We start from the raw sequence: 55,514 nt of genomic DNA on the forward strand, positions 1-55,514 counted from the left end.
GCCCTAAAAAACCTTTGGTCGTAGAAGGATCGCGCTGCGCGCCGCCACGTTGTCCTCCAAATTGAAAGAGCGGAGGACGCCATGGCTGAACTGACGATATCGGCACCCCAGGTCGAATTCCTCATCGTCAAGGCGCGGGAATTCGACGTCAAGGAAGGGGCGACCGATCCGGACGAAGGCTCCAATGGTGCCGATGATCGCATGATCGATGTGCTGACGGATCAGGGCGACGATCCCGTGGTGTCGGAAATCGCGGGCTTTGTGACGGCGCTCAGTGACGACGAACAGGTCGATCTTGTCGCCTTGCTTCGGCTCGGCCGAGGCGATGCGGCCTCCGGCGAATGGAGCGACCTGCGTGCCGAGGTGGCGCGGAATTACGACCGCAGATCCACGATTCGCTACCTGCTGGGGCAACCGATGCTGGCTGATTTCCTCGCAGAAGGTCTTGAGGAACTCGGTTTGTCCGATAGCAGAGGTGAGCGGATGACGCCGGTATCGTAGCTCGCGAAATCTGCCATTTGGCGTCGTAAAAACGTAAAAAACACGGTGCCAGCCCTTTCCAAAGGGCCAAGCGGTTGATACATAGCACTTGTCACGGGCCTTTGGCCCGGTCCCCTTTCTAAGGAGTTGGCGGGCGAGACGATCGGCGCTTCAGGTGCCGGCGCGTGTCCCTGATGCTCTCCTGAAACGATTGACGCGGGGTGGAGCAGCCCGGTAGCTCGTCAGGCTCATAACCTGAAGGTCCTAGGTTCAAATCCTAGCCCCGCAACCAATCATTCCTGCAATCGCAGGTGGTTCAGAACCCCGATGTCCGACAAGGCATCGGGGTTTTCTGTTTGTGCATCAGCGCCGAAGCTTGAGCGCCATGCCGATCCAGCCGAATCCCGCGAATAAAAGATCGATACCGAGAAACAGGCCGAGCACGAACAGGCTGGAGACGGGCCACTTGGCCAGAATGATCGCGCCGAGAAGCACGGTGATCGCGCCGGAGAGGCAGATCCAGAAGCGCGGCGCGGTGTCTGGTAATCGAAACGCTAGAAAGACGCGCACCAGCCCCGAGGCAATGAGGGCGATGCCGATTAGGAGCGTAAAGGCGCCCGCCGCGAGCAGCGGATTCATCCACACGAATATGCCGGCCACGGCGTAAAGAGCGCCCAGCAGGATCCACATGAAGAAGCTGCCCCACGTCTTCATCTGGAAAGCGCTGATGATTTCGAAGATTCCCGACACGAACATCACGGCGCCGATGATGGCCACCGAGACGAAGGTACTGAAAAGTTCATTGCCGAGAGCGATGACGCCGGCAACGATGTACACGATACCGAGTGCAAGAACCCATCCCCATTTCGCGCGAAGAGAATGCAGGGCGCTGCCAAGACTGTGATGGGATTCGTCTGAAATGCTCATGATCTGTCTCCCGGGTGACACGCGGTCATGTTAGCGGCTGCATGCGAAGGGACAATATCTGATGTGTTTCTGCGAGATGTTGTGAAGCATCGGCCGTGACGCATGAGGGTTGTTGCTTTGTTGGGCACGATGCGCTGCGACATTCTGAAAAGAATAATCTTCCCGAAAGATCGCAATACGACCAAGAGGTGGGCTTCATGCGGCACCGGGGCGCATCATCCTTACGGATAAGCAGTGCAGTGCAGCGATTATATTCATGTTGATGAAATATCGCTGAAATGGGCCATTTACGCTGCTTTCTTGGAATGCATGCAGATACACGCGTATCCTTAACGCTCGCAGATTATCGACCGTTCGACCAAAGTGACATTGACAGAATTGGGATGAAAGGAATTCAAAGGAACCGGCATAAATACAAACGAGAGCTGCGGAATTTCATCTGCTTTCGCCAGCTCATCATAAGCCACAACAATAATCTGGGAGGTTACTGATGACGAAGGTGAATGGAATTCTCTATTCTGGATTGTCGCGCCGCGCGCTGCTGCAGGGCAGTGCGGGCTTGATCGGCGGTGCTGCGCTGTCGGGTGGACTGTCGATGCCCGTCTTCGCGCAGGATCATCCGGCGATCGGCACTTATCCGGCGGGCTCGTCCGGCAGCACGATTACGTTCGGCGCCGCAGTGCCGCGCACAGGCACCTACGCCGTGCAGGGTGAAGACGAACTCAAGGGCTGGGAGCTCGCGGTCGAGCACATCAATCAGGGTCACGAACTCGTCAAGAAAATCTCGCCGAAGACCAGCAAGGGCATCCTCGGCAAGGAAGTGAAACTCGTCGTCGCCGACAGCGGCGCTAAGCCGAACATCGCGGTGCAGGCGGAGCAGCGCTTCATCACCGAGAACAAGGTTGTGCTGATGACCGGCTCGACCTCGTCGGCGGTTGCGGTTGCGCTGAACAAGCTCGCCCAGCGCGAAAAGGTGATGTACGTCGCCGGCATTTCCGGCTCCAACGACACCACCGGCAAGGATTGCGTCCGCTACGGTTTCCGCCAGAACTTCTTCGGCCAGACCGCTGCCGCGGCGATCGGTCCGCAGCTCGTGAAGGTGTTCGGCAAGAACAAGAAGGCGGCGTACATGACGCCGGACTACACCTACGGCCACACTGTCACCAAGTCGATGCAGGACTACCTCGCGACGGCAGGCTGGACTACGGTCACCAACCAGGTGTCGCCGCTCGGTGCGCCTGACTACTCGTCCTATCTCTTGAACGTCGCTAACTCCGGCGCTGACGTACTGATCAACGTCAACTGGGGTCACGACGCGGTTCTCTCCACCCAGCAGGCCAAGCAGTTCGGCATCTTCGACAAGATGAAGCTCGCCGTGCCGTACCAGATTCCGTTCCTGGCTCCCGAAGTCGGTGGCAATCTGCTCGCGGGCGTCTATGCGGCGACCGACTACTGGTGGACGATCGAAGACAAGTATCCGCTCGCCAAGCTGTTCAACGAAGCCTTCAACAAGAAGTATGGCTACCAACCCGAGTGGGGCGCGGAGAACGCCTACATCAGCTTCGTGCATTGGGCCCGCATGGCCGAAGAAGCCAAGAGCTTCTATCCGCCGGACATCATCAAGACCTACGAGAAGGAAGAGAAGATTCCTTCGCTGGTCGGTGAGGTCTACTACCGCAAGGAAGATCACCAGTGCATTCGTCCGGTCATCATCGTGCGCGGCAAGAAGTCCGCGGACATGAAGAACAAGGAAGACTACTGGGATGTTGTCGAGATCGTCCCCGGTGAAGGGCTGATGCAGAAGCCGGACGCGTTCGGCTGTAACCTCGGCGATTACACCTGATCGCCTAAGTCTCGTTGAACGCCGGCACCTGATGCGACTTCGTGTCAGGTGCTGGCTTTAACGGTCTCGGTTCATAAACCCAACAGGCGCTGATGCCGGGTCGCAGGACGAAAGCTCAGCGGTTGTAAAAAAGAAATTTTTCGCGGGCTGGAAACAAGTGATCAATTGGGCAAATTTCGTTTCACAGTTGTTCAACGGGCTCGTGCTCGGTGCGCTGCTGGCGCTGATCTCATCGGGTCTGACGATCATCTACGGTACCCTCGGCGTTCTGAACCTCGCGCACGGCGCGATGTTCATGCTGGGCGGCTATGCCGGATACGTGGCCTTTACCTATACGGGATCCTTCATCATCGCGGTTCTGGCTGGTTCGCTGTTCGTCATGCTTGCCGGCGTGGTGATGGAAAGGGTCATCATCCGATATTTTTACGGACGCCCCGACGAGGACCAGTTGCTGGTGACGTTCGGTATCGGCATCTGCATCGTTGAAATCGTGCGCTTCTTCTTCGGCAGCCTGTCGCTGACGGTGCCTGCGCCGAAGATTTTCAGCGGCATCACCTCGCTCGGCTTCATGTATTACCCGACCTATCGTCTGGCCCTCGTGGGCATTGTGACGGTCGCGCTGCTGGCGCTGTACCTCGTGCTCTACCGCACGCGCCTTGGCATGATCGTCCGCGCCGGCATCGAGGACTCGATGATGGTGTCGACGCTCGGTATCAACGTCTTCCGCGTTTTCATGATCGTGTTCGGCATCGGCGCGATGGCGGCCGGTTTCGCGGGCATCATCAACGCTCCCGTGGTTTCGCTGACCCCCGACATGGGCGAAGCGATCCTGGTGCAGACCTTCGTCGTCATCGTGATCGGTGGTGTCGGCTCGTTCCCGGGCGCCATTCTCGGCGGCCTGATCGCGGGCGAGATCATCAGCATCACTTCAATGATCAATCCAGGCTACGCCTACGTCATGCTGTTCGCGGCAATGACGCTCGTGCTGGTGCTGCGACCGCACGGGCTGTTTGGCTCGCAAAGCCGGGCATAGGAACGGTTTACTCATGATCAAGCAACGCCCCTTTCTGATCGAGACGCTGACGGCCGTCGGCCTGCTCATCGCTCCTTTCATTTTGCCGCATCTCGGATTCGCGCCGAACACCGTCAACCGCATTCTGGTGTGGGGCCTGTTCGGAATCGGCTTCGATATCCTGTTCGGGTTCACCGGTCTTCTGTCGTTCGGCCAGTCGGCGCTTTACGGCACCGGCGGCTTTGTCGCGGCCTATCTTCTGACCATCGCCGGTTTCCCCCATGTGATAACGGCCCTGTTCATCGGCATGGTCGCCGCTGCCGCGGTTGGCTACCTTGTCGGCCTGATCGCGCTGCGCAGCACCGGCATCTACTTCGCCATGATCACGGTGGCGATCGCGGAGGTGTTCTTCTTCGTCGAGTTCAATCCGCTGTCGGACTGGACCGGCGGCGAGAACGGCCTGCCGGGCGTGCCGAGCCCCAGCCTCGATCTCGGCTTCATCCATATGCATTTCACCACCGGCTGGTCGCTGTATGGCTTCCTGGCGTTCTGGTTCTTCATCGGCATCGTGTTGGGCTTGCGGATCGTGCGTTCGCCGGTTGGTGCGGTGCTGCGGGCGATTCGCGACAATCCGTTGCGTGCGGCTGCGGTCGGTCACAACGTCCACGGCTACAAGCTCACGGCTTTCGTCGTTGCGGCGGCCTACGCCGGCTTCGCGGGTGGTCTGTTGGGTGTCATGCAGGCGTTCATGCCGCCGGATGCCTTCATGTTCGACACCTCGGCGCAGCTCGTGATGATGACGGCGATCGGCGGCACCGGCACGTTGTTCGGCCCATTGCTCGGCGCGACGGTGTGGCTGTTCCTGCAGGACTTCCTGCAGGCGGCGCTCGGTCTTGGCGCGGCATGGAAGCTGGTGCTGGGCGTCATCTTCGTGTTGCTGGTCTGCTTCCTCCGTCGCGGCCTCATCGGTGGCATCCAGGATCTCTACGAACTGATCTTTGTCCGTCGCTCGGTTTCCGAGCCGAAAGAGGATGCGCCTGTTCCCGGCGTGACCGCTGAACAGGAGCAGCAGATCGCCGAAGCCGAAATCGCGCGCGAACCGGCTCCGACGCCGATGCCCCCGCGTCAGCGTGAGCTCGACGGTTACACGGGCCCGATCCTGCAGGCGTCTGGCCTGACCAAGCGCTATGGCGGCCTTGTCGCCAACAGCGACATCAACTTTACGGTGAACCATGGCGAGCTGCGTGGCATCATCGGTCCCAACGGCGCCGGCAAGTCGACCTTCTTCAAGATGCTGACCTGCGAGGTCGTGCCGACCTCCGGAAAAATCGTGTTTGAAGGAGAGGACATCACCGGCAAGACCGTGACGGATGTCTGCCAGCTCGGTCTGACCAAGAGCTATCAGGTCAACCAGTTGTTCACCCGGCTCACGGTCCGCGAAAACGTGATTATCGCCGTGCTGGCCGAACTGCGCGGCAAGTTCCGGCTCGATCTGTTCCGCCGGATAGGTAATGTGCAGGGACTGAACGAGCAGGTCGACCGCACGCTCGCGATGGTGAACCTCACCGACCGCGCGGATATACCGGTGTCCGAACTGGCCTATGGTGAGAAGCGGCGTCTCGAGATCGGCCTCGCGCTGGCGAACTCGCCGAGCCTGCTGCTGCTCGATGAGCCGCTCGCCGGCATGAGCCCGCGTGAGCGCGTGGAAACGGTCAAGCTGCTGAAGTCGATCGCGAAGGGTCGCACCATGATCGTGATCGATCACGATATGGATGCATTGTTCGAATTGGCCGAGAAGATCACGGTGTTGCAGGAGGGTCGTGTGCTGGTCGAAGGCACGCCGGACGAGATCAAGAACAATCCGAAAGTTCAGGAAGCCTATCTCGGGGGAGTTCTCGAATGAGCCTGCTCGAGGTCAAAGATCTGAATTCGTACTACGGCGACTCGCACATCCTGTTCGATGTCTCGTTGAATGTGCAGCGCAATGAGGTCGTGGCACTGCTCGGGCGCAACGGTGCGGGCAAGAGCACGACGCTGAAAAGCCTAATGGGTGTGGTGACGCCGCGCTCCGGGAGCATCATGTTCAATGGTCAGGACTTGGCGGGCAAGAAAAGCCACATCATCGCCCAGGCCGGCATGCAGCTCGTGCACGAGGACCGCCGTATTTTTGGCAGTCTCAATGTCGAGGAGAATATCATCCTCGCCGGCATCACGGCGCCGAAGCGCTGGCCGCTCGACCGCATCTACGAGATGTTCCCGCGCCTCAAGGAGCGTCGTGGCAATCGCGGAACCGACCTGTCGGGCGGCGAGCAGCAGATGCTGGCGATTGCGCGCGCGCTGGTGCGCGATCCGGAAATCATCCTGCTCGACGAGCCGTTCGAAGGTCTCGCGCCGGTGATTGTGCGCGATCTTGTCAATGCCTGCCGCGATCTTGCGGCCGCCGGTCAAACCATCGTGCTGGTGGAGCAGAACCTTGCCGCCACGCTGGCGCTCGCGCAGCGCGTTTACATCATCAACAACGGCCACATCGTTCACGAGGGGCCGGCGCTGGAAATCAAGAAGCAGCCGGAAGTGCTGCAGCGTTATCTCGGCGTTTAAGCCGGGCTTTCGAACAAAAAGCGGGCCAGTTTAGCTGGCCCGCTTTTTTTATTTGTCCCGCGCCAAGAGGGGGCGCGTTATGCCTTCAGCGCCGCGATCAGTTTGGCCGCGTGGTCTTCCAGCACTTTGGGATCTTCCTTGTGCGTTTGCGGTGGCAGCAGCGGCACGCCTTCCTTAACGGGCATGACATGCATATGCAGGTGGAGCACGACCTGACCGCTCGCGGGCTCGCTGAACTGCTGGATGATGATGCCGTCAGCAGCGAAGGCCCTCATCGCGGCGCGCGCGATGGTGCGGGTGGTGCGGGCGACCTCCATGAAATCTTCTTCGCGAATGTCCAGCAGGTTGCGCGCGCCGGCCTTCGGGATCACGAGGCTATGGCCGATGGAGCGCGGCATGATGTCCATGAAGGCGAAGGTGCGGTCGTTCTCGAACACTTTCAGGCAGGGCAGTTCGCCGCGCAGGATTTTCGCGAAGATGTTTTGATCGTCGTAAGTCGCCATCTGAAGATCCCCGAATGTTGAAGAAGCTTAGTGCGGAATTTCGAATCCCTCATGCTGCCAGACCGCGCGGTTCTCCGGCGCGCCGAGAAAGCGGATCAATTCGGCGGATGGCCCCGGGACCTTGCTCGTCGAGGCGATCGCGCCACCATAAACCAGCGTGAGTTGCAGCGGGTCGGGCAGGGGGCCGAGCAAGGCCACGCCATTGACATGGACGACTTCGCTCGCCGGATAGATTCCGATCGCAGCGCGGCCGTCGGCCACCATGTTGACGCCGCCTTCCAGCGCGGGGCGATAGGTTACCTTGCGCTCGACGATATCGGAAATGCCGAGTTGCGACATCATGCTGGCGAGATGCGCGCCGCTGGGCGTCGACGCAGGCGTCGAATAGACCACGGAGGGGGCATCTACCAGCGCGCGACGAAAAGCATCGACGCTCGAGATGTCCGGGCGGCGCGCGCCCTCCTTGACGATTGCGACAAGTTTAAGAATTCCGTAGGCGGCACGGTCCTCCGGTAGAATTTTCCGCATCGTTTCGAGGTTGTCCAGAACCGAGGTCGGCATCAGGAGAACGTCCGCGTTCTCTCCGGCCAGAATTCTTTGCCGCAATGCGGAAACCAGAACGTGCTGCATTGTCACGCGATGGCCGGTGGCCTTCTCGAATTGCGGGACGAGAGTCAGCAGCACGTCTTTCGGCGCACCGCCACTCATGAGAAGAATTTCCGCAGCATTTGCAACCAGCGGCAACTGGAGAATGCAAATGGCGAGCGCGAGCAGGACGCGTTTCATGAGCGCTTTGTCATCCCCCGAGGCTTCGCCGACATGGCGAAAAGAAGCCGCCGGAACAAGGCTATCGCATGATTTGCGCGCGGCGTCATGTCCCGCAGGCCGGGCATCCCTGCAGCTGAAGGTTCTATGTTCCGGGTATGAAACCTTCTATAGTCCGCGCCGTTAAGTTTCGTACTCTCTCAAGATCGCGGATGTATCCTATGACCTTTACCCTTCCGGACCTGCCGTATGCTCACGACGCTCTCCAGCCTTATATGTCCAAGGAGACACTTGAGTATCATCACGACAAGCATCATCAGGCCTACGTCACCAACGGCAACAACCTGCTCAAGGGCACCGAATTCGAGGGCAAGTCGCTCGAGGACATCGTCAAGGGCTCGTTCGGCAAGAACGCTGGCTTGTTCAACAATGCCGCGCAACATTACAACCACACTCTTTTCTGGAAATGGATGAAGCCCAATGGCGGCGGCTCGAAGCTGCCGGGCAAGCTTGCCAAGAAGATCGACGAGGATCTCGGCGGCTTCGAAAAGTTCAAGACCGACTTCGCGGCGGCTGGTGCCGGCCAGTTCGGCTCGGGTTGGGCCTGGCTTTCGATGAAGAACGGAAAGCTCGAAGTCACCAAGACGCCGAACGGTGAAAACCCGCTGGTTCACGGCGGCATTCCGCTTCTCGGCGTCGACGTCTGGGAGCACTCCTACTACATCGATTATCGCAATCGTCGCCCCGACTATCTCAAGGCGTTCGTCGAAAATCTGGTGAACTGGGAATACGTCGAGGAATTGTTCTCGAAGGCCTCGTAACGGTTGCGGCCGGTTTCAAATTCAATATGCAAAAGGGGCGGCCATGTGCCGCCCCTTAATTTTGTATCGTGATTTTGCGTCGTGGCGACCATGCCTCGAGACTGGAAGCCGCCGACTGAAATGGACATGAGGTTCGGATGAATTACCTGCTGGTTTTCATTGGCGGCGGGCTCGGCGCATCGTTGCGCCATGGCGTCAATCAGCTCTGCGCCCGGTTGTTCGGCACGGGTTTTCCCTACGGCACCTTCATCATCAATGTCACTGGTTCGCTGGTGATGGGTTTGATCGCGGGCTATCTCGCGTTCAAGGGGCAGGCGGCGCAGCCCTGGCGCCTTTTCATCATGGTCGGCATCCTCGGCGGATATACTACGTTTTCCTCGTTCTCGCTCGATGCGGTGACGCTGTACGAGCGCGGCGCCGGGCTGGCGGCGTTGTCCTACGTTGTGGGCTCCGTGGCGCTTGGTCTCGCGGGCCTCGTGGCGGGCTTGGCCATCGTGCGCCATTTCTCCTGAGCCAGCTGGCCTCTGCACTTGCTATTTGAAGATATGTTATAATATAACATTTTTGGGCTGGCCAGCGAGGCCGCCGGATAGAGGCAAATTTCCATGGCCAAGGGTTCACCCCAGCCCCATGCATGCGGCCATGACCATGCCGAAGCGCATCTGAGAGCGCCTCAGCCGGGCGCAGGGCACCATCACGCGCCTTCCATGCCCCATCCGGCGCAGGCGACGCCCTGGTCGCTCCTGCGGATGGGTCTGGCCGCCCGGCTTGGCGGATCGCTTCTGATCGCGGCGGCGCTCTGGATCTTCACTCTCGCCACTCTGAGGCCGTTGTGAGCGCCCAAATCATCTTTCGTGATCTGACGCTGGGCTACGAGCGCCATCCTGCCGTCCACCATCTCAATGGCACGGTTGAAGAGGGAGCACTGCTGGCGGTGGTCGGGCCGAACGGAGCGGGAAAATCAACGCTGTTTCGCGGCATCGCTGGCCTCATCAAACCGTTGTCCGGTATTGTCGACCTCGCGGGGCTCGATCACCGTGACATCGCTTACCTGCCCCAAAGCGCTGACATCGACCGCGATTTTCCGATTTCGGTATTCGACTTCGTTGGTCTCGGCCTGTGGCGGCGGAAGGGGCCGTTCGGCGGGTTCAAAACGGCTGACCGCAAGTCTATCGAGGCGGCGATCACGACCATCGGCCTGAGCGGTTTTGAGCGCAGGCCGATCGGCACGCTGTCGGGCGGGCAGATGCAGCGGATGCTGTTCGCGCGCGTCATCCTGCAGAACGCAAGGCTGATCCTGCTCGATGAGCCGTTCAACGCGATAGATGCCGGCACCGCCGCCGATCTCATGGCGCTGGTGCGCGAATGGCACAGCGAACAGCGCACCGTGCTGGCGGCGCTTCATGACTTCGGAGAGGTCCGTGCGAATTTTCCCGAAACACTGCTGCTCGCGCGCACGCCGGTGGCGTGGGGCGTGACGCGGGACGTGCTGACGGCTGAACATCTCGCCCGCGCGCGGCAGATGTGTGAGGCCTTCGACGACGCGGCGACGCCTTGCGCGGACACTGATACACAGCAGGCCGCATGATGACGCTCAGTCATTTCCTCACGCCCTTCACTGACGACGTTATGCGCCGCGCGCTGGCCGCGATCGTCGTGTTGTCATTCGGCAGTGCGCCGATCGGTGTATTTCTGATGCTGCGGCGGATGAGCCTGATGGGCGATGCGATGTCGCACGCGATCTTGCCTGGCGTGGCGGTTGCGTTTCTGCTGTCGGGTATGAACCGCATCATGATGACGATCGGCGGGCTGATCGCCGGTCTGGTCGTAGCCCTGCTTTCGGGATTGATGACGCGCGTGACGGAGATGAAAGAGGACGCCTCGCTGGCGGTGTTCTATCTGGTCTCGCTCGCGCTCGGCGTCATCCTTGTTGCCTCGCATGGGTCGAGCCACGAACTCGTCGAAATTCTGTTCGGCGACGTCCAGCAGATCGATGCCGGGGCGCTCTATCTCATCGCGTTCAATACGACGTTGACGCTCTGTGCGCTCGCCGTCATCTATCGCCCGCTCGTGATGGAATGCGTCGATCCGCTGTTCATGCGCGTCGCCGGGCGCGCGGGTGCGCTGGCGCATCTCGTCTTTCTGGCTTTCGTCGTGGTCAATCTTGTTAGCGCCTATAATGCGCTGGGTACGCTGCTTGCGGTCGGCATGATGATCCTGCCCGCAGGGACGGGGCGATTCTGGTCGCGCGATATCTCTCGCATCATTCTTGCCGCCGTCATCAGCGCCATCATCTCGGGCTACCTTGGACTTGTTCTGGCCGCCGCCGCCGATGTGCCTGCGGGACCGTCAGTCGTGCTGGCCGCCGGCGCGATCTACTTTCTGTCGATGTTTGTCGGGCCTGCAGGAGGGCTCCTGCGCCGCTTCGCGCCGGGGCCGCATCTGGAGGCCTGAATCGTACCGAAATTTGTGCCGATCCCACTTACATTGAAGGGGGCTGGCACAATATAAAGGCTCTCACCGATGCGCTGACAGGTCAGGAATTCCGGCCCTTAGGCGCATATTTGCGTGCCCGGAGTTTCCATGTCTGACGCTGCTTCCAAGATTCCCGTGACCGTCCTCACCGGCTACCTCGGCGCCGGCAAGACCACACTGCTCAATCGCATCCTGTCGGAGAACCACGGCCAGAAATACGCCGTGATCGTCAACGAATTCGGCGAGATCGGCATCGACAATGATCTGATAGTCGGCGCCGATGAAGAAGTGTTCGAGATGAACAACGGCTGCGTGTGCTGCACGGTGCGCGGCGACCTCGTGCGCATCATCGACGGATTGATGAAGCGCAAGGGCAAGTTCGACGCCATCATTCTGGAAACGACGGGTCTCGCCGATCCTGCGCCGGTGGCGCAGACCTTCTTCGTCGATGAAGAAGTGAGTCAGAAGACCGCGCTCGACGCCGTGGTGACGGTGGCGGACGCGAAGTGGCTCAGCGAGCGTCTCAAGGATGCGCCGGAAGCTAAGAATCAAATCGCCTTTGCCGACGTCATCGTGCTCAACAAGATCGATCTGGTGAACAAGGATGAACTCGCCGAAGTCGAGGGACGCATCCGTGCGATCAATCCTTACGCCACGTTGCACAAGACCCAGCGTTGCGCGGTGAAGCTGACGGATGTACTCGGCCGCGGCGCCTTCGATCTCGATCGCATTCTGGAACTTGAGCCAGCCTTCCTCGAGGAAGACGACCATCACCATCATCACGACCATGAACACGGCCCGGATTGTGGCTGCGGCGAGCACGGTCACGATCATGGACATCATGATCATCATCACGACCACGGGCATGACCATCATCATGGTCATGGTATGAAGCACTATCACGACGAGGAGATGCAGTCGTTGTCGCTTCGCTCCGACAAGCCGCTCGATCCGACGAAGTTCATGCCGTGGCTGCAGGAGCTTGTTGCCGAGGATGGCGCGAAGATTCTGCGTTCCAAGGGCATTCTCGCTTTCAAGGACGACGATGATCGCTACGTGTTCCAGGGCGTGCACATGATGCTTGAGGGCGACCATCAGCGGAAATGGAAGCCGGACGAGAAGCGCGAAAGCCGCGTCGTCTTCATCGGCCGCGAATTGCCCGAGCAGCGGATCCGCGAAGGCTTCGCCAAGACGATCGCGTGACGGCGGCTGCATGATGTCGAGTTTCGAGCCCTTCGATGCGTCCGGCCCGGCGGTCGCGTCCGTTACCAATCGCATTCTCAAGGTGGAGCTGAAAGCGCCTGCGAATGCGGTGCATTTCATCGGCGATCTTGCAGCGTTCGTGAACGACGAGGAGACCGTGGTTCTCGTCGATGGCCATGGCGAGGGGATGCCGCTTGGCGTGCATGGCGCGGGCATCCTGTGCTCGGTCTCTGACGGCAAGCGTCTCGTCACCGGCGGCGACGACGGCAAGGTCATGGCGGTGAATGCCAAGGGTGAGGTCGAGACGCTTGCCAAGGACGAACGCCATCGCTGGATCGACAACGTCGCCCTTCATGCCGATGGCACTGTCGCGTGGTCGGCGGGCAAGACTGCGTTCGTGAAAACCAAAAACGAAGATAAGCTATTCGATGCGCCTTCGACCGTTGGCGGTCTAGCGTTCGCGCCGAAGGGCTTGCGTCTGGCGATTGCTCATTACAATGGCGTGACGCTGTGGTTTCCAAACATGGCGGCCACTCCGGAAGTGCTGGAATGGAAAGGCTCGCACCTCGCCGTCGCCTTCAGCGCGGACAACCGCTTTCTTGTCACCGCGATGCATGAGCCGGCGCTGCATGGCTGGCGGTTGGCCGATGCCAAGCACATGCGCATGACCGGCTATCCCGGCCGCGTGCGCTCGATGTCGTGGAGCGTGGGCGGGAAATTCCTTGCCACGTCCGGCGCGGACACCGTGATCCTGTGGCCGTTCGGCAGCAAGGACGGCCCGATGGGCAAGGAGCCGGCGATGCTGGCGCCGCTGCAGGCGAAGGTGACCGCAGTGGCCTGTCATCCCAAGCATGACATTCTCGTTGCCGGCTATAGCGACGGCACCATCCTGATGGTGCGCCTTCGGGACGGCGCGGAGATTCTGGTTCGCAGTAACGGTGCCGGACAGGTCGCGGCACTGGCATGGAATGCCAAAGGCACGCTGCTTGCCTTCGCGACCGAAGACGGCGACGCTGGACTGATGCCACTCTAGCCGGGTATGAGGCTGTCATGCGCTTCATGACGACCTTTCATCTTCTTGATTTCTTCGACACGCTTGTCAGTCTGATGACAGCCTTTGTATTCGGGGCGTTGATCGGGGCCGAGCGCCAATATCGGCTGCGCACCGCAGGCCTGCGCACCAATGTGCTGGTCGCCGTTGGCGCGGCGGCTTTCGTCGATCTGGCGATGGCCATCTCCGACGCGGATGGTGCGACGCGCGTCATTGCCTATGTCGTCTCGGGCATCGGCTTTCTCGGCGCCGGCGTCATCATGAAAGAGGGCATGAACGTGCGCGGCCTCAACACAGCTGCCACGCTGTGGAGTTCGGCCGCCGTCGGCTGCTGTGCGGGCGCCGACATGATTGCGCAGGCCGGAGCGCTCACCGTATTTGTATTGGCGGGCAACACATTATTGCGGCCGCTGGTGAACGCGATCAACCGTACGCCGCTGGATGAAAGTTCGGCCGAGGCGATGTATCAGGTGGTTCTCACGGCCGATGCCGGTGCGCTCGGTGAATTGCGGGATGCTCTCACCGAGGCCCTTGAGAAGGCGCATTATCCGGTTGCGGAGATCGAGGTCATCGAGCGTGCTGACGACGTGGTCGAGATTGTCGCGACGCTGGTCGCCAACACGGTCGCGGCCAAGGAGCTCGATGCCGTCACTGGTGAACTGGAACGCCTGTCCGGTGTCCGTCACGTGACATGGGACGCCAGCACCTCCAACGATTGAAGATGCTGCACCGTTAACGGCTATTGCGGCGGATTTTCACGTCACGTATTGCATCCGTCGCTCGGGAACTTGGCTGTACATCAGGTCGTTATCCTCTCGCGTGAGAAGGAAACGGTCATGAATTCGCAGAAGAGAAGCGCATTCCGGTTCGATCTTGTTCTCGCCGCCGTCATGGTGGTGCTGGGGCTGACGATCGCCGGATTGTCGTGGTCGCAATTGTCTACGCGCAAACAGGTTGCGCAGGCGACGGCGCCCAATTCGGAAACGCCATCTGTGCCTGCGGGTAAAACCGATGGCCCGGCAGAATCGAAGCCGGGAGGCACGCGTCCAACCACTCCGCCACCTGAGCCCGCCCGCCCCGATGAGCAGCAGCAGAAGGCCGGCAAAACGCCTGCACTTCCGCCCGCACCCGCCGAAAAAATGGGTGAGCCGGTGAGAAAATAGCAATCGAATAAAAAAGAGCCGGCTTAAAGCCGGCTCTTTTCCTTTTGTCGGAATCGAGATCAGCGAACCAGAACATTCCGGAACTGCCACGGATCGCTGGTGTCGATGTCTTCCGGGAAAAGACCCGGCCGATCCGTGAGCGGCGTCCAGTCGGTGTAGTAACCTTTCACCGGCCCGAGATATGGCATCTGGATTTCCAGCAGGCGATCGTAATCCATCTCGTCGGTCTCGACGATGCCTTCGTTCGGGTTTTCCAGTGCCCACACCATGCCCGCGACCAGCGCCGACGTGACCTGCAGGCCGGTGGCGTTCTGATACGGCGCGAGTCTTCTCGTCTCCTCGATGGAGAGCTGCGAACCGTACCAGTAGGCATTGTTGTCGTGGCCGTAGAGCAGCACGCCGAGTTCGTCGATGCCGTCGACGATCTCGTTCTCATCTAGGATGTGATGTTTCTCCTGCGCCCTGGCGGCGCGGCCGAACATCTCGTGCAGCGAGAGAACCGCGTCATCTGCTGGGTGATAGGCATAGTGGCAGGTCGGCCGATAGATTGCCTTGCCCGATGCGTCGAACGCCGTGAAATAGTCGGAGATAGAGATCGACTCGTTGTGTGTGACGAGAAAACCGTATTGCGCGCCGCGGGTGGGGCACCAGGTGCGCACGCGCGTATCGGCGCCGGGCTGCATCAGATAGATCGCCGCGCCGCATCCGGCTGCGTGGGTGTGTGCGTTTTCGGGCATCCACTTTTCGTGGGTACCCCAGCCGAGTTCGGACGGTTGCACGCCTTCCGACAGGAAGCCTTCTACCGACCAGGTGTTGACGAAGACGTCCGGTTCTTTCGGCTTCTTCGAGCGTTGGGTGTCGCGTTCGGCAATGTGGATGCCCTTGATGCCGGCCTGGCGCATCAGATCCGCCCATTCGGCCCGGCTCTTCGGCTTCGGAGCATTGAGCTTGAGGTCACTGGCCACATTCATCAGAGCCTGCTTGACGAAGAACGAGACCATGCCAGGGTTGGCGCCACAGCACGAGACGGCCGTCGTAGAGCCCGCGGGACGAGCCTTCTTGAAAGCCAGCGTGTTCTCGCGCAGGGCGTAGTTGGAGCGCGCTTCCGGGCCCTTCGACGCATCGAAATAGAAGCCGAGCCAAGGCTCATTGACCGTGTCGATGTAAAGCGCGCCGATCTCGTTGCAGAGTTCCATGATGTCGGCGGAGCCGGTGTCGACCGAGACATTGACGCAGAAGCCTTGTCCGCTGCCTTCTGTCAGCAGCGGGGTCAGCAGCTCACGATAATTGTCTTTGGTCAGGCCCTGTTGGATGAAGCGCACATTGTGCTTCTCGCAATGTGCCTTGCGGCCTTCATCCTTGGGATCGATCACCGTGATGCGCGACTTGTCGTAATCGAAATGCCGTTCGATCATCGGCAGCAATCCCTTGCCGATCGATCCGAAGCCGACCATGACGATGGGACCTGTGATGCGTGCATGCACGGACGAAGCATTGGACGACATCATGAATCTCCAGATTGTCGAGGGGGGGGATAAATGGGCCTGCAAAAGCGGCCAATGGAGGCCTCTGAAAACGACAAAATGCCGATGAAATCAAGTCCGAAAGGGCCTTTGTGGCGCCTTGTCACGTCTCCGCGGCGCGCGCGTCACGAAAGCTTCATATCACGTGCTCCGGCGCGAGCGTGCAGTTGCTCTGCTCGGAGATTTCGATCTGGATTGTGGAGTGACCGATCTGGAATCGCTCGTGCAGCAGCCGACAAGTTTCGATCAGGAAATCATCGCCGGGATGTCCGGCGGGCGTGACGAGATGCGCGGTGAGCGCGGTTTCCGTCGTGCTCATCGGCCAGATGTGCAGATCGTGTATCGAAGACACGCCGGGGCGGCTTGCGAGCAGCGCGCGCACGGCCACAGGATCGATGGATGTCGGCACCGCGGCGAGTGACATCGCGGTGCTTTCGCGTAGCAAACCCCAAGTGCCCCAGACGATCACGCCCACGACGATGAGGCTGGTGAACGGATCGACCCATAGCCAGCCGGTCAACAGGATGAGAAGTCCGGCGACGACGACGCCTGCCGAGATCGCGGCGTCCGCGATCATGTGCAGATAGGCGCCGCGAATGTTGATGTCGCCTTTCTGTCCAGACGCGAACAGCCATGCGGTTGCACCATTGACGAGAATGCCGATGGCCGCCACGACCATGACGGTGACGCTCTTGACGGGCTCCGGTTCGAGCAGGCGCTGCACTGCTTCGAGCAGGATCGCGCCGGACGCGATCAGGAGCAGCATTGCGTTGGCGAGTGCCGCCAGAATCGATGTGTTGCGCAGCCCGTAGGTGTAGCGTGCGGTGGGCGCGCGCTTCGACAGCACGGCGGCGATCCATGCGGTGGCGAGCCCAAGTACGTCGGAAAGATTGTGTCCGGCATCAGCGAGCAGTGCAGTCGAATTCGCCAGATAACCATAGAGTGCTTCGACTCCCACGAAGACCGTGTTGAGCGTGATGCCAATGAGGAACGCGCGGCCGAAATCGACGGGGGCATGATGATGGCCATGATGTGCATGGCCGTCGTGCGCATGATCGTGACCGTGCGAGTGGTCCGCATGGTCGTGGTGGTGACCATGATGATGATCATGAGAATGGCTGTGGCTCATTCTCTCTGTTTATCACGTCCGGCAGCGTGGGCGACAAACATATCGCCCACGCTATTTTATAACGTCACAAAGAATGCGGATGCGCGCGGTTATCCGTGATGCGCGACCTTGACGATGGTCAGCGAACGCCAGCCTCCTGCGGGAGTCTGGAATTCGATGGATTTCCCGACCGACATCCCGATCAGCGCCGCGCCGATCGGCGTCAGCACCGAAATCTTGTTAGCTCCGACATCGGCGTCTTCCGGATAGACCAGCGTCACAGTGCGTGACTGCCCGCCGATATCGTCACGGAACGTGACCTCAGACTGCATCGCGACGATGTCGCGCATCGACTGGTCGGCAGAGCGAATCTCGGCGCGTTCAATTTCGCGCGCGAGGAACTCCGCCGTCTCGGGATATCGGTCCGCTGCAACCTCGGCGAGATGGCGCAGCCGATCAGCATCGCGCGCGCTGAGGGCGATGGTGGGGAGCCTTGTCTGCAAATCGCTGTGCATGTCGTTCACCATGGGTTGGTTGCGAGGCGCTCAAAGCCCGCAGGAGGCAACGGAAACATGCTCGCGACAGGTCGCGAGCATTTAAGTCTGATTTCAGGTTGATATGGGAGAGATGTTGACGGGAACCCGGACGGCGCGGACGTGCGTCCGTCCGGGTCACTTTCCTGCTTGAAAGTGACCTGCGCGAAGCAACAGACGGTTGGGGCGCACGTTCAACATCATAATAAGCTTAAGCTAGGGTGGCCTGCCGGTAAGTCAACAGGCGGCATGCGACATCTTGGCACGTATGGCCTCAGGCCGTGCGGCGCCTGGCGGTGACTTCAATCTCGACCTTCATCTCCGGCTTGTAGAGGGCGGACACCGCAAGGATCGTGGCGGCAGGACGGATATCACCGAGTGTCTCGCCGCACACCTTGAATACCGCATCGAAGTCGTTCGCGTCGGTGACGTAGTAGGTTGCGCGAACGAGGTCAGCCATTTCGAAGCCGCCGTCCTTCAGCGCACTGGCGATGACCTTGAAGCAGTTGCGCGTCTGTTCGGCCACGTCTTCGGGCAGGACCTTCGTGACTGGATCGTAGCCGGTGGTGCCGGCGACGAAACAGAAGTCGCCGTCAACCACGGCGCGGCTATAACCGGCGACCTTTTCGAAGGGAGAGCCGGACGAAATCAGACGGCGAGACATGATCGACCTCATTGTTGAATGAGACAGGGCAATGCCCCGTCCGTCGGCTTTAATCAAGCGGCTACGGCTGCAATCGCGCGGGTTTTGGTCGTGCGGGAGCGTCGTGCCTTGGCTCCGGTGGCGACGATCATGCCCCATGCGTCGTCGAGTGCGCCCTCGTGCAGTTCCACGGCTAGCAGCCGCTCGCGCTCGAACGGACCGGGCAGCGCCAAGTCGCCGGTCTTCTCGGCCGAGAAGCCGAAGCGCTCGTAATAAGCGGGATCGCCGCGCAGGATCACGGCGTTATGGCCGCTCGCTTTCGCGGCCGCCAGCGCATGCTCCATCAGTGCGGCGCCGACGCCGAGCGAGCGGCAGGAAGCATCCACGGCCAGCGGGCCGAGAACCAGCGCCGGGACGCCTCCGGCGCTGACGTGCCAGAGCCGCACGGTGCCGACCAGTTTGCCCCGATGCACGGCGGAGAAGGCGAGGCCTTCCGCGGGCGCGCGCCCATCGCGCAGGCGCTGGCAGGTGCGCGTATGGCGGTCTTCGCCAAAACAGGCATCCAGCAAAATCTCGCGCGCGGCGACGTCCGAGGTGCGTTCCGCACGGATCGCGAACGGAGCTACACCGGAAAACAGGGCGGCGGTGGTCTTTCGAACAGCAGCAGTCATGGCACGTCAGTCCCCACGCCAATGGACCTGCGGCCCATCGCGTGTTGTCAGCAAATCGGTTGTGACGGGATGAACGCCGGCGAACCGGCGTCCTGTTATTCAGGCCTCGGAAGGCCGCGATCTTAGATGTGATAGGTCTTCAGCGGCGGAATGCCGTTGAAGGCCACCGACGAGTAGGTCGAGGTATATGCGCCAGTGCCTTCGATCAGCACCTTGTCGCCGATTTCGAGTGTCACCGGCAGCGGATACGGCACCTTCTCATACATCACGTCGGCCGAGTCGCAGGTCGGTCCGGCGAGCACGCACGGAGCCATCTCGGCGCCGTCGTGACGGGTGCGGATCTGGTAGCGGATCGACTCGTCCATCGTCTCGGCGAGACCGCCGAACTTGCCGATGTCGAGATAGACCCAGCGGTTCTCGTCGTCGTCGCTCTTCTTCGAGATCAGCACGACTTCCGCCTCGATCACGCCGGCGTTGCCGACCATGCCGCGGCCCGGCTCGATGATCGTTTCCGGGATCTGGTTGCCGAAGTGCTTGCGCAGCGCGCGGAAGATCGACCGGCCGTACTGCACGACCGGAGGAACGTCCTTCAGGTACTTCGTCGGGAAGCCGCCGCCCATGTTGACCATGGTGAGGCCGATCCCGCGCTCGGCGCAGTCACGGAACACCTGCGAGGCCATCGCCAGCGCACGGTCCCATGCCTTCACCTTGCGCTGCTGCGAGCCGACGTGGAACGAGATGCCCACGGGCTCGAGACCAAGGCGCTTCGCGTGGTCGAGGACGTCGACAGCCATCTCCGGGTCGCAGCCGAACTTGCGCGACAGCGGCCATTCGGCGCCGGCGCAATCGTAGAGGATGCGGCAGAACACCTTCGCGCCGGGAGCGGCACGCGAGACCTTCTCGACCTCGGCGGTGCAGTCCACCGCGAACAGGCGGATGCCGAGCTCGTAGGCACGCGCGATATCGCGCTCCTTCTTGATGGTGTTGCCGAAGGAGATGCGGTCCGCCGTCGCGCCGGCCGCCAGCGCCATCTGGATCTCGGCGACGGTCGCGGTGTCGAAGCACGAGCCGAGCGAAGCGAGCAGCGACAGCACCTCCGGCGCGGGGTTCGCCTTCACCGCGTAGAACACGCGCGAGTCGGGAAGCGCCTTCGCGAAGGTCTGGTAGTTGTCGCGCACGACATCGAGGTCGACGACGAGGCATGGCTCGGTGTCGAGACCCTTGCTGCGGCGGTCGCGCAGGAATTCCTGGATACGGTCGGTCATAGCACTCTCCCAAACGGCCCTGCGACGGACCGTCCAAAAAATTGCGTCTGAGCCGAGGACCTCAGCCATGTCGCACGATGGAGACGCGACGATGGCCGATCCTCAGATCGGACTGTGCTGCCGTGGATTGGTTGGGAAAATTCCCGACCGCACGCCTGGCAATGAAGGACAAGCCTCTTCGGTATTCGCGCTGGCTGGTGGAAAGCCAACAGAGACCAAAAAAGCCCGCTCCGTCGTTGCTTTAAGTCGCGTCCCCCGTTGAGAGCGGGGTGCGCCGGTTCGCCTCCGGCTGTCAGTCACGGTTGCAAGGAGAGAAGTCACCTTCAAAGCGGCATCCCTTGAGAGAGATGCTGGCCCCTCAGCCTGACGGCTAAACGACCCTCGGTTCTTCATCCCCTTGGCGGCTGTCCGGCCTCTTGTCCGGATACCCACCGACTGACACACGACCACAGGCACGTGCGAAATTGGGCAGGGGTGAAATATGAGTTTTGGCACTGGCACGCAAGGCCTTTTTCAGCCGTGCGATAGATTTCTCCACGATGACCGCGCGATGTTGCTGTGAAGCCGCAAAATCGTCGTCGAACATGAATGGATGTTAAAACTGCTTAACGAAAATCACACTGTCGCCGTAGTTCGCAGTGCTTCGGTCGCTCAGACGCGACGCGTGAATGGCTCGACCTGACGCGCACCGCGCACGAAGCCGACCATGATCGCTGCACCGATGGCGAACAGGATGACCTGGAGGATGTGCGCGCCGGTGTCTTCGAGCCCGAACAGGATCGCCAGCGCCCAGCCGCCCGCGAAAGCCGCACCAAACACCTCGGCGCCGATCAAGATCGCAGCGCTCAGGACGGTGATGACGCTCGGCCAGGCGATGGTCTTGGTCCCGGCTTCGGTTTTTTCGGCGCTCATGAAGGTCTCTTTCCGTTTGCGGCGGCAATGTCTGCGAAATCGGCGCTGCAATCAAGCGTTCAGGGCCTAAAAAAGACCCCGCGCGATGCTATATGTTCCGGGCAGAAATCGCTGAAAACAGGGTCCCCATGACAAAACCGTCCGCTTCGCCGTCCGCCGTTACTCAATCCCCGAGCGGCAGCGGCAACCCGCTGCTTGAGGCATGGCAGACGCCGTTCGAGACCCCGCCTTTCGAGCGAATCCTGCCGGGTCACTTCCAGCCGGCCTTCACGGCGGCCTTCGCTGAGCATGACGCCGAGATCGCCGCCATCAAGGCGAACAAGGACGAGCCGACTTTCGAGAACACTGTGGCGGCGTGGGAGCGCTCGGGGCGGCTTCTGACCCGCGTCGCGGCTGTGTTCGACGATCTGGTTGGTGCCAATTCGACGCCGGAGCTGCTCGAGATCGAGAGCGAGATCGCGCTGGAGGAGGCGCGGCACTGGAATCCGATCATGATGGACGCGCAGCTCTATGCGCGGCTGGCGAAGCTGCGTGAGAATGCCGCAGCGCTGAAGCTCACGCCGGAGCAGGCGCGGCTCCTGGACCGGACCTGGACCGATTTCCACCGCTCGGGCGCGGGCCTGAGCGAGACCGCCAAGGCCCGGATGGCGACGATCAACGAGCGGCTGGCTCATCTCGCGACCACGTTCAGCCACAATCTCCTCGGCGACGAGCAGGACTGGTTCCTCGAACTCGGCGACAACGATTTTGACGGCCTGTCCGACAGCTTCGTGGCGGCGTCGCGGGCGGCCGCGGATGAACGCGGCATGCAGGGCAAGGCGGTGGTGACGCTGTCGCGCTCCTCGGTCGAGCCGTTTTTGCAATCGTCCACCCGGCGCGATCTGCGCGAGAAGGTCTACAAGGCTTTCACCGCGCGGGGCGACAACGGCAACAGCCACGACAACAACGCCGCGATTCTGGAAATCCTGAAGCTGCGTGAGGAAGCCGCCAAGCTGCTCGGCTACGACAGCTTTGCTGCCTACAGCCTCGAGGATTCGATGGCGAAGACGCCGCAAAATGTCCGCGACCTGCTGGAGCGGGTCTGGAAGCCGGCGCGCGCGCAGGCACTCAAGGACCGCGACGCGCTGCAGGATTTGATCACGGAAGAGGGTGGCAACTTCAAATTTGCTGCCTGGGACTGGCGTTACTACGCCGAGAAGCTGCGCCAGCGTCGCGCCAATTTCGACGATGCTGCGATCAAGCCCTATCTTACGCTCGACAACATGATCGATGCCGCTTTCGACGTGGCGCACCGCCTGTTCGGTCTCACCTTCAACGAGCGCGAGGATGTGCCGGTATGGCACCCGGACGTGCGCGTCTGGGAGGTGAAGGATGCGAGCGGCCGTCACAAGGCGCTGTTCTACGGCGACTACTTCGCGCGTCCCTCGAAGCGCTCCGGCGCGTGGATGACCTCGCTGCGTGATCAGGAACGGCTCGACGGTGAAGTCTATCCGGTCATCCTCAATATCATGAATTTCTCGCGCGGCGCGGAGAACCAGCCGTGCCTGCTGTCGCCCGACGACGCGCGCACGCTGTTTCATGAATTCGGCCATGCGCTGCATGGCATGCTGTCGAACGTGATCTATCCGTCGTTGTCAGGCACCAGCGTCTTTACCGATTTCGTTGAGCTGCCCTCCCAGCTCTACGAGCACTGGCAGGAGCGACCCGAGGTGCTGCAGAAGTTCGCTCGCCACTACCAGACGAATGAGCCGCTGCCCGAAGATCTGCTTAAGCGCTTCCTTGCCGCGCGCAAATTCAACCAAGGCTTCGCCACGGTGGAATTTGTCTCCTCTGCACTGCTCGACCTCGAATTCCATACCCAGCCTGCTTCCTCGATCACCGATGTTCATGCGTTCGAGAAGAAGGAGTTAGAAAAGATCGGGATGCCTGCGGAGATTGCGATGCGCCATCGGCCGCAGCAGTTCGGGCACATCTTCTCCGGTGATCACTATGCGGCGGGCTATTACAGCTACATGTGGTCGGAGGTGATGGATGCGGACGCCTTCGGTGCTTTCGTGGAAGCGGGCGACATCTTCGATCCGAAGGTCGCCAAGCGGTTGCACGACGACATCTATTCCTCAGGCGGTTCGCGCGATCCGGAGGAAGCCTACGTCGCCTTCCGCGGCCGCAAGCCGGAGCCCAACGCGCTGCTGCGCGGGCGCGGTCTGCTTGATGAATCCGAAGCGGCGTGACTTCATGCCCGGCGATATTGCCGCCGAGCGTGTGACGTGCTTTGGATGATGGTCATTTCCGGAAAAGCTGATGTCGAGCGTCGAGTCTCTCCAATCTGAAACGTCTGCCGGCCGCGTCGGCGTGCTGCTTGTCAATCTCGGCACGCCCGATACTGCCGATGCCAAGGGCTTGCGCGTCTACCTGAAGGAATTCCTGTCCGATCCGCGCGTGATCGAGGATCAGGGGCTGTTCTGGAAGCTGGTGCTCAACGGCATCATCCTGCGCGTGCGGCCCGCCAAGAAGGCGAAGGATTATCTGAAGATCTGGAATAACGAGCAGAATGAATCTCCGCTCAAGACCATCACGCGCGCGCAATCCGACAAGCTCGATACGATGCTTGCCGGGCAGAACGTGATCGTTGATTGGGGCATGCGCTATGGCAATCCGTCGATCCAGTCCGGCTTTGATAGCTTAACGGCTAAAGGCTGCGACCGCATTCTGGTGGTACCGCTCTATCCGCAATATTCCGCCGCGACTACCGCGACGGTGTTCGACAAGGTCGCCGAGGTGCTGCTGGCTATGCGCGCGCAGCCGACCGTGCGCTTCACGCCTCCTTATTACGAGGAGCCGGCCTATATCGAGGCGCTGGCGAACTCGATCGAAGTGCAGCTCGCGACATTGTCCTTCAAGCCGGAAGTGATCGTCGCGTCGTTTCACGGCATGCCACAGAAATATGTCGACAAGGGCGACCCATATCAGGCGCAATGCGTCGCGACAGTTGAAGCGTTGCGCAAACGCCTCAACCTCGACGACAAGGGGCTGATTCTGACCTTCCAGTCGCGCTTTGGCTACGATCCGTGGCTGCAGCCCTATACTGACAAGACGATGGAGCGACTGGCGAAGGAAGGCGTCAAGCGGATTGCCGTCATCACGCCGGGCTTCTCGGCCGATTGCCTTGAGACGCTCGAGGAAATCGCGCAGGAAAATGCTGAGATTTTCCGCCATGCCGGTGGTGAGCAGTTTTCCTTCATTCCATGCCTGAACGAGAGCGACGGCGGCATGGAGATGATCCGGCAACTGGTGCAGCGCGAGTTGCAGGGCTGGATTTGATCCCTCTATCTTTGCTGCGTGTGATCGAACCGGTCACGCTGCCGCAAGGACAATGTGATAGGCTGCGTGCAATGATGGTCCCGCGCCGCCGACGGGATGTGTCATATGCCTGGCCTTGGAGGGACGATGTCCGGATTTGATATTTTCGCCATCGCGCTGCTGCTGCTCGTGGTCGTCACGCTGTTTGCGGGGGTTAAAACCGTCAATCAGGGATACGACTGGACCGTCGAGCGATTCGGAAAATACACCCGCACATTGGAGCCCGGCCTCAACATCATCGTTCCGTATTTCGACCGGATTGGCCGCAGGGTGAACATGATGGAGCAGGTGATCGACATTCCGGAGCAGGAGGTCATCACCAAGGACAACGCCACCGTGACGGTGGACGGCGTCGCGTTCTTTCAGGTGTTCGACGCCGCCAAGGCAAGCTATGAGGTCGCCAATCTCAATCAAGCCATCGTCACGCTGACCATGACCAACATCCGCTCGGTGATGGGCGCGATGGATCTCGATCAGGTGCTGTCGCATCGTGACGAGATCAACGAGCGGCTGTTGCGGGTGGTGGATGCGGCGGTCTCACCATGGGGGTTGAAGGTCAACCGCATTGAGATCAAGGACATCGTGCCCCCCGCCGATCTCGTCGAGGCGATGGGCCGTCAGATGAAGGCCGAGCGCGTCAAGCGTGCCGACATTCTGCAGGCCGAAGGTCAGCGTCAGTCGGAGATTTTGCGAGCCGAAGGTGCCAAGCAGTCGCAAATCCTGCAGGCGGAAGGCCGCAAGGAAGCCGCATTCCGCGATGCCGAGGCGCGCGAGCGCTCCGCCGAAGCCGAAGCGAAAGCGACACAGATGGTCAGCGAAGCCATCGCCAAGGGCGATGTCGCATCCCTGAATTATTTTATCGCCGACAAGTACATCAAGGCATTCGGACAGATCGCGGATTCGCCGAACCAGAAGGTCATCATGATTCCGATCGAGGCGACCGGCATTCTGGGTTCATTGGCGGGCATCGGCGAAATTGCCAAGGCAACGTTCGGCGAGAGCTCGGCATCTGCCGCAGCGCGGCGCTCCAGCGTGCCGAACGCGGGCACGACACCGCCGGCCAAGCCGTTCGGCTGAGGAACTTATCATGCTCGATACGTTGTCTGCGCTCGGAAACTGGAATTGGCTCATCCTCGGCGTCGTGCTGATGGGTATAGAGACCATCATGCCGGGTGTTTTCATGTTCTGGCTGGGTCTTGCCGCATTGATCGTCGGCATCCTGTCGTTTGGCGTGACGATTTCCTGGCAGATGCAGCTCGTCGGCTTTGCTTTGCTTGCGATTTCGATGGTGCCGCTGTGGCGTCATTTCGCCGCGCGTGCTTCCGATCGCGCGGATAATCAATTTCTCAATCGCCGCACGCAGGAATTGGTCGGTCAGTTGGTGACGCTCGATACCGCGATCGTCAACGGTGTCGGCACGGTCAAGATAGGCGACACGGTCTGGCGCGTCGAAGGACCGGCGCTCGAGGCCGGAACGCAGGTCAAAATCGAGACTGCTGATGGTGCGCGGTTGCGCGTCGGGCCGGCGTAAGCCTCAGGCGACGCCCGCACGCAGCAGGTCGTGCAGGTGCAGGATACCGACCGGCGTCTTTCCCTTGGTGACGATCAGCGCCGTGATTTTCGAGGCATTGAGGATTTCCAGCGCCTCGCCTGCGAGCAGGTCGTCGCCGATGGTCTTGGGATTGGCCGTCATCACCTCGTCGACCGTCGCGGTCATCAGGTCGGGCCGCATGTGACGCCGCAAGTCGCCGTCGGTGACGATCCCGGCGATCTCGCCACGACCATCGACGATGGCGACGCAGCCGAAACCTTTCGAGGTCATTTCAAACAGCGCCTCCGACATCGGAGTGCCGAGCGGCTTGACCGGGACTGATGCCTCCTTGTGCATCAGGTCGCGGACGAATTTCAGCATCGCACCCAATTTTCCGGAGGGATGCAGCACGCTGAAATCCGTCGCGGAGAAACCGCGGCCTTCCAGAAGCGCGATAGCTAGCGCATCGCCAAGGGCGAGTTGCATCAGCGCGGAGGTCGTCGGCGCCAGATTGTTCGGGCAGGCCTCGCGCGCTTTCGGCAGCGTCAGCACCACGTCGGCGGCGGCGCCGAGTGTGGATTCGCTTTCCGAGGTCAACGCGATCAACCGGATGCGGAAGCGGCGGGAATAGTTGATGAGGCTGCGCAGTTCGGCCGTCTCGCCGGACCACGACAGCGCGATGATCACATCATCGGGCGTGATCATGCCGAGATCGCCGTGGCTCGCTTCCGCGGCATGAACGAAGAAAGCCGGTGTGCCGGTGGAGGCCATCGTCGCCGCGATTTTCCGGCCGATATGTCCTGACTTGCCGAGGCCGGTGACGATGACGCGGCCCTTGGCATTGCGGATCAGATCGGTGGCGGCGGCGAAAGGTGCGCCAAGGCCGTTCTGTAGTGCGGCTGCAAGCGCGGCAACGCCATCCGCTTCCGCTGCCAGCGTGCGCAGCGCGGATTCGATAGCGGGAGAAAGAGAGGCCACTGACACGGGAGCTGTCTGCGGTTTGGAAGAAGCCATACGTGATGTCCGAAAGGGTGGGCGACGATCCTGCCTGCCGAGTGTTTTCTTTAGCACGCTCAATCACATCCGGCGATCCGGAACAGGGCGTCTTCAACGGCTCATTAACCATAGTTGTTTTAACTCTGTTAACGGCGTTCCGCACCGGGGCGCCGTGCCTTTTGTGCTGCAAGTATTTGCAGTTGTTGTGTTTTCGGCTCTGTCGGGAAGGTTTGGAAATGCCCTTTGGGCATGGGGCCAGGGAGTGGCGAGGTCACCGCGTGCGTGGTTCGTGCGTGGCGTGGACCTGTGCCCTGCTGGGCGCGACCTTTCTTTCCAGCCCCTGTTTAGCTCAGGCTCTGACGTCTTCGATGCTGACGCCTTCGATCGGCGGGTTCGCGCCGGCGCAGGATTCGCCGCTGCGCTCGGTCAACGCTATCGATCCGGCGACAGGTGTGCCCGCAACCTACGGCAATCCGCCGGCGTCGGGCGCGGCCGACACCGGCTATGACTCGCTGAACCGCAAGCGAAAGACGAAGCCTTATCCCGGCACGCCGAAGCCGAAATTCGTCGGTCCCGGTAATTCGCCGAATCCCCCGCTACAGGCGCCGCGTGTGGTGCCGCCAGTGTCGCCCTCGTTCGCGGGTATTGCTGAGGGCGCGCCGCCGCGCCGAAAGCTCAAGATTGACGGCGATCCGTTCGGACAGGTCGGCAATTATGTCGGCGGATTCCTCGTGAAAGAGGCAGTCGAGGTCTCGGGAGGCTACGACACTAACCCGGGCCGCTTTGCGCAGCCGCAAGGGTCGGCGTTTTACAGGATCGCGCCCGAACTGCAGGCGACATCAGACTGGACGCGCCATGCGCTCAACCTCGACCTGCGCGGTTCGTTCACGGGTTACGGCACAACATTTCCGGCAGACGCCGGCAATTCTTCCGTGCCGGTCAACATCGATCGTCCCGATGTCGACGGCAAGCTCACGGGCCGCATCGACGTCACGCGCGACACCCGCATCATATCTGCGTTGCGATTGCGGGTGGGAACTGACAACCCCACCACCCCCAACCCACAGGTGGGGCTATCGAAATATCCCGTGTATGCGAATTTCGGCGGCACGCTCGGCGTCGAGCAGGATTTCAATCGCCTGCAGCTTCAGGTCAACGGCAATGTCGACCGGACCGTCTATCAATATTCCAAGCTGACCGACGGAACCTCGGCCAGCAACGACGATCGCAATTTCAATCAGTACGGCGCGCAGGCACGACTGAGCTACGACCTGATGCCGGGCCTGAAGCCTTTCGTCGAGGTCGAGGCCGATACCCGCGTGCACGATCTGCGAATGGATCGCTACGGCTATGAGCGCGATTCCAACGGCGGTTATCTCAAAGGCGGCACGAGCTTCGAGTTCTCGCGGCTTCTCACCGGCGAATTCGCCGTCGGCTATGGTCTGCGCGAGTATCAGGATCCACGCCTGAAACGACTTGATGGATTGTTGACCAGCGCTTCGCTGGTGTGGACCGCGACCGGCCTGACGACCGTGCGGTTCGCGGCGGCCTCGTCCATCGATGAAACTACTCTGCCGGGGGTCTCCGGCTCGTTGTCGCGCGATTATAGCGTTCAGGTCGATCATGCCTTCCGCCGCTGGCTGATCGGTACGGCCAGGTTCGGATACGGCACTGCGAGCTATGATTCGCGTCAGGACAAGCGCTATTTCGCGCAAGCTGATCTGATCTACAAGCTCACGCGCACCTTCGCGATCAAGGGCAGCGTGCGCCACGATTGGCTGGTCAGCAACGATTCAGGCGCAGATTCGAACCAGACCATCGTGATGCTCGGCGTTCGCGTGCAGCGCTAGCATCTCATTCAATGGTTTTTCAGCTGGTTCCCGGTTCTATTCTGAACGAAATGCCGCTTCTCGAAACCCGGCATTAACCGCCTCTGGTAGCGGTTGACTACGTAAGGATTCCGGCAAGAGTTACGACGTACGACCATTTTTTAATGCTGGAAAGGGCAACGGACGTCATGCGCGATCGAACGGGTTCAAAGCTATGGCAAGTTTCGCCACGCGCCCTGACAATCGTATCCGTACTCGTGACGCTGGCATTCATGATGATCTGCGCCAGCGTGTTGCTCGACATGCGCGTCAGCAAGGAGGCGCTCGCCAGACAGTCTTCCGAGAACCTCGCTGCTACGATCGATGCTGACCTCAACCGCAATCTCGAGGTCTACGATCTGTCGCTGCGCAATGTCGTCAACAACATGGTGGAGCTCGATACGCAGCGCATCAGTCTGCCGATCCTGCATCTGATCCTGTTCGACCATGCGGCGACCGCACAATATTACGGCACGATTCAGGTGTTCGACGCGGCTGGCAATTTGAAACTGGACTCCAGCACGTTGCATCCTGCTCAGGAAAATCGCGCTGGCGAAGAGTATTTCAAGGTTCATCGCGACGATCCGGAGGCCGGGCTCTATATCGGTGTCCCTTCGTTTTATCGAAACGCATTCGGAGTGGTCCTAAGCCGCCGCATCACCGGTTACGATGGAAGCTTTCAGGGCGTTGTCGTCGGCTCGCTGCGCTACAGTTATTTTCATGACCTGTTCGGGAAACTGACATTCGCCTCCGAGGACAGCGTCACCATCTTCCGGCGTGATGGCGTGGTGATGATGCGCCAGCCGTTCGATACCAATGTGATCGGCAAGAATATCGGAGCCAAGGCGGGCGTCCGCCGCATCCTCGAAACGCCGAGCGGTTCGGAGAAGGTTCGCAGCGACGTCGATTCCATCGAGCGTCTGTACGTCTGGCAGAACAGTGAGCGCCCGCTGGTCGTGGTAGTCGGAAAGTCGTTGGCCAGTATTTACGGCACATGGTGGACCCAGACGCTTATTATCGGTGGGTTGATCCTGATCCTGTCGATCTTTGCCATCGGCGCGACGCTGTTTCTCAACCGTGAGATTGCGCGACGCGCGGTTGCCGAGAAGCGGCTGTCGCAGCTTGCGACCACCGACGGACTGACCGGGATCGATAATCGCCGCAAGTTCGACGAGCGGGTTCTCGATGAATGGCGGCGTGGCTGGCAGAAACTGCCGCTGTCGCTGCTGATGATCGACGCCGACCATTTCAAGGCGTTCAACGACCTCTATGGCCACCAGGCGGGCGATCAGCTGTTGACCCGGATCGCGGAGTGCATCGCCGCTGCGGCCAAACGGCCATCGGATTGCGCGGCGCGTTACGGTGGCGAGGAATTTGTGCTGCTGCTGCCGAACACGGAGCTCGCCGGTGCGCTCAAGCTCGCCGAGGGTATCCGCAAGCGCGTTGAAGACCTCTCGGCCGATAAATGGGCCACCACGGTGTCGATCGGCGTGGCCTGTCTCGTCCCCGACATGGCGGGTTCGCCGAAGGACCTGATCGCGGCGGCTGACAAGGCGCTGTATCAGGCCAAGGAGCAGGGCCGAAACCGCTGCATGGCGATAGACGACGAAATGGCGACGGTCGCCGCCTGAACGTTTTACGCGGCGGATCACATTCCCTTGTGAGCAAGCCCGCAGAAACCAGCCTATCGCGCAGCATCCGCTGCTAGACTGTAGCGATGGTTTCCGCCTTTCGATTCCTGATCATTGTCCACGGATGCATGACGCTTACGCTCGCCACGATGCCTGCGGTGAGCCATGCCGCGGAATTGACGCCGGCCGAAACATGCCTTGCGGTGAATGAGGGGCTGTCGCTCGGCGCGCCGTTGCCGCGCACCGCGAACATCATCAAAGCGCATCAGCCCTTGAGGATCGTCGCCATCGGCTCGTCCTCGACCGTCGGGTTGTGGATGGTGCGCAAGGAGAAGACCTATCCGGGCGTGATGCGCAGCGAACTGCTGCGGCTCGATCCTTCGTTGCGGATCGAGATCATCAATTCCGGGCGCAACGGCGACACGATTCCCGGCAACATCGCGCGCTTCGAGCACGACGTGTTCGCCCATCACCCCGATCTCGTGATCTGGCAGATCGGCGGCAACGATTTCACCTGGGGCGAGAAAGGCGAAAGCCTCGAGCACAAGATCGAGTCGGGCGTCGCCATGCTGCGCGCGCACGGCGCCGACGTCATCCTGATGGACCAGCAATACACGCCGGTCATTCTCGCGACGCACTACGCCAAGATGCAGGCGGCGATCGCCGCCGTCGCGCGCGAGCATCAGGTCGCGTATCTGCCGCGCTTCGACATGCTGCACAAGACGGTGCAGGCGGGTGTCTCCATCGTCAGCCTGTCTGCGTTCGACGGTCTGCACATGTCGGGCGATGCCTATGACTGCACCGGACGGGTGCTCGCGCGCGCCATCATGGCCGCTGTGAAGTAATCATTTTCCGCGCCGCGCGCGCATGAATGTATTTGTCAACGCGCGCAGGGTGGGACAACATCGTGCGGCGAGAGATCGCATCATGAGCGGCGCGGCAGGCCTGCGCTGCTCGCATCAGTCCCCGGAGGCTTCAGTGGTACGTCATTCCCGCATCGCCCTTCATCTCATTGCGACAACGCTTATTGCCTCGGCATGGATGACCGCGCCCGCGCGCGCCGAAGTCTCCGAGGTCGCCATCTCGAAGGGGTACGGCATTCTCTATCTGCCGTTGATCGTGATGGAAGACCAGAAGCTGCTGGAGAAGCAGGCGGAGAAAGCCGGCCTCGGCAAGGTCACGGTGAAGTGGCGTGTACTCGACGGCGGCAACGTCATCAACGACGCGATGATGGCAGGCTCGCTCGATTTCGCGGGCTCCGGCGCGCCGGCCTTCGTGGCGCTGTGGTCGAAGGCGCGCGGCATTCCGCGCAGCGAGGTGATCGGCATCAGCGCCCTGAGCGCGACCTCGCTCTATCTCAACACCAACAACCCGCAGATCAAGAACCTGGCCGACTTCAAGAGCGGCGACAAGATCGCGCTGCCGGGCATCAAGACCTCGCTGTCGGCGGTGGTGCTGCAGATGATGGCGGCGAAACAATTCGGCGACGCGAATTACGCCAAGCTCGATCCGCTCACCGTCGGCCTGCCGCATCCAGAGGGGCTGATCGCGCTGACCTCCGGCCGCTCGGAGGTGAGCGCGCATTTCACATCGCCGCCGTTCTCCTATCTCGAACTCAAGGACCCGAAGGTGCACAAGGTCGCGAGCTCGGTGGATTACATCGGCAACATTACCCTTGATGTCGTGTATGCGTCGAAGAAGTTCGTCGACGCCAACCCGAAGATCACCGAGGCGATGCTGGCGGCGCTCGACGAGGCAGACGCCTTCATCCACGACCACCGCGAGGAAGCGGCGGATATCTTTGTCCGCTCCTCCAAGACCAAGGTGTCCAAGGAGGATGTGATGACCATCCTCGGCGATCCGGACACGCGGTTCACGACCACGCCGGACAAGGTCAAGAACTTCGCCGATTTCATGAAGGCCGTCGGCACCATCAAGACCGGGCCGGAGAAATGGTCCGACATGTTCATCCCGCAGCTTGGCAGCCGCAACGGCAGCTGAAGGACTGATTGGACGATTCCTGCTTCGCACCAGCAGCGGAACCCCGATCCGGCGAGATCCGTTATCCGAAGGACGTTTCACTACGGAGCGGCCTTTCAGCCGCGCGTTGCCCAAGGAGATCGAGATGAAAAAGTTCATTCTCGCCGCTTCTGTGCTGGTGCTCACGACCTCATTCGCGTCCGCACAGGAGATGCGCCTGCGTCACGATGCCGATGACATGAGCCGTGGCGCCGTCAAAATGCGGCCCGATGCGGAAACGCGCCGTGCCATGGACAGCTACAACAAGATGCACAGCACCGATAAGACGACGACCACTGACATGAAGAAGAAGCCTCGCACGGGGTATGACGTGAAGTGAGAATCGTCCCGGATGAAAACGGCGGTTGAGTCGGCCCTTCAATTCCGGTTCGATTGTCAAACAGCGGCACGCTTGAGGCTTGCCTCATTCGTGCAAATTAAAAGGTGGCGCCTGCGCCATTCGCGCCAAAAGTAACCCACGCGCAATTCTCCCACCGCGCCGCCGCGCGTGAGTTTCACAAAATCCCTCGCACCTCAAATTAGAAGGCGAGGGGAGATGGAGCGCCGCAAGGCGCAACATCGTTGTCGCCGCGCTCCGCATGGCCTTGCGAGGGCCATGTTGCCGAAGCGCGCACCGCCTTGCGGCGCTCCATCGACGTTGCGGGCCAGTGCAGAAACTTCGCCCGCAACGCGCGGACATGCACAGGGCGGCGAACCGCCCAATGCCATCCGCTGCGGCGTTCTCCTTAAGGCCGAGGATCCGCGCAGGCTTGGAACGGGATGCGGACATGGCGGCAAAGCCAAGGCCGGCGCATCGTCGGCGCTTTCGCGCCGCGTCCTCCGTTCCGCCCCACGCCGCAAGCGGCATCTCCCCGTAGTGGGAGCGGGCGGGTCAACCTCAGCCTCCCGGGTGGCCGTGTGCGTCACGAGCCGCGCGGGCGCCGCGCTTCACTCCGCTCTCAAGAACGCCTCCGGACAGCGCCCCTCACGAATGAAGCGATAGGAATATATACCTTGATCTAGGTAACGTCAATATGTAAACAAAAAAAAGTCCGGCGCGTATGCCGGACTTTAAGGTTCCGTTAACTACGAAGATTCACTTTTCGTAAACCGGTGTAGCACTGTTGGTCGACTTAACGAGATCGATCCCATGCTGACAGTCGGCTTTGTTCCAGTAGCCCTCGCCAGAGTCGGCGATCTTCTTTTGATTGGCTGCGTACAAAGTCCAACGCCATTGGTTTGCGTGATCACGATAGAGGAAGAAAAACATGAATGCCTCCGTGGGCACTAAGAGTTATGAGAGGTACCTTTTCGAGTACCGATTTGAGAATGCGGAGTGGGCTCTAGAAATTGTCGCAAGCAGCCCCGATGAGGCCAAAGAGCGCCTGAAGGCGATCAGTTGGGCCAAATACAAGGGTGAGATATTTGCGAAAATAACGGTGCCCACAAATCCCGTTGCAGGGATCATCGACCGCATAAGGAAAAGCTGGAATTTATGATGAGTTACACATGGTCAACCTCCACTTTGGATAGTTCAAAGTGGGCCTTGACCAGAGCTGCTACCGGGATTCTAATCCGGCTTGCACCGCCGCCCTGACTGCATTGGCCCGTCTGATGCAGTTTTGGTTCGGTCAGAGGGCCATCGGGATCCAACCCCGGTGGCCTTTACCGTTCCAACGCCATTTGATGACGACTCTGTACCTCCGTCAAGGATTAGTACTCAATACTGAATCAAACACTAAATATGGTGGAAAACGAGGAAAACCAATTAGTTGGCAACTGAGTGGCTAAACTAAGTATCGGTGATTCCTTCACGAATCCAAAGCGCCGCAAATAGTGCAAGTGTAAAAAGATTCCGTACTCAACAATTTTGAGGAGCGGAAAACTTTGGAAGCGACATGCTAACTTCTAAAAAATTATTTGTTCAAACTCTCGATGTCGCCCGCGCGTTCTAGCGCAATCGCCATATTTTCGAATAGTCGTCGCACTGCTTTTTCGGAAAGGTCGGCTGTTTGTCCGTTGAATAAAGTAATATGTGTTATTGCCACGGTTACTCCGCCTCCGTTGTCGAGGAGCTTTTTAAGCCAAGCATTGATGCGGAGACTAGTTTGCTGCGTTGGGCCGGGATTTCGATAATTCCCGAAACGGCGACGCAGATTGTCGCTCTCTCCGATGTAGTTGGCTTGCCGTCCGTTAGGATAACAGGCGGAGAATTTATAAAGCCCGGCCGTTGCTTCAACAGGGGGAAGCCTCACGCGGCGATTATCGTCCAACGATAATCGTCCTATGGGCGACCAGCGCAAACTGAGTAAGCATTTTAATTCACGTTCGCTATTCCGGTTAGTCGAAGGAGAGACTTTGATCCTGGGGTCGTTTACTTCAAGCGATTTACTGGAAATTGGCGAGCCGTGACCGATGCAAAGATTGCATGTGCGGATGTCATCCCGTTTCGTTTGATGGGCTGCCGCACTGGCTGCTTTAAAATTTTGGAAAGGGCCATGCCAGTTTCCGGAAATGGTTTTTCCTCCGCCGTGAATTCCTCGACCTGCCCCGCAGAAACTACAATCGGCCTTGTGTATCCGAGCTTTCTTGTGAGCTGTGTTCTCGTAGACCCAATAAGTCATGTGCTTACCCTCGAATGATCACGAGTGTAAAAGTACTTATTGGAAATACTAGTTCAGGTGGCGCGGATTTCACCTAACCCGTTTCGTCCATGTGCTGATAGCGTCATGGCCGAGGTTGACCCGGCCATCCAGTCTTAAGGTAATAGATGAAGCCATGGATCACCGGGACAAAACCCGGAGATAACGATCGATGATGTGGGTGGCTTGTTAGCCCTCACACATACTTCTTCATCTCGCTGAGCAAATCGCCGCGCAGTTCCTCGCGGTCCATGGCGTAGGCGATGTTGGCGGCGAGGAAGCCTGACTTCGAGCCGCAGTCGTAGCTCTTGCCCTTGAACTTGAATCCATAAAATGGCTGCTTGCCCGCGAGCGCGAGCATCGCGTCGGTCAACTGGATTTCGCCGCCCGCGCCGCGTTCCTGCGTCTCCAGGATGTTGAAGATCTCCGGCTGCAGGATGTAGCGGCCTGTGATCGAGAGGTTTGAGGGCGCAACCTCCTTCTTCGGCTTCTCGACCATGCCGTTCAGTTCAAACAGGTCGCCCTTGCTCTTGCCGACGCCGACCACGCCGTACATGTGGACGTGCTCCATCGGCACTTCCTCCACCGCGATGATGTTGGCCTTGTCCGCGCCCGCCGCGTTGGCGGCGTCGATCATCTGCTTCAGGCCGCTCGGCTTGTTTTTCACCAGCACGTCCGGCAGCAAAACTGCGAACGGCTCGTTGCCGACGATGTCGCGCGCGCACCAGACCGCATGGCCGAGGCCGAGCGGCGCCTGCTGGCGCGTGAACGAGGTGGTGCCCGCTTCCGGCTGGTCGCGCTCGAGGATCGCGAGCTCTTTCTTCTTCTCGCGGCTCTCCAGCGTGTCTTCCAGCTCGTAGGGGCGGTCGAAGTGGTCCTCGATCACGCCCTTGTTGCGGCCCGTGACGAACACAAGGTGTTCGATGCCGGCTTCCAGCGCTTCGTCCACCACATGCTGAATCAGCGGGCGGTCCACCACGGTCAGCATCTCCTTCGGCATCGCCTTGGTGGCGGGAAGAAAACGGGTTCCAAGACCGGCGACGGGAAATACGGCTTTGCGGATTTTCATGGGACTCTTTTGGTTCGACACGATGAAAAGGCGGCAGGCGCGAGGGCTCGCGCCGGGAACAGTCAATCCGCCTCAGTATCCTGTTTGCAGCCGATAACAAAGGCAGCAAATGGGCAAGTGCTTAAGAGGTTTGCTTAAAAGCCGCGGACGGCGATTCGCGACGAGATGTTTTGGGCTTTCGCATGCGGGTTATTGGCGCATGCGGGCCTCAATCATGCTGAAAAGGGCCCTATGTTAAGGGTGTGGAAACCGTATCCGGGCCTGATAGCCTGACGAGACGGGAAGGACTTTCATGGCAGTGTCGGTGACAATAAAGCGCGGTTTGGCGGGTGGTCTTGCTTTGGGTGCACTGTCGCTGCCTTTGTCGGCCTGCATGACCGAGCAGGCCCTGTCGCCGCGCACTGAGCTCACCGGCTCGATCCCGCAATCCGCGCCACCCGTGCGCCGCGCATCCTCAAAGGAATGGAGCGGGCAGGACGGCGCTTCCGGCTCGCCGGAGATGACCGCGTCCGCAATCCGCAGCGCTGCTGCGAATTTCAAATCCTGCGTCGCGTCGATGGGACCGGAGGCTGCGCGCCGTGGCGTCACGCAGGCGAACTTCCAGCGCTTCACCGCGAACCTCGAGCCCGATCTCAAGATCATGGACTTCATGGATTCGCAGCCCGAATTCACCAAGTCGGTATGGGACTATCTCGATGTGCTGGTGACGGATGCGCGCATCGCACGCGGCCGCGAGATTCTCGCGCAGTACAAGGCGCAGTTCGATGCGGTCGAGCGTGCTTACGGCGTCGACCGCTACATCATTGCTTCGATCTGGGGCGTGGAGTCGAACTACTCGACGCAGGGCGGCGACCGCAGCGTGCTCAATTCCACCGCGACGCTCGCCTGTATCGGCCGCCGCCAGAACTATTTCCGCGGCGAGTTTCTCGCCGCGCTGGAAATTCTCAATCGCGGGGATCTGACGCCGGACGAGATGGTCGGCTCATGGGCCGGCGCGTTCGGCCCGACCCAGTTCATGCCGACGGTCTACAAGCGCTTCGCGGTCGATTTCGATGGCGACGGGCGGCGCGATGCCGTGAGAAACGTCGCCGACCTGATTGCCTCCACCGCCAACAAGCTCAAGACCGACGGCTGGCAGCCGGGGCAGGGCTGGGGCTACGAGGTCGCGGTGCCGCAGGGCTTTGACTACATGATGGCCGACCGCTCCAAGTCTCTCACGGTTGCACAGTGGGAGCGGCTCGGCATGCGCCGCGCGAACGGTCAGGCGTTTCCGCGTCCGGGCGACCACGCCTTCCTGCTGATGCCCGCGGGCGCGCAGGGGCCCGGCTTCCTGATGCTGCAGAATTTCCGCGCCATCCTGCGCTACAATCCGGCTGAATCCTACGCGCTCGCCATCGGCCATTTCGCCGACCGGCTGCGCGGCGGCGGGCCGTTCGTGCAGTCCTGGCCGCGCTCCGAGCGGGTGCTCAGCCGTGCCGAACGGCTGGAGCTGCAGCAATTGCTGGCGCGGCGGGGCTTCTATCAGGGCGAACCGGATGGCCAGCTCGGGAGCGCGACCCGGCAGGCGCTGCGCTCGTACCAGGCCTCGATCGGCACCCCGGCGGACGGCTTTGCCTCCTCGGATGCGCTCAGTCGGCTGCGGGTGAACTGAGGCGAATAACGCTTCAATCGCCCCTTTTCGGGCCGGATTCAGCTAGTATAAAGGCGTTCCCATCGGAACCCGGCTGAACACGCGATGCGACATTGGTGGCGATACATCCGGCGCGAAAGCGCGGTGCTTGCGGCTTTTGCGGTCGCGGGCCTGCTGGTGTTCGCCATGGCCGCGCCGGCCTCCGCGCAATTGTTCGATTTCGGCTTCGGCAATCGCAGGCCGGTGCCGCCGCGCGGCGTTCCCCAAGGCGGGGGCGGCGGGTTTTTTCCATCCTTTCGTGATGGTGGCGGCGGCTTTTTCGGCGATCGCGCGCCCCCGCAGCAGCAACCGCAACAGCCGCGCGTCGACTATTCCCACCCGCCTGCGCCGGAGAAGCGCGAGACCGCGGCCGAGCAGAACGTGCTGGTGATCGGCGATGCGATGGCGGACTGGCTCGCCTATGGCCTCGAGGACGCGCTGTCCGAGACGCCGGAGCTTGGCGTCGTCCGCAAGGCCAAGACCGTTTCCGGCCTGATCCGGTATCAGCCCAAGGGCGAGCCGTCGGACTGGGCGGCGGCCGCGAAGGAAATTCTCGCCAGCGAGCACCCGGACGTGATCGTGGTGATGCTCGGCCTGCACGACCGCATCCCGATTCACGAGAAGGTCGAGAAGACCGACAAGAAAACGGGAAAGAAGGGCGCGAAGGAGAAGGACGGCAAGGCGGATTCGAACAAGGCCGACGCGAATAAGCCTGACGACGGCGCGGCCGCACAGCCAGAGGCCGCCAATTCCGAAGACGAGGAAGACGCCGCGCCCCCGGAGAAGACCGCGCCTGCCGCCAACGGCATCGCCAACTTCCGCGATCCGCGCTGGGTCGAGCTCTACAATCGCAAGATCGAGGAACTGATCGGCATCCTGAAGGCCAAGGGCGCGCCGGTGCTGTGGGTTGGCCTGCCGGCCGTGCGCGGCACCAAATCGACCTCCGACATGCTGTTCCTCGATGCGCTGTATCGCGACGCCGCCGGCAAGGCGGGCATCACCTATGTCGATGTCTGGGATGGCTTCGTCGATGACGGCGGCCGCTACATCCAGCAGGGCCCGGACTTCGAGGGCCAGATCCGCCGCCTGCGCTCTTATGACGGCGTGTTCTTCACCAAGGCGGGTGCGCGCAAGCTCGCCCATTACACCGAGCGCGAAATCCGCCGTGTGCTGGCCGCGCGTTCCGCGCCATTGTCGCTGCCGAACGAAGCGCCGGACAACAGTGTCAGCATCAAGCCGGGCGATGCCGGGCCGCGCCCGATAATGGGACCGGTGGTGCCGCTGGTGGCGTCATCCGTCGGTACCGATCAACTGCTCGGCGGCGCAGGCTCGCGGCCCGCGGCGGTCGATGCGCTGGCGGCGCGCGCGCTGATGAAGGGCGAGGCCCTGAACGCTCCCGCGGGGCGTGCCGACGATTTCATCTGGCCGCGCCGCGAGATCGGCAAGCTTGAAGCGCCTCCGACGCCCGCGGGCAAGGACAGTGTCGCCGTTCTCAGTGGTGAGAAACCGGCGGCGCCGAAACCGAAGAAGCGCGCGCCGCAGGCGGCTTCGAACAATCCGTTCGACTGGGGCCGGGCGCAACAACGTCCGCGCACCATCGCGCCATCGGCCGCGAGCTCTGGATTCTTTTTCTTCCGCTGATTTCTTCGCAAAAAATATCGCTCCGCGACGGAACTTGCGCGTGCGTCTGTGATGTGCCTGCGCGATCAATCCCATTTCAACTTGTGCCTTGTTTCCGGCACGCTTTTCACATTTTCGCCGCGTGACAAGGAACATCGCTTTCGGAACGGCCCTCGGCTTTGACCGTTAACATGCGTCAATTTGATTGAGGGAGACAGATCATGAAGATGAAGACAGCGGTTGCAGTTGCGGCTCTTGTGTTGGCGCCTGCTGTGGCCTCCGCGCAGAACGTGGTTCGCGACAGCGCGCGCGGTGGCGCGGAAGCGGGTGGCGCGGTTCTCGGCGCGCCGGGTGCCATCGTTGGCGGCACGGTGGGTGCTGCGGTCGGTACTGCCGCCGCGATTCCTGATGCCGTGATCACCTCGGTGCGCGGCGAACGCGTGCCATCGGTCGTGGTGCATGAGCGGATTGCCGTGGGCGAGCCTCTGCCGGAGACGGTGGTTCTGCACGAGGTGCCGCGTTATCACACCTATCGCTATGCGGTGGTCAACGACCAGCGTGTGATCGTCGATCCGCGCACGCGCCGGATCATTCGCGTCGTGGAGTAATCAGGACACAAGCGAAGCCCCGCCGTGAGAACACGGCGGGGCTTTCTTGTATCCTTATCCAATCGTTGCCTTGTCGGTCAGGCAATCCGCACTAACGTGACCGCAACAGGGTTCAGGAGATTCGCCGGACCGGCGCCGACCGCAATGCTCACATTTTCGACCGACCATTTGCGGCCGCAGGATCGCTTTCAGCATTGGTGTGAGGTGCGCGGCAAGAGTCTGTTCGGCGTCACGCTTGAACTCGACCGCGAGCGTCGCCCGGACTTTCATGGACATTTTGTCGCCGCGCCGATGGGGCGGGCGACCCTGATCGAGATGCGCGCTTCGACTTATCGGATGGAACGCAAATCGTCAGACATTGCGCGGGTGCAGGGCGACAGCCTCTGCATCGGCTCGCAGGTGAGGGGCCCCGGCTGGACCCATATGTGCGGCGGCGAAGCGTATCGGATCAGCCCGGGCCTGGTGACACTCGGCCATTCGGATCAGCCCTTCGCATCCGTGCCGGACGCTCCCGGTGATTTCGTCTATCGCGTGCTCAAACTGCCATTGTCCGCCGGTGTCGATTTTGGCGCACCGGTGGACGATCTTGTCGCGACGCCGCTGCACGAAAATATGCGGCTGACGAGCCTCGTCGGCGTGATGTTCTCCGCGCTGACGTCGCAGCCGCCGGAGACGGCGGAGGCCAGCGTCACCGATCTCGAGCACATCTTTCGGCTTGCCCTGATCGCGCGCGGGCGCATCGGCCTCGGCGCACCCGGCAACCGCGCGGCGCTCCGGACCGGCTGTCTCTATGCCGCACGGTCGATCATCGATCGCGAATTCCATCGCCCGCAACTCGCACCTGTGATGGTTGCGACAATGCTGGGAATTTCAGTGCGTCAGCTTCATCTGGTGTTCGAGCCGACAGGCATGAGCTTCGCGCGAACATTGATGAGGCGGCGGCTTGAGGCGGCGCGCCGCATGCTGGTGAGCCAGCCGCATCGCCCGGTGCTGGATGTGGCGTTTTCCTGCGGCTTTGACGGCATGGCGACTTTCTACCGCGCATTTCGCGCTGCCTATGGCCTGACGCCGGGCGATGTGCGCCACGGCGTGGTGAGAAATTCTTGACCGCGGCAGCGCCTTTGCGCGCAGTGAGACGACGGTGAGCCAATCTTCTGCAAAAGTGCCCCGGCTTGATGCCACCCATAAAAAAAGCCCCGCAAGACGCGGGGCTTTTTCGGGTTTCATGACCTGGCAATCAGTTTAGTGATGCTGCCAGAATTTCATCACGTAACAATTTTCAGTTGCCCTTAGCGCGGCAGGGTCGTGGCGCCCATCAGGAACTGGTCGATCGAGGCGGCGCACTGGCGGCCTTCGCGGATCGCCCAGACAACGAGCGACTGTCCGCGGCGCATGTCTCCGGAAGTGAACACCTTCGCGACCGAGGTCTTGTAGTCGTTGGTTGAGGCGCGGACATTGCCGCGCGGGTCGAGATCGACGCCGAGTGACTTCAGCAGCCCCTCGTGCACCGGATGCACGAAGCCCATCGCCAGCAGCACGAGCTCGGCGGGCAGTTCGAATTCGGTGCCGGGTACCGGCTGGAACTTGGCGTCGACATGCACGCAGTGCAGCTTCGTCACCTTACCGTTCTCGCCGGAGAACTTCTGCGACATCACCGCGTATTCGCGCTGCGCGCCTTCGGCCTGGCTCGACGAGATGCGCAGCTTCAGCGGCCAGTACGGCCAGGTCAGCGGCTTGTTCTCGTGCACCGGCGGCTCGGGCAGGATTTCGAGTTGCGTCACCGACTTCGCGCCCTGACGCACAGAGGTGCCGATGCAGTCCGATCCGGTGTCGCCGCCGCCAATGACGATGACATGCTTGCCGGTGGCCAGAATCTCGTTCACGCCGTCGAGCGACTCCTTGCCGACGCGGCGGTTCTGCTGCGGCAGGAAGTCCATCGCATAATGGATGCCGGACAGGTCGCGGCCAGGCACCAGCAGATCGCGCGGCGCCTCGGCGCCGCCGGTCAACGCGACGGCGTCATAGCTCTTGAGCAATTCCTTCGGATCGATCGCGCCGGGCGAGGTCCCGCCGACCGCCTTGCCGTAGTGAAACACCACGCCTTCGCCTTCCATCTGCTTGATGCGGCGGTCGATGGTGTGCTTCTCCATCTTGAAGTCGGGAATGCCGTAGCGCAGGAGGCCGCCGGCCTTGGCGTGCTTCTCGTAGACATGAACCTCATGGCCGACGCGCGCGAGCTGCTGCGCACAGGCGAGGCCTGCCGGGCCGGAGCCGATCACGGCGATTTTCTTGCCGGTCTTCTCAGAGGCGACTTCCGGCGGCAGCCAGCCGTTTTCCCACGCGCGGTCGACGATCGCGCATTCGATGCTCTTGATGGTGACCGGGCTGTCGATGAGGTTCAGCGTGCAGGACGCCTCGCACGGCGCGGGGCAGATACGGCCGGTGAATTCGGGGAAGTTGTTGGTCGAGTGCAGGTTGCGCGAAGCTTCCTGCCAGTCGCCCCTGTAGACGAGGTCGTTCCAGTCCGGGATCTGGTTGTTGACCGGACAGCCGGGCGTGCCGGGCGCGACCGAGCCGGTGCCGTGGCAATAAGGCACGCCGCAGCTCATGCAGCGCGCGGCCTGATCGCGAAGTTCTTTCTCCGACAGCGGAATGACGAAGTCGTTGAAGTTCTTCACGCGCTCAGCGACAGGCGTGTAGCTGCGGTCGTGACGTTCGAATTCAAGAAATCCCGTAATCTTACCCATGGTAACCTAACGCCCCAAACGTGTGTCCAATGTTGCTTATGCACCGATCGCGATGGGGCGCTCGGCTTCCTTCTTCGCCTTCATCTCGCGCAGAGCGCGGCGGTACTCGACCGGCATCACCTTGCGGAACATCGGCAGGTACTTCTTCCAGTTCGCCAGAATCTCGGCGGCGCGCTTCGATCCGGCGTATTTGGCGTGGCGCTCGATCAGCACGCGCAGCCGCTTGATGTCGGCGTCGAGCAGGTCCTCGAACACATCGACGCGGCCATGCGCCTCGAGATCCTCGTGCATGTGGTACTCGTCCTCGGCAATCATTTCCTCGGAGAGCACCGGCTCGAGCTCGACCATCGCCATGTTGCAGCGCTTGGCGAAGGTGTTGTCCTCGTCGAGCACATAGGCGATGCCGCCGGACATGCCGGCTGCGAAGTTGCGGCCGGTCTTGCCCAGCACGATGACGATGCCGCCGGTCATGTATTCGCAGCCGTGGTCGCCCACGCCTTCGATCACCGCGACGGCGCCGGAGTTGCGCACCGCGAAGCGTTCGCCCGCGATGCCGCGCATGTAGGCTTCGCCCTGGATCGCGCCGTACAGCACCGTGTTGCCGACGATGATCGACTCTTCCGGTACGATGGCGGAGTTCTGCGGCGGGCGCACGATGATGCGGCCACCCGACAGGCCCTTGCCGACATAGTCGTTGCCTTCGCCTTCGAGATCGAAGGTGATGCCGTGGGACAACCACGCGCCGAATGCCTGACCCGCGGTACCCTTGAGGCGGACATTGATCGTGTCATGCGGCAGGCCGGCATGGCCGTAACGCTTGGCGAGCGCACCCGCGAGCATCGCGCCCGCGCTGCGGTCGGTGTTGTGGATCTCGGCTTCGATCTTCACCGGCGCGCCGCGGTCGAGTGCCGCCTGCGCTTCCTTGATGAGCTTGCGGTCCAGCACGTTCTCGAGGTGATGGTCCTGCGGCTCGTTGTGATAGATCACCTGACCCTTTTCTTCCTTCTGCTTGAAGAACAGCTTGGAGAAGTCGAGGCCCTTCGCCTTCCAGTGCGCGACGAGACGGGTCTGGTCGAGCATCTGGCTCTGGCCGACCATCTCGTTGAAGGTGCGGTAGCCGAGGCTCGCCATGATCTCGCGGACTTCCGCGGCGACGAAGAAGAAGTAGTTGATGACGTGCTCGGGCTGGCCGGTGAAGCGCTTGCGCAGCACCGGGTCCTGCGTCGCGACACCGACCGGGCAGGTGTTGAGGTGACACTTGCGCATCATGATGCAGCCGGCTGCAATCAACGGTGCGGTGGCGAAGCCGAACTCGTCGGCGCCGAGCAGTGCGCCGATCACGACGTCGCGGCCGGTGCGGAAGCCGCCGTCGACCTGCACGGCGATGCGCGAACGCAGCCGTTCGCGCACCAGCGTCTGGTGGGTTTCGGCGATGCCGACTTCCCACGGCGAGCCTGCGTGCTTGATCGAGGTCAGCGGGGAAGCGCCGGTGCCGCCCTCGAATCCCGAAATGGTGACGTGGTCGGCGCGCGCCTTGGCGACGCCCGCGGCAACCGTGCCGACGCCGATCTCGGAGACGAGCTTCACCGAGACCTGACCGTCGGGATTGACGTTCTTCAGGTCGTAGATGAGCTGCGCGAGGTCTTCGATCGAATAGATGTCGTGATGCGGCGGCGGCGAGATCAGGCCGACGCCCGGTGTCGAGTGGCGCACCTTGGCGATGGTGGCGTCGACCTTGTGGCCGGGCAACTGACCGCCTTCGCCGGGCTTCGCACCCTGCGCCATCTTGATCTGCATCATGTCGGAGTTGACGAGATACTCCGTCGTCACGCCGAAGCGGCCGGACGCGACCTGCTTGATCGCCGAGCGCATCGAATCGCCGTTCGGCATCGGCTTGAAGCGGTCGGATTCCTCGCCGCCTTCGCCGGTGTTCGACTTGCCGCCGATCCGGTTCATCGCGATCGCGAGCGTGGTGTGCGCCTCGCGCGAAATCGAGCCGTACGACATCGCGCCGGTGGCGAAACGCTTGACGATCTCCGCGGCCGGTTCGACCTCGTCGAGCGGGACAGGCTTGCGCTTGTCGTCCTCGGCCGACTTGATGCGGAACAGGCCACGCAGCGTGAGCAGCTTCTCGGCCTGCTCGTTGATCTGCTTGGCGAAGGCCCGGTAGCGGTCCTCCGAATTGCCGCGGACGGCGTGCTGCAGCGTCGCGACCGTGTCGGCGGTCCAGGCATGGTCCTCGCCGCGGGTGCGGAGCGCGTATTCGCCGCCGAAATCGAGCGAGTTCTGGTAGATCTGCTCGTCGCCGAACGCCATGGTGTGGCGGCGCACGGTTTCCTCGGCGATCTCGGCGAGGCCCACGCCCTCGATGCGGGTGTGGGTGCCGGTGAAATACTTGGCGATGAAATCGGTCTTCAGTCCGATGGCGTCAAAGATCTGCGCGCCGCAATAGGACTGATAGGTCGAGATGCCCATCTTCGACATGACCTTCAGCAGGCCCTTGCCGATCGCCTTGATGTAGCGCTTGACCGCTTCCTTGCCGTCCGGCGTGCCGGGCAGTTGATCCTTCATCGCGACGATGCTCTCGAACGCGAGATAGGGGTTGATCGCTTCGGCGCCGTAGCCCGCGAGGCAGGCGAAGTGATGCACTTCGCGCGGTTCGCCGGATTGCACGACGAGGCCGACCGAGGTGCGCAGACCGGTGCGGATCAGATGATGATGCACGGCGGCGCAGGCGAGCAGCGACGGAATCGGAATCCGGTCCGTGCCGGCGGCGCGGTCGGACAGGATGATGATGTTATGGCCTTCGCGCACGGCTGCTTCAGCGCGCGCGCACAATTCGTCGAGCACCTGCTCCATTCCGGCGGCGCCGAGGCCCGCGTGGAAGGTGGTGTCCAGCGTGCGCGACTTGAACTGTGATTCCGCGATCTCCGAGATCGAGCAGATCTTCTCGAGATCATCGTCGGTCAGGATAGGCTGGCGCACTTCGAGGCGCTTGTTGCGCGACAGGCCTTCGAGATCGAACAGGTTCGGGCGCGGGCCGATGATGGAGACGAGGCTCATCACCGCTTCCTCGCGGATCGGATCGATCGGCGGGTTCGTCACCTGCGCGAAGTTCTGCTTGAAGTAGGTGAACAGCGGCTTCGGCCTGTCGGACAGCGCCGACAGCGGCGTGTCGGTGCCCATCGAACCGACGGCTTCCTCGCCCATCGCCGCCATCGGCGACATCAGCACGGCAAGGTCTTCCTGCGTGTAGCCGAAGGCCTGCTGGCGATCGAGCAGCGACAGGTTCGACTTCTGCGGGTTCTTGGCGGCGGGCGCCTGCAGTTCTTCGAGCACGATCTGGGTGTTGTCGAGCCAGGCGCGATAGGGATGGCTCGCGGCAAGCTCCGCCTTGATCTCGTCGTCGGGAATCAGGCGGCCCTGTTCGAGGTCGACCAGCAGCATCTTGCCCGGTTGCAGCCGCCACTTGGTGACGATCTGGTCTTCCGGAATCGGCAGCACGCCCATTTCGGACGCCATCAGGATGCGATCATCCTTGGTGACGAGATAGCGCGCGGGACGAAGTCCGTTGCGATCCAGTGTCGCGCCGATCTGGCGGCCGTCGGTGAAGGCGAGCGCGGCGGGTCCGTCCCACGGCTCCATCATCGCGGCGTGATATTCGTAGAACGCGCGGCGTTCCTCATCCATCAGCGGATTGCCGGCCCAGGCTTCGGGCACCAGCATCATCATGGCGTGGGCCATCGAGTAGCCGCCCTGCACCAGGAATTCGAGCGCGTTGTCAAAGCAGGCGGTGTCGGACTGGCCCTCATAGGAGATCGGCCACAGCCGGTCGATGTCCTTGCCGAACAGGTCGGACTTCACCGAAGCTTGACGTGCGGCCATCCAGTTGACGTTGCCGCGCAGCGTGTTGATTTCGCCGTTGTGGGCGATCATGCGGTAGGGGTGCGCGAGCGACCATGCCGGGAAGGTGTTGGTCGAGAAGCGCTGATGCACCAGCGCGAGCGCGCTGACGAAATCGTCCTCGTGCAGGTCGGGATAGTACTTGCCGAGCTGGTCGGCGAGGAACATGCCCTTGTAGACGATGGTGCGCGTCGAGATCGACACCGGATAATAGCCGGAGAGGCCCCGTTCGCGGCGTTGATAGATCGCGTTCGAGATCGACTTGCGCAGGATGTAGAGCTTGCGCTCGAACTCTTCCTCGGTGCCGGCGACGCTGCCGCGGCCGATGAACACCTGCATGTTCGCGGGTTCGGTCGGCTTCACGGTGACGCCGAGCGAGGAATTGTCGGTCGGCACGTTGCGCCAGCCGAGCAGCTTCATGCCCTCGGCGGCAACCTGATCGGCGATGATGCTTTGAATGACGGTGCGCCAGGAATCGTCGCGCGGCATGAACAGCGCGCCAACGGCGTAGTCGCCGGGCTTCGGCAGGGCGAAGCCGAGTTCCTTGGTTTTACGAACGAAGAAATCGTGCGGGATCTGAACCAGGATGCCCGCGCCGTCGCCGGCGCGCGGGTCGGCGCCAACGGCGCCACGGTGTTCGAGATTGCACAGAATGTTGATCGCGTCGGTGACGATCTGGTGGGACTTCTTGCCCTTGATATTGGCGATGAAGCCGACGCCGCAGGAATCTTTTTCAAGAGAGGGGTCGTAGAGGCCCTCGGCCGGCGGACGCCACGTGTGTTCGACGGCGTGAGCGCTGGCGTCATGTTGTGTTCGTTCAGGCCGGTCATCACCCACCTGAACCATCCCTGGTGCTTGGGCACCGCCTGTGTATCTCACGAACTTGCTCATCTTGTGCCTCAAACCCGCTCAGGGGCCTCTTTACTGATCGTCCAGCCGCACCCACGGCGTTTGCGGTTTGCTCGGGCCACCATGAGCCGAAGCCCTGAGCCAAAGCCCCGAGCCGAGAACCGCCCGCCGATAGACGAGCTCGTGTCGAAAATGCAGGCTCGCTGGCGCTTATCCGGCGCGAACGAGCGGTATTTCCTGGCGCGGCGCTGGATTTGGACCCGCCATCCCCGCCTGAAATCCCGGCAAAATATGGGACAGTATTGCTGTCCTACCCGCGAGATTGCCAAACTTTTTTCTATCACACAAGCACATTGGAGTCCCCGGTGGATGCATGGCCGCCAACGGGAATTGCCGCCTCGTTTTTCTGAGGCTGTTGGCCGCAAAGAATCTCGTTCCGGCCCAAGCCCGGCCCATTCCTTGCCGAAATCCACAGCAAAATAACGTCTGAAACTCTCGAAGTTCAGGGCTGTGGATGACAGGGAGACGATCGATGAAGCTGTTCGCTTCGGTTTGCGCAGGGACGGTCATGGCGGCGGGCATCGCCTCGCTGCCTGCGCGCGCTCAGGTCATTCAGGCTCAGATCATTCAGGTCGCCGACGTTCTCAGAAGCGACGACGGGCCCTATCGCGGCGCATATGTCGGCCCGCCCGAGCCGGTGCCGATGGAAGATGGCGACGGCGTCGTGCTCGCCCCGGAGGAAATTCCGAGAATCCTGCGCCAGCAAGGCTTTTCACAGCTCGGCCCGGTGTTCCGGCGTGGCTGGGTCTACACCGTCGCGGTGTTGAATGAGGACGGTGATGACGGCCGCCTGATCGTCGATGCGCGTAGCGGTGAGCCGATCCGCTTCATTCCGGCGATGCGCATGGATACGCGCCTGCGCGACGAACTCGACCGCATGTACGGGTCACCCGGCCCGCCGCCCGCACGGTTCGCGCGCGATCCTCGCGATTCTTATGGCGCCGCGCCGCCGCGTCGGGATTATCCGCCACGCATGGCGGATCACGACGCACCGCCGCCTGCGCCTCATCATGCGGCACCGCTCAAGCGCGCGGCAAAGGCGCTGGCAAAGACGGCTCCGAAATCCAATCCGGCCACCGTCGCAACCGCACCGGCCAAACCGCAGACGGCACCATCCACAGCGCATACGGCTCAATTGTCGGGCGCCTCATCCGCCGCGAAGGAGCCCGCCAAGGTCGAGGCAAAGCCTGAAGCGAGTCCTGCGACGGATGCGTCGAGCGTCGAACTGAAGCCGACCGGGCCGATGCCGCCGGTCCAGCCGATGGATTGAGAAAATAAAAAGGGCGACCGATGAACCGGACGCCCTTTTTAATTCAGGGCTTCCAGAAGCCCGCCTGTTGTTTCGTCGCGATGTTGAGACGATTCCAGACGTTGATGGTGGCGATCGTCAGAAGCAGAGAGACGATATCGGTCTCGTTGTAATGGCGGATCAGTTCGTCCCAGATTTTGTCGGGGACGGGATCATCCCTGTCGCTCAGCTGCGTCATGGCTTCGGTGAGCGCGAGCGCCGCGCGTTCGGCGGCCGTGAAGTAGGGCGTGTCACGCCATGCCGCGACGGCGAAGAGCCGCTCATCGGTTTCGCCAGCCTTCCTCGCGATCCGCCAGTGGCCGTCGATACAGACGCTGCATCCATTGATCTGGCTGGCGCGCAGGCACAGCAGTTCGTGGAATGTCGTGGGAATATTGCCTTTCTTCGCGGCTTCATTCAGCGCGCCGAGCGCCTTCATGGCGTCGGAATTAAGCAAAGCAGGATTGTTCATACGGGGTTGCATCGGAAACCTCCTTCTTGGATTTTTGATCGCCCGGTTCCGGCCACTGTCACATTCGGCCGGAGCGGTTCGTCAGAGGGGTGACGGAGCAGGCTGCGGAGATGTGACCGATGAGCGAAAATAATTTTCTGGCGGAGAGGTTCGAGGCCAACCGGGCGCATCTGCGTGCCGTTGCCTACCGGATGCTCGGTTCGCGCAGCGAGGCGGAGGATGCGGTGCAGGAAGCCTGGCTGCGGCTCGGCCGTACCGATGGCGGCGGCATCGACAATCTCGGCGGCTGGCTCACGACCGTGGTCGCGCGAATCTGTCTCGACATGCTGCGCACGCGCAAGTCGCGACGGGAGGAACAACTCGGCCCGCATGTGCCAGAGCCTGCCGCCGACAACGAAAACGGCGAAGAGGAAGTTGCCGATTCCGTCGGCGCGGCGCTGTTGATCGTGCTTGATACGCTGACGCCCGCCGAGCGGCTGGCCTTCGTGCTGCATGACATGTTCGCAGTGCCGTTCGAGGACATCGCTCCGATTGTCGGGCGTCAGCCTGCCGCCGCAAGACAATTGGCGAGTCGCGCCCGCCGCCGCGTGCAGGGTGCCTCCGCGAAATCCGATGGTGAAATGCCTGAGGCCGATCTCAGCCGCCAGCGCGTGATTGTCGATGCGTTTCTCGCGGCGTCCAAGAATGGCGACTTCGAAGCGCTGTTGTCCGTGCTCGATCCGGAGGTCGTGTTCAGGTCGGATGCGGTGGCGGTGAAAATGGGCGGCGCGGCCGAGCTGCGTGGCGCGGAGGCGGTGGCCAACACCTTCAAGGGACGCGCGCAGGCGGCGCAGCCCGCGGTGGTCGATGGCGCGATGGCGATTGCCGTGGTGTTCGGTGGACGGCTTCGGCTCATACTGGAGCTTCAGATCGTGGGCGATCGTATCGCAGCCATTCAGGCCGTTGCCGATCCAGACCGGCTGCAGGGTTTCGACGTGGCGATGCTCAACACATAAAAAACGCCCCGGCAAATGCCGGGGCGAAGTCTTGGGAGAAGTGGTTCGTCGTGATCAGGCGGCCTGTTTGCCGCCGGTCTCGACGGGTTTCGCCTCGACCGGTTTCGGCGCGGCGTTGACGGTCGTGATCGGAATCTGGCGCGGTTTGGCGGCTTCCGGGATCTCGCGAACGAGATCGACATGGAGCAGGCCGTTCTCGAGCGAAGCGTTCTTCACCTGCACGAAATCGGCAAGCTGGAAGGTGCGCTCGAAGGCGCGCGAGGCGATGCCGCGATAGAGCAGTTCGTTCTTGCTGTTCTCGTTCGCGACCTTCTCGCCCTTGATCGTCAGCGTGTTTTCCTTCGCGACGATGGAGATGTCATTCTGCGAGAAGCCGGAGACGGCGACCGTAATTCGGAAGTCGTTCTCGCCAGTCCGCTCGATGTTGTAGGGCGGATAGCCTGACGCGCCGTCGCCCGACGCCTGGTCGAGCAGCGAGAAAAGGCGGTCGAAACCGACGGTGGAACGATAGAACGGGGTGAGATCAAAGGTACGCATGGTTCAGTCCTCCAGTGAGCGACCGACGCGTCTGTCAGCAATGCATCTCATGCCGCGAGCAGCACGATGTCTTGCGGGCAAAACGCGCGGCTCTTTTTCCAAAGAGCAGACAACCCGCCGATCTGGCCGGGTTTTCGTTCTGCGTGCAGCCTTAACTGGCCTGCACGAAACTGATATGGAGATGCTCCCGGGACGTTCAAGAGGAGACGGTACCTTGCGAATGTCCATATTTTCCCGCCATTGCCTGTCTTCGGCCCCCTCATGACGCTGGTTTCGATTCCCGCCAATCCGGTTCCGGAAGACGTCGTGTCCGGCACGATCAAGGCCCGCGACGGCGTGGAGTTGCGCTTCGCGCGATGGGCGCCGCCCGCCGGGCGCAAGGGCACCGTCTGCGTGTTCACCGGGCGCGGCGAATGCATCGAGAAATATTTCGAGACGGTGCGAGATTTGCGCGCGCGCGGGTTTGCGGTCGCGATGATCGACTGGCGCGGGCAGGGCCATTCGGCGCGGCAGTTGAGCGATCCGCGCAAAGGCTATGTCCGCAACTTCAGGGATTACGAGGCGGATGTTGCAGCCTTCGTGCAGCAGGTGGTGATGCCGGATTGCCCGCCGCCTTACTTCGCGCTGGCGCATTCGATGGGCGGCGCGGTGCTGCTGCGCGTGCTGCATGGCGGCTCGCGCTGGTTTGATCGCATCGTGATGACGGCGCCGATGATCGACCTGCCGGGCCGCACGACCGGCTGGCCGATCCGCACGCTGATCCGCACCATGCGTTTCGCCGGCATGGGCGGAAACTACATTCCCGGCGGCAGCGACAAACTCGTCGGCACCGGGCCGTTCGCGGACAATCCGGTGACGAGCGACCCGGTGCGCTACGCGCGCAACGCCGGGATATTGGAAGAAGACCCGACGCTGGGCATCGCCGCGCCGACGGTCGGCTGGACCGATGCGGCGTTCCGCACCATCCTTGGTTTTCGCGCCACGACCTATCCCTCACGCATCCGCCAGCCGCTGCTGCTGCTTGCGGCGGGGCATGACACGGTGGTTTCGACGGCTGCGATCGAGGAGTTCGCCTATCATCTGCGGACGGGATCGCATCTCGTCATCGCAGGCTCGAGGCACGAAATCCTGCAGGAGCAGGACCGCTACCGCGCGCAGTTCTGGGCGGCGTTCGACGCTTTCGTTCCCGGCACGCCGCTGTTTTGACGCGCTGGCGTCTGCGCCTTCACAGCAGATGCAGCTTCATGATCTTGTCGACGGCGAGGTAGCCGCCCAACAGGATCATCGAAACCAGGAAGCAGCGCCGGAAGGTTTCGGCGGGCAGGCGCTGGCGCAGCAACTGGCCGAGATACATGCCGATCAGCGAGGTCACGAGGCCAAGCGTCGAGGGGATGGCCAGCTCCCATGTGAGAATGCCGCTATGCGTGAGATTGAACAGCATCGCCACGGTGGAGGTGGTGAAGAACACGCCGAGCGCCTGGATGAATTCGTCGCGCTCCATGCCAATGGCCTGGAGGTAGGGCATCGTCGGGATCGCCTGCATGCCGGTGGCGGCCGCGATCAGCCCTGACGTGTAGCCGCAAACGACTCCGATCCACGTCTCCTTTCCCTTCGGCAGATAGAATTGGGCGCGCATCAGCGCGATGATGGAATAGACCACGAGCAGGATGCCGAGCAGGATCGTGCCGTAAGGCGCATAGGGACCGGAGAGAAATCCCGTGCCCGACCAGACGCCGAGACAGGTGCATAGCAGCAGCGGCCATAGCCGCCTGAGAATGTCGGCCAGATAGGGCCCGTTGAAGGTCTGCCAGATGTTGGTGAGGATCGCCGGAACGATGACGAGGGCGATGGCGTGCGCGGTCGACATGCTGGTCGAGAGCAGGCCGATCACGATGGTCGGCAAAGCCATGCCGATCACGCCTTTGACGAATCCGGCAACCATGAAAACGAGAGCGATGGCGAAGAGAATCGGGTCGAACATGGCGCGCACATTGACCAAGTCGGCGCCCGTGCACAATGTGGAGGTTACGCAGAAAGCCTTCGGATTTTCCGAAGGCTGAGGAAAAGATGGGAGGTAACCCGTGCGGCCGTTCGATCTCGTCGACCTCAATTTGTTCGTCGCGGTGGCCGAGGCGGGCAACATCACCCGCGCCGCGAGCCGCGTGGGCCTCGCGCTTGCTTCCGCCAGCGCACGGATCAGGCATCTGGAGGAGGCGCTCGGCGTCGCGCTGCTGGAGCGGCAGCGGCTTGGCGTCAGGCTGACGCCGGCCGGCGAAAAGCTGCTCGATCATGCGCGGCTGGTGCTGCATCAGGTCGCCGAGATGCGCAGCGAAGCAGCCTCTTATACCGGCGGCGTGAAGGGGCACATCCACATCCTGTCCAACACGTCGGCGACCAGCGAACATCTGCCGTGTATGCTGGCGGCGTTTCTGGCCAAGCATCCCGCGATCAGCATCGATGTCGAGGAACGCAAGAGCCCGGACATCGCGCTCGCGCTGGTCTCGGGCGTCGGCGATATCGGCATCGCGGCCGAAAGCGTGATGGGCGAGGGGCTCGATCATTTCCGCTTCTGCGACGACCGGCTGGTGCTGATCTGCGCGCGCGCGGATGAACTGGCGCGACGACGACAAGTCGGCTTCTCCGAGATTGCGGATCGTCCCTTTGTCGGTCTCTCGGAAGTCTCGGCGTTGCAGGATCACCTTGCCGCTCATGCCGCGCGGCTCGGGCGCAGGCTCAATATGCGCGCGCGGATCAAAACATTTGATGCGGTCGGGCGGCTGGTGGAAGCGGGCGTCGGCGTTGCGGTCATTCCGGAGATCGCCGCGCGACGCTGCACCGAGAGGATGAAGCTCAAGGCGGTGCGGATCAGGGATCCGTGGGCCGAACGGCAATTGGCGGTCGCGACGCGGGCAGGGCACGCTCTGCCGAAGGCGGCGCGTCAGCTTGTCGATTATCTCAAGATGGTCGCGAAGGCGTAAAGGCTCACGCCTGCAGCATTTTCAGCACGCTATCGTGCAGTCGCTTGTCGCCGGAGGCGACGATGCGCCCGCCCTTCTCCGCGCTTTCGCCTTCCCATGTGGTCATGATGCCGCCCGCGCCATGCACGATCGGGATCAGCGCCGCGACGTCGTGCGGCTTCAGTTCGGTCTCGATGACGATGTCGAGATGGCCGGAGGCGAGCATGCAATAGGAGTAGCAATCGCCGCCGTAACGCGACAGTTGCACTTCCTGCTCAATCTTGCCGAACTGCGCGCGGTCGGCGTCGTTCATCAGGCGGGGGCTCGTGGTGAACAGCGTCGCTTCGGCGAGCGAAGCGCAGCGGCGGGTGGAAAGTCTGCGTTTTCCATTGCGGCCCTGATAGAGCGCCGCGCCGTTGTCGCCGGAAAATCGCTCGCCGATATAGGGCTGGTGCATCATGCCGTAGGCGGGCTGGCCGCGGTGGGTGAGCGCGATCAGCGTGCCCCAGATCGGCATGCCGGAAATGAACGATTTGGTGCCGTCGATCGGATCCAGCACCCAGACATATTCGGCATCAGGACGTTCGATCCCGAATTCCTCGCCGATGATGCCGTGCTGGGGAAAGCTGTCCTTGATCATCCGCCGCATCACCGCCTCGGCGCCGCGGTCGGCTTCGGTGACGGGATCGAGGTCGCGCCCGGTATTCTTATTGTCGATACCGAGCGAGGTGCGGAAGAACGGCAGGATGGTGTCGCCGGAGGCGGAAGCCAGACGTTCGATGAAGGCAGTGAAATCGATGACCGTCACGGAGAACCTTTTGTTGTTTGCTGCTGTGGGCCTGCGCGCCGCGTCGCTGCCTTGTGTTGCTGTCAACGTCTTGGAGTTCAACGCTCTAAAAAAGAGTGTAGCCCGGAGCCGATGCGGAGAAGCAAAAGAATCCGTGCCGTAGACAATTTCTGATCGAAGATTCTATTCAAGCACTGCAACATGAATGACTGTCATAAAACTGACTTTTAAATTCATAATTTGGTCTAAGGCTTAGCGGCCGGGCGGCGCGGTTAACATTATAACCGATTGAAATCACAGAGCCGTTATCTGGAACTCTCGTGCAGTTTTGCTGTTTTGATATGCGTATATCGCATGGCAAATAATGAAAATGGACTTGAATTCAGTTGCGTTGCAATGCATATTGATGC

The 55,514-nt window shown here is 61.5% G+C and carries 53 protein-coding genes and 1 tRNA gene; 33 read left to right on the plus strand and 21 right to left on the minus strand.

The window, feature by feature from the left end:
• Window positions 1-81: 81 nt before the first annotated feature.
• Window positions 82-501, plus strand: a complete 420-nt coding sequence (locus HMPREF9697_RS16910) for a DUF3775 domain-containing protein (RefSeq protein ID WP_002718459.1) — start codon at window positions 82-84, stop codon at window positions 499-501.
• 194 nt (window positions 502-695) lie between these two features.
• Window positions 696-772: transfer RNA gene (locus tag HMPREF9697_RS16915), tRNA-Met, on the plus strand.
• A gap of 71 nt (window positions 773-843) precedes the next feature.
• Here the strand turns inward: HMPREF9697_RS16915 and HMPREF9697_RS16920 are convergent.
• Window positions 844-1,407, minus strand: a complete 564-nt coding sequence (locus tag HMPREF9697_RS16920; protein ID WP_002718460.1) for an HdeD family acid-resistance protein — start codon at window positions 1,405-1,407, stop codon at window positions 844-846.
• A 490-nt stretch (window positions 1,408-1,897) separates the two neighbouring features.
• Here HMPREF9697_RS16920 and HMPREF9697_RS16925 point away from each other — a divergent pair, with 490 nt between their 5' ends.
• From HMPREF9697_RS16925 to HMPREF9697_RS16940, 4 genes are all read left to right on the plus strand, one after another.
• Window positions 1,898-3,250, plus strand: coding sequence for a substrate-binding protein (locus HMPREF9697_RS16925; RefSeq protein ID WP_002718461.1), 1,353 nt, complete (start codon window positions 1,898-1,900; stop codon window positions 3,248-3,250).
• Between the two features lie 157 nt (window positions 3,251-3,407).
• Window positions 3,408-4,283, plus strand: a complete 876-nt coding sequence (locus HMPREF9697_RS16930; RefSeq protein ID WP_002718462.1) for a branched-chain amino acid ABC transporter permease — start codon at window positions 3,408-3,410, stop codon at window positions 4,281-4,283.
• Window positions 4,284-4,296: 13 nt separating this feature from the next.
• On the plus strand, window positions 4,297-6,165 hold the full coding sequence (locus HMPREF9697_RS16935) for a branched-chain amino acid ABC transporter ATP-binding protein/permease (protein WP_002718463.1): 1,869 nt from the start codon (window positions 4,297-4,299) through the stop codon (window positions 6,163-6,165).
• Window positions 6,162-6,860 carry an ABC transporter ATP-binding protein gene (locus HMPREF9697_RS16940; protein ID WP_002718464.1) on the plus strand — a complete coding sequence of 233 codons (699 nt, stop codon included), beginning with the start codon at window positions 6,162-6,164 and terminating at the stop codon, window positions 6,858-6,860. The genes HMPREF9697_RS16935 and HMPREF9697_RS16940 overlap by 4 nt, the downstream gene beginning before the upstream one ends.
• A gap of 77 nt (window positions 6,861-6,937) precedes the next feature.
• On the opposite strand, the gene HMPREF9697_RS16945 is transcribed toward HMPREF9697_RS16940, so the two are convergent.
• Complete coding sequence (locus HMPREF9697_RS16945) at window positions 6,938-7,363, minus strand: HIT domain-containing protein (RefSeq protein WP_002718465.1); 426 nt, start codon at window positions 7,361-7,363, stop codon at window positions 6,938-6,940.
• A gap of 27 nt (window positions 7,364-7,390) precedes the next feature.
• Entirely contained in the window at window positions 7,391-8,149 is a 759-nt protein-coding gene (locus HMPREF9697_RS16950) for a molybdate ABC transporter substrate-binding protein (protein WP_002718466.1), read from the minus strand.
• Window positions 8,150-8,349: 200 nt separating this feature from the next.
• Here HMPREF9697_RS16950 and HMPREF9697_RS16955 point away from each other — a divergent pair, with 200 nt between their 5' ends.
• From HMPREF9697_RS16955 to HMPREF9697_RS16995, 9 genes are all read left to right on the plus strand, one after another.
• Complete coding sequence (locus HMPREF9697_RS16955; RefSeq protein ID WP_002718467.1) at window positions 8,350-8,949, plus strand: superoxide dismutase; 600 nt, start codon at window positions 8,350-8,352, stop codon at window positions 8,947-8,949.
• A 137-nt stretch (window positions 8,950-9,086) separates the two neighbouring features.
• A complete protein-coding gene (crcB, locus tag HMPREF9697_RS16960; RefSeq protein WP_002718468.1) occupies window positions 9,087-9,461 on the plus strand; it encodes a fluoride efflux transporter CrcB in 375 nt (124 codons plus the stop codon).
• 93 nt (window positions 9,462-9,554) lie between these two features.
• Complete coding sequence (locus HMPREF9697_RS16965) at window positions 9,555-9,785, plus strand: hypothetical protein (protein WP_002718469.1); 231 nt, start codon at window positions 9,555-9,557, stop codon at window positions 9,783-9,785.
• A complete protein-coding gene (locus HMPREF9697_RS16970) occupies window positions 9,782-10,537 on the plus strand; it encodes a metal ABC transporter ATP-binding protein (RefSeq protein WP_002718470.1) in 756 nt (251 codons plus the stop codon). The genes HMPREF9697_RS16965 and HMPREF9697_RS16970 overlap by 4 nt, the downstream gene beginning before the upstream one ends.
• Window positions 10,537-11,403: a metal ABC transporter permease gene (locus HMPREF9697_RS16975; protein WP_040308328.1), complete on the plus strand. Its 867-nt coding sequence runs from the start codon at window positions 10,537-10,539 to the stop codon at window positions 11,401-11,403. Before HMPREF9697_RS16970 ends, HMPREF9697_RS16975 begins: the two co-directional genes overlap by 1 nt.
• Window positions 11,404-11,532: 129 nt before the next feature.
• Window positions 11,533-12,627 (plus strand): CobW family GTP-binding protein, encoded by a 1,095-nt coding sequence (locus HMPREF9697_RS16980; RefSeq protein ID WP_002718472.1) that lies wholly within the window; start codon window positions 11,533-11,535, stop codon window positions 12,625-12,627.
• A gap of 10 nt (window positions 12,628-12,637) precedes the next feature.
• Complete coding sequence (locus tag HMPREF9697_RS16985) at window positions 12,638-13,660, plus strand: WD40 repeat domain-containing protein (protein ID WP_002718473.1); 1,023 nt, start codon at window positions 12,638-12,640, stop codon at window positions 13,658-13,660.
• 17 nt (window positions 13,661-13,677) lie between these two features.
• Window positions 13,678-14,397 carry an MgtC/SapB family protein gene (locus tag HMPREF9697_RS16990; RefSeq protein WP_002718474.1) on the plus strand — a complete coding sequence of 240 codons (720 nt, stop codon included), beginning with the start codon at window positions 13,678-13,680 and terminating at the stop codon, window positions 14,395-14,397.
• A gap of 117 nt (window positions 14,398-14,514) precedes the next feature.
• Complete coding sequence (locus tag HMPREF9697_RS16995) at window positions 14,515-14,841, plus strand: hypothetical protein (RefSeq protein WP_002718475.1); 327 nt, start codon at window positions 14,515-14,517, stop codon at window positions 14,839-14,841.
• A 59-nt stretch (window positions 14,842-14,900) separates the two neighbouring features.
• On the opposite strand, the gene HMPREF9697_RS17000 is transcribed toward HMPREF9697_RS16995, so the two are convergent.
• The 8 genes from HMPREF9697_RS17000 to HMPREF9697_RS17030 all read right to left on the minus strand — a co-directional run bounded on the left by HMPREF9697_RS17000 (window position 14,901) and on the right by HMPREF9697_RS17030 (window position 21,496).
• Window positions 14,901-16,346 (minus strand): homospermidine synthase, encoded by a 1,446-nt coding sequence (locus HMPREF9697_RS17000; protein WP_002718476.1) that lies wholly within the window; start codon window positions 16,344-16,346, stop codon window positions 14,901-14,903.
• A 154-nt stretch (window positions 16,347-16,500) separates the two neighbouring features.
• On the minus strand, window positions 16,501-17,493 hold the full coding sequence (locus HMPREF9697_RS17005; RefSeq protein ID WP_002718477.1) for a cation diffusion facilitator family transporter: 993 nt from the start codon (window positions 17,491-17,493) through the stop codon (window positions 16,501-16,503).
• A gap of 89 nt (window positions 17,494-17,582) precedes the next feature.
• Window positions 17,583-17,987, minus strand: a complete 405-nt coding sequence (rnk, locus tag HMPREF9697_RS17010; RefSeq protein ID WP_040308330.1) for a nucleoside diphosphate kinase regulator — start codon at window positions 17,985-17,987, stop codon at window positions 17,583-17,585.
• 292 nt (window positions 17,988-18,279) lie between these two features.
• Window positions 18,280-18,669 (minus strand): RidA family protein, encoded by a 390-nt coding sequence (locus HMPREF9697_RS17015; RefSeq protein WP_002718479.1) that lies wholly within the window; start codon window positions 18,667-18,669, stop codon window positions 18,280-18,282.
• 53 nt (window positions 18,670-18,722) lie between these two features.
• Entirely contained in the window at window positions 18,723-19,319 is a 597-nt protein-coding gene (locus HMPREF9697_RS17020) for a GNAT family N-acetyltransferase (RefSeq protein WP_002718480.1), read from the minus strand.
• Between the two features lie 122 nt (window positions 19,320-19,441).
• Complete coding sequence (locus HMPREF9697_RS17025) at window positions 19,442-20,584, minus strand: type III PLP-dependent enzyme (protein ID WP_002718481.1); 1,143 nt, start codon at window positions 20,582-20,584, stop codon at window positions 19,442-19,444.
• 370 nt (window positions 20,585-20,954) lie between these two features.
• Window positions 20,955-21,170, minus strand: coding sequence for a hypothetical protein (locus HMPREF9697_RS21055; protein WP_147293867.1), 216 nt, complete (start codon window positions 21,168-21,170; stop codon window positions 20,955-20,957).
• Window positions 21,171-21,235: 65 nt separating this feature from the next.
• On the minus strand, window positions 21,236-21,496 hold the full coding sequence (locus HMPREF9697_RS17030; protein ID WP_002718483.1) for a hypothetical protein: 261 nt from the start codon (window positions 21,494-21,496) through the stop codon (window positions 21,236-21,238).
• Window positions 21,497-21,624: 128 nt separating this feature from the next.
• On the opposite strand from HMPREF9697_RS17030, the gene HMPREF9697_RS17035 reads away from it, so the two are divergent.
• The 4 genes from HMPREF9697_RS17035 to HMPREF9697_RS17050 all read left to right on the plus strand — a co-directional run bounded on the left by HMPREF9697_RS17035 (window position 21,625) and on the right by HMPREF9697_RS17050 (window position 26,387).
• The gene (locus HMPREF9697_RS17035) at window positions 21,625-23,727 is read left to right on the plus strand and encodes a M3 family metallopeptidase (RefSeq protein ID WP_002718484.1); all 2,103 of its coding nucleotides are present in this window, start codon (window positions 21,625-21,627) and stop codon (window positions 23,725-23,727) included.
• A 70-nt stretch (window positions 23,728-23,797) separates the two neighbouring features.
• Complete coding sequence (hemH, locus tag HMPREF9697_RS17040) at window positions 23,798-24,817, plus strand: ferrochelatase (RefSeq protein ID WP_002718485.1); 1,020 nt, start codon at window positions 23,798-23,800, stop codon at window positions 24,815-24,817.
• Between the two features lie 126 nt (window positions 24,818-24,943).
• Complete coding sequence (locus HMPREF9697_RS17045; protein ID WP_002718486.1) at window positions 24,944-25,933, plus strand: SPFH domain-containing protein; 990 nt, start codon at window positions 24,944-24,946, stop codon at window positions 25,931-25,933.
• A 10-nt stretch (window positions 25,934-25,943) separates the two neighbouring features.
• Window positions 25,944-26,387, plus strand: coding sequence for an NfeD family protein (locus HMPREF9697_RS17050; RefSeq protein WP_002718487.1), 444 nt, complete (start codon window positions 25,944-25,946; stop codon window positions 26,385-26,387).
• Window positions 26,388-26,390: 3 nt separating this feature from the next.
• On the opposite strand, the gene HMPREF9697_RS17055 is transcribed toward HMPREF9697_RS17050, so the two are convergent.
• Window positions 26,391-27,401: a KpsF/GutQ family sugar-phosphate isomerase gene (locus tag HMPREF9697_RS17055; protein WP_002718488.1), complete on the minus strand. Its 1,011-nt coding sequence runs from the start codon at window positions 27,399-27,401 to the stop codon at window positions 26,391-26,393.
• Window positions 27,402-27,619: 218 nt separating this feature from the next.
• Here HMPREF9697_RS17055 and HMPREF9697_RS17060 point away from each other — a divergent pair, with 218 nt between their 5' ends.
• The 5 genes from HMPREF9697_RS17060 (at window position 27,620) to HMPREF9697_RS17080 (ending at window position 33,241) form a co-directional block, all read left to right on the plus strand.
• Window positions 27,620-29,233, plus strand: coding sequence for an outer membrane beta-barrel protein (locus HMPREF9697_RS17060; protein ID WP_040307996.1), 1,614 nt, complete (start codon window positions 27,620-27,622; stop codon window positions 29,231-29,233).
• Window positions 29,234-29,400: 167 nt separating this feature from the next.
• Window positions 29,401-30,882 carry a sensor domain-containing diguanylate cyclase gene (locus HMPREF9697_RS17065; protein WP_002718490.1) on the plus strand — a complete coding sequence of 494 codons (1,482 nt, stop codon included), beginning with the start codon at window positions 29,401-29,403 and terminating at the stop codon, window positions 30,880-30,882.
• A 128-nt stretch (window positions 30,883-31,010) separates the two neighbouring features.
• Entirely contained in the window at window positions 31,011-31,727 is a 717-nt protein-coding gene (locus HMPREF9697_RS17070) for an SGNH/GDSL hydrolase family protein (protein ID WP_244597810.1), read from the plus strand.
• 196 nt (window positions 31,728-31,923) lie between these two features.
• Window positions 31,924-32,883: an ABC transporter substrate-binding protein gene (locus HMPREF9697_RS17075; protein ID WP_051053994.1), complete on the plus strand. Its 960-nt coding sequence runs from the start codon at window positions 31,924-31,926 to the stop codon at window positions 32,881-32,883.
• A gap of 124 nt (window positions 32,884-33,007) precedes the next feature.
• Window positions 33,008-33,241 (plus strand): hypothetical protein, encoded by a 234-nt coding sequence (locus tag HMPREF9697_RS17080; protein ID WP_002718493.1) that lies wholly within the window; start codon window positions 33,008-33,010, stop codon window positions 33,239-33,241.
• A 756-nt stretch (window positions 33,242-33,997) separates the two neighbouring features.
• On the opposite strand, the gene HMPREF9697_RS20595 is transcribed toward HMPREF9697_RS17080, so the two are convergent.
• Window positions 33,998-34,171 carry a YegP family protein gene (locus tag HMPREF9697_RS20595; protein WP_081602561.1) on the minus strand — a complete coding sequence of 58 codons (174 nt, stop codon included), beginning with the start codon at window positions 34,169-34,171 and terminating at the stop codon, window positions 33,998-34,000.
• Between HMPREF9697_RS20595 and HMPREF9697_RS17085 the strand changes: the two genes are divergently transcribed.
• Window positions 34,170-34,400 (plus strand): hypothetical protein, encoded by a 231-nt coding sequence (locus tag HMPREF9697_RS17085; RefSeq protein WP_002718494.1) that lies wholly within the window; start codon window positions 34,170-34,172, stop codon window positions 34,398-34,400. The two genes, HMPREF9697_RS20595 and HMPREF9697_RS17085, sit on opposite strands and share 2 nt — an antisense overlap.
• Window positions 34,401-34,817: 417 nt before the next feature.
• Here the strand turns inward: HMPREF9697_RS17085 and HMPREF9697_RS21060 are convergent, their stop codons facing one another.
• On the minus strand, window positions 34,818-35,525 hold the full coding sequence (locus HMPREF9697_RS21060; protein ID WP_002718495.1) for a GIY-YIG nuclease family protein: 708 nt from the start codon (window positions 35,523-35,525) through the stop codon (window positions 34,818-34,820).
• Window positions 35,526-35,739: 214 nt separating this feature from the next.
• Entirely contained in the window at window positions 35,740-36,612 is an 873-nt protein-coding gene (gene galU, locus HMPREF9697_RS17090) for a UTP--glucose-1-phosphate uridylyltransferase GalU (protein ID WP_040307998.1), read from the minus strand.
• 292 nt (window positions 36,613-36,904) lie between these two features.
• Here galU and HMPREF9697_RS17095 point away from each other — a divergent pair, with 292 nt between their 5' ends.
• The 4 genes from HMPREF9697_RS17095 (at window position 36,905) to HMPREF9697_RS17110 (ending at window position 41,616) form a co-directional block, all read left to right on the plus strand.
• Window positions 36,905-38,263 (plus strand): lytic murein transglycosylase, encoded by a 1,359-nt coding sequence (locus HMPREF9697_RS17095; protein WP_002718497.1) that lies wholly within the window; start codon window positions 36,905-36,907, stop codon window positions 38,261-38,263.
• 84 nt (window positions 38,264-38,347) lie between these two features.
• Window positions 38,348-39,922, plus strand: a complete 1,575-nt coding sequence (locus HMPREF9697_RS17100) for an SGNH/GDSL hydrolase family protein (protein ID WP_002718498.1) — start codon at window positions 38,348-38,350, stop codon at window positions 39,920-39,922.
• 200 nt (window positions 39,923-40,122) lie between these two features.
• Window positions 40,123-40,509 carry a DUF1236 domain-containing protein gene (locus HMPREF9697_RS17105; protein ID WP_002718499.1) on the plus strand — a complete coding sequence of 129 codons (387 nt, stop codon included), beginning with the start codon at window positions 40,123-40,125 and terminating at the stop codon, window positions 40,507-40,509.
• 144 nt (window positions 40,510-40,653) lie between these two features.
• On the plus strand, window positions 40,654-41,616 hold the full coding sequence (locus HMPREF9697_RS17110) for an AraC family transcriptional regulator (RefSeq protein WP_002718500.1): 963 nt from the start codon (window positions 40,654-40,656) through the stop codon (window positions 41,614-41,616).
• A gap of 182 nt (window positions 41,617-41,798) precedes the next feature.
• Here HMPREF9697_RS17110 and HMPREF9697_RS17115 read toward each other — a convergent pair whose 3' ends face one another.
• Window positions 41,799-43,256 carry a glutamate synthase subunit beta gene (locus tag HMPREF9697_RS17115; RefSeq protein ID WP_002718501.1) on the minus strand — a complete coding sequence of 486 codons (1,458 nt, stop codon included), beginning with the start codon at window positions 43,254-43,256 and terminating at the stop codon, window positions 41,799-41,801.
• 36 nt (window positions 43,257-43,292) lie between these two features.
• Window positions 43,293-48,050: a glutamate synthase large subunit gene (gene gltB / locus HMPREF9697_RS17120; RefSeq protein ID WP_002718502.1), complete on the minus strand. Its 4,758-nt coding sequence runs from the start codon at window positions 48,048-48,050 to the stop codon at window positions 43,293-43,295.
• Between the two features lie 490 nt (window positions 48,051-48,540).
• Between gltB and HMPREF9697_RS17125 the strand changes: the two genes are divergently transcribed.
• Complete coding sequence (locus tag HMPREF9697_RS17125) at window positions 48,541-49,338, plus strand: hypothetical protein (RefSeq protein WP_002718503.1); 798 nt, start codon at window positions 48,541-48,543, stop codon at window positions 49,336-49,338.
• Between the two features lie 43 nt (window positions 49,339-49,381).
• Here the strand turns inward: HMPREF9697_RS17125 and HMPREF9697_RS17130 are convergent, their stop codons facing one another.
• The gene (locus tag HMPREF9697_RS17130) at window positions 49,382-49,840 is read right to left on the minus strand and encodes a carboxymuconolactone decarboxylase family protein (protein WP_002718504.1); all 459 of its coding nucleotides are present in this window, start codon (window positions 49,838-49,840) and stop codon (window positions 49,382-49,384) included.
• A gap of 107 nt (window positions 49,841-49,947) precedes the next feature.
• Between HMPREF9697_RS17130 and HMPREF9697_RS17135 the strand changes: the two genes are divergently transcribed.
• The gene (locus HMPREF9697_RS17135) at window positions 49,948-50,823 is read left to right on the plus strand and encodes a sigma-70 family RNA polymerase sigma factor (protein ID WP_002718505.1); all 876 of its coding nucleotides are present in this window, start codon (window positions 49,948-49,950) and stop codon (window positions 50,821-50,823) included.
• Window positions 50,824-50,877: 54 nt separating this feature from the next.
• On the opposite strand, the gene HMPREF9697_RS17140 is transcribed toward HMPREF9697_RS17135, so the two are convergent.
• Window positions 50,878-51,360 (minus strand): Hsp20 family protein, encoded by a 483-nt coding sequence (locus tag HMPREF9697_RS17140; RefSeq protein WP_002718506.1) that lies wholly within the window; start codon window positions 51,358-51,360, stop codon window positions 50,878-50,880.
• A 261-nt stretch (window positions 51,361-51,621) separates the two neighbouring features.
• Here HMPREF9697_RS17140 and HMPREF9697_RS17145 point away from each other — a divergent pair, with 261 nt between their 5' ends.
• Window positions 51,622-52,566: an alpha/beta fold hydrolase gene (locus HMPREF9697_RS17145; protein WP_002718507.1), complete on the plus strand. Its 945-nt coding sequence runs from the start codon at window positions 51,622-51,624 to the stop codon at window positions 52,564-52,566.
• A 19-nt stretch (window positions 52,567-52,585) separates the two neighbouring features.
• Here the strand turns inward: HMPREF9697_RS17145 and HMPREF9697_RS17150 are convergent, their stop codons facing one another.
• Complete coding sequence (locus HMPREF9697_RS17150; protein WP_002718508.1) at window positions 52,586-53,341, minus strand: sulfite exporter TauE/SafE family protein; 756 nt, start codon at window positions 53,339-53,341, stop codon at window positions 52,586-52,588.
• Between the two features lie 100 nt (window positions 53,342-53,441).
• Here HMPREF9697_RS17150 and HMPREF9697_RS17155 point away from each other — a divergent pair, with 100 nt between their 5' ends.
• Window positions 53,442-54,338 carry a LysR family transcriptional regulator gene (locus HMPREF9697_RS17155; RefSeq protein WP_002718509.1) on the plus strand — a complete coding sequence of 299 codons (897 nt, stop codon included), beginning with the start codon at window positions 53,442-53,444 and terminating at the stop codon, window positions 54,336-54,338.
• 4 nt (window positions 54,339-54,342) lie between these two features.
• On the opposite strand, the gene hisN is transcribed toward HMPREF9697_RS17155, so the two are convergent.
• A complete protein-coding gene (hisN, locus tag HMPREF9697_RS17160) occupies window positions 54,343-55,125 on the minus strand; it encodes a histidinol-phosphatase (RefSeq protein ID WP_002718510.1) in 783 nt (260 codons plus the stop codon).
• Window positions 55,126-55,514: the final 389 nt, after the last annotated feature.

The sequence above is a fragment of the Afipia felis ATCC 53690 genome, from assembly GCF_000314735.2.
Lineage (GTDB): Bacteria > Pseudomonadota > Alphaproteobacteria > Rhizobiales > Xanthobacteraceae > Afipia > Afipia felis.

Excerpts from the sequence above, each read along its gene's own strand:
- HMPREF9697_RS17030 (WP_002718483.1), bottom strand. The coding sequence starts at position 21,496 with ATGAGCGCCGAAAAAACCGAAGCCGGGACCAAGACCATCGCCTGGCCG.
- HMPREF9697_RS16985 (WP_002718473.1), top strand. The coding sequence starts at position 12,638 with ATGATGTCGAGTTTCGAGCCCTTCGATGCGTCCGGCCCGGCGGTCGCG.
- HMPREF9697_RS17020 (WP_002718480.1), bottom strand. The coding sequence starts at position 19,319 with ATGACTGCTGCTGTTCGAAAGACCACCGCCGCCCTGTTTTCCGGTGTA.
- gltB (WP_002718502.1), bottom strand. The coding sequence starts at position 48,050 with ATGAGCAAGTTCGTGAGATACACAGGCGGTGCCCAAGCACCAGGGATG.
- HMPREF9697_RS17035 (WP_002718484.1), top strand. The coding sequence starts at position 21,625 with ATGACAAAACCGTCCGCTTCGCCGTCCGCCGTTACTCAATCCCCGAGC.
- HMPREF9697_RS17110 (WP_002718500.1), top strand. The coding sequence starts at position 40,654 with ATGCTCACATTTTCGACCGACCATTTGCGGCCGCAGGATCGCTTTCAG.
- HMPREF9697_RS16935 (WP_002718463.1), top strand. The coding sequence starts at position 4,297 with ATGATCAAGCAACGCCCCTTTCTGATCGAGACGCTGACGGCCGTCGGC.
- HMPREF9697_RS17135 (WP_002718505.1), top strand. The coding sequence starts at position 49,948 with ATGAGCGAAAATAATTTTCTGGCGGAGAGGTTCGAGGCCAACCGGGCG.
- HMPREF9697_RS17145 (WP_002718507.1), top strand. The coding sequence starts at position 51,622 with ATGACGCTGGTTTCGATTCCCGCCAATCCGGTTCCGGAAGACGTCGTG.
- galU (WP_040307998.1), bottom strand. The coding sequence starts at position 36,612 with ATGAAAATCCGCAAAGCCGTATTTCCCGTCGCCGGTCTTGGAACCCGT.
- HMPREF9697_RS17055 (WP_002718488.1), bottom strand. The coding sequence starts at position 27,401 with ATGGCTTCTTCCAAACCGCAGACAGCTCCCGTGTCAGTGGCCTCTCTT.
- HMPREF9697_RS17025 (WP_002718481.1), bottom strand. The coding sequence starts at position 20,584 with ATGACCGACCGTATCCAGGAATTCCTGCGCGACCGCCGCAGCAAGGGT.
- HMPREF9697_RS17115 (WP_002718501.1), bottom strand. The coding sequence starts at position 43,256 with ATGGGTAAGATTACGGGATTTCTTGAATTCGAACGTCACGACCGCAGC.
- HMPREF9697_RS17080 (WP_002718493.1), top strand. The coding sequence starts at position 33,008 with ATGAAAAAGTTCATTCTCGCCGCTTCTGTGCTGGTGCTCACGACCTCA.
- HMPREF9697_RS17100 (WP_002718498.1), top strand. The coding sequence starts at position 38,348 with ATGCGACATTGGTGGCGATACATCCGGCGCGAAAGCGCGGTGCTTGCG.
- HMPREF9697_RS16975 (WP_040308328.1), top strand. The coding sequence starts at position 10,537 with ATGACGCTCAGTCATTTCCTCACGCCCTTCACTGACGACGTTATGCGC.
- HMPREF9697_RS17060 (WP_040307996.1), top strand. The coding sequence starts at position 27,620 with ATGCCCTTTGGGCATGGGGCCAGGGAGTGGCGAGGTCACCGCGTGCGT.
- HMPREF9697_RS16920 (WP_002718460.1), bottom strand. The coding sequence starts at position 1,407 with ATGAGCATTTCAGACGAATCCCATCACAGTCTTGGCAGCGCCCTGCAT.
- HMPREF9697_RS17075 (WP_051053994.1), top strand. The coding sequence starts at position 31,924 with ATGACCGCGCCCGCGCGCGCCGAAGTCTCCGAGGTCGCCATCTCGAAG.
- HMPREF9697_RS17105 (WP_002718499.1), top strand. The coding sequence starts at position 40,123 with ATGAAGATGAAGACAGCGGTTGCAGTTGCGGCTCTTGTGTTGGCGCCT.
- HMPREF9697_RS17085 (WP_002718494.1), top strand. The coding sequence starts at position 34,170 with ATGAATGCCTCCGTGGGCACTAAGAGTTATGAGAGGTACCTTTTCGAG.
- HMPREF9697_RS16965 (WP_002718469.1), top strand. The coding sequence starts at position 9,555 with ATGGCCAAGGGTTCACCCCAGCCCCATGCATGCGGCCATGACCATGCC.
- HMPREF9697_RS17050 (WP_002718487.1), top strand. The coding sequence starts at position 25,944 with ATGCTCGATACGTTGTCTGCGCTCGGAAACTGGAATTGGCTCATCCTC.
- HMPREF9697_RS21060 (WP_002718495.1), bottom strand. The coding sequence starts at position 35,525 with ATGACTTATTGGGTCTACGAGAACACAGCTCACAAGAAAGCTCGGATA.
- HMPREF9697_RS16990 (WP_002718474.1), top strand. The coding sequence starts at position 13,678 with ATGCGCTTCATGACGACCTTTCATCTTCTTGATTTCTTCGACACGCTT.
- HMPREF9697_RS16995 (WP_002718475.1), top strand. The coding sequence starts at position 14,515 with ATGAATTCGCAGAAGAGAAGCGCATTCCGGTTCGATCTTGTTCTCGCC.
- HMPREF9697_RS20595 (WP_081602561.1), bottom strand. The coding sequence starts at position 34,171 with ATGTTTTTCTTCCTCTATCGTGATCACGCAAACCAATGGCGTTGGACT.
- HMPREF9697_RS16980 (WP_002718472.1), top strand. The coding sequence starts at position 11,533 with ATGTCTGACGCTGCTTCCAAGATTCCCGTGACCGTCCTCACCGGCTAC.
- HMPREF9697_RS16910 (WP_002718459.1), top strand. The coding sequence starts at position 82 with ATGGCTGAACTGACGATATCGGCACCCCAGGTCGAATTCCTCATCGTC.
- HMPREF9697_RS17130 (WP_002718504.1), bottom strand. The coding sequence starts at position 49,840 with ATGCAACCCCGTATGAACAATCCTGCTTTGCTTAATTCCGACGCCATG.
- HMPREF9697_RS16950 (WP_002718466.1), bottom strand. The coding sequence starts at position 8,149 with ATGAAACGCGTCCTGCTCGCGCTCGCCATTTGCATTCTCCAGTTGCCG.
- HMPREF9697_RS17070 (WP_244597810.1), top strand. The coding sequence starts at position 31,011 with ATGACGCTTACGCTCGCCACGATGCCTGCGGTGAGCCATGCCGCGGAA.
- HMPREF9697_RS17140 (WP_002718506.1), bottom strand. The coding sequence starts at position 51,360 with ATGCGTACCTTTGATCTCACCCCGTTCTATCGTTCCACCGTCGGTTTC.
- HMPREF9697_RS17005 (WP_002718477.1), bottom strand. The coding sequence starts at position 17,493 with ATGAGCCACAGCCATTCTCATGATCATCATCATGGTCACCACCACGAC.
- crcB (WP_002718468.1), top strand. The coding sequence starts at position 9,087 with ATGAATTACCTGCTGGTTTTCATTGGCGGCGGGCTCGGCGCATCGTTG.
- HMPREF9697_RS17045 (WP_002718486.1), top strand. The coding sequence starts at position 24,944 with ATGTCCGGATTTGATATTTTCGCCATCGCGCTGCTGCTGCTCGTGGTC.
- HMPREF9697_RS16940 (WP_002718464.1), top strand. The coding sequence starts at position 6,162 with ATGAGCCTGCTCGAGGTCAAAGATCTGAATTCGTACTACGGCGACTCG.
- HMPREF9697_RS17150 (WP_002718508.1), bottom strand. The coding sequence starts at position 53,341 with ATGTTCGACCCGATTCTCTTCGCCATCGCTCTCGTTTTCATGGTTGCC.
- HMPREF9697_RS17065 (WP_002718490.1), top strand. The coding sequence starts at position 29,401 with ATGCGCGATCGAACGGGTTCAAAGCTATGGCAAGTTTCGCCACGCGCC.
- hemH (WP_002718485.1), top strand. The coding sequence starts at position 23,798 with ATGTCGAGCGTCGAGTCTCTCCAATCTGAAACGTCTGCCGGCCGCGTC.
- HMPREF9697_RS17125 (WP_002718503.1), top strand. The coding sequence starts at position 48,541 with ATGAAGCTGTTCGCTTCGGTTTGCGCAGGGACGGTCATGGCGGCGGGC.
- HMPREF9697_RS17095 (WP_002718497.1), top strand. The coding sequence starts at position 36,905 with ATGGCAGTGTCGGTGACAATAAAGCGCGGTTTGGCGGGTGGTCTTGCT.
- HMPREF9697_RS16945 (WP_002718465.1), bottom strand. The coding sequence starts at position 7,363 with ATGGCGACTTACGACGATCAAAACATCTTCGCGAAAATCCTGCGCGGC.
- HMPREF9697_RS17000 (WP_002718476.1), bottom strand. The coding sequence starts at position 16,346 with ATGTCGTCCAATGCTTCGTCCGTGCATGCACGCATCACAGGTCCCATC.
- HMPREF9697_RS17015 (WP_002718479.1), bottom strand. The coding sequence starts at position 18,669 with ATGTCTCGCCGTCTGATTTCGTCCGGCTCTCCCTTCGAAAAGGTCGCC.
- rnk (WP_040308330.1), bottom strand. The coding sequence starts at position 17,987 with ATGCACAGCGATTTGCAGACAAGGCTCCCCACCATCGCCCTCAGCGCG.
- HMPREF9697_RS21055 (WP_147293867.1), bottom strand. The coding sequence starts at position 21,170 with ATGTTCGACGACGATTTTGCGGCTTCACAGCAACATCGCGCGGTCATC.
- HMPREF9697_RS16925 (WP_002718461.1), top strand. The coding sequence starts at position 1,898 with ATGACGAAGGTGAATGGAATTCTCTATTCTGGATTGTCGCGCCGCGCG.
- HMPREF9697_RS16955 (WP_002718467.1), top strand. The coding sequence starts at position 8,350 with ATGACCTTTACCCTTCCGGACCTGCCGTATGCTCACGACGCTCTCCAG.